This window comes from Flavobacterium sp. YO64 (genome assembly GCF_004119505.1).
Lineage (GTDB): Bacteria > Bacteroidota > Bacteroidia > Flavobacteriales > Flavobacteriaceae > Flavobacterium > Flavobacterium oncorhynchi.
Genome location: NZ_NRQV01000010.1, coordinates 1 through 57,671 on the forward strand (window position 1 = coordinate 1; position 57,671 = coordinate 57,671).

A 57,671-nucleotide genomic window follows, 5' to 3' on the forward strand; every position below is an offset into this window, starting at 1 on the left:
TAGAGTTTTTTTGTGTTTCAGTGAGCGTTGATAGCTTGTTTCGATTTTTATTCGACTCTTCCAGGATTTAATTTGCAGCTCTCTTTTATGAGCAGTTTCTTTGGTTTCATAGTTTTCTATATAAACAACTTTCCAGTCGTTTACATTTCCTTTGAATCCTTTACTTTTTTGATTATGACGAACTAGTCTTTCTTCTAAATTGGAAGTAAATCCAATGTAATATCTATTCTTGCTTTCACTAAACAATATATAAACAACAAAAATCATACAAATTATATAAAGCAAAAAACTCCAAAATCATAAGACTTTGGAGTTCTTGGAATTTTGTGGGCGATGATAGCTTGTTCCGATTTTTCATCGGAAGGTTCGAACCCCCGACCACTTCCGATGAAAAATCGGAATGCTCTGAAACCTCTGAGCTAATCTTTGTTTTTAATTAAGTCTTCGATTTTTATTCGACTTTTCCAGGATTTAATTTGCAGCTCTCTTTTATGAGCAGTTTCTTTGGTTTCATAGTTTTCTATATAAACAACTTTCCAGTCGTTTACATTTCCTGTGAATCCTTTACTTTTTTGATTATGACGAACTAGTCTTTCTTCTAAATTGGAAGTAAATCCAATGTAATATCTATTCTTGCTTTCACTAAACAATATATAAACAACAAAAATCATACAAATTATATAAAGCAAAAAACTCCAAAATCATAAGACTTTGGAGTTTTTGGAATTTTGTGGGCGATGAGGGGTTCGAACCCCCGACCCCCTCGGTGTAAACGAGGTGCTCTGAACCAGCTGAGCTAATCGCCCTACTTTACTAGGCTGCTATCATTTCGTGATTGCGAGTGCAAATATACAGCTAGATTTCGTATTTGCAAGCATATTTTCAAAAAAAATGAAATATTTTTTTGCTTTTATATTTACCACTCTATTTTTCAGCTTTTTAAACAAAACATAAAAAGCACCGTTTTCTTACTATTTAGTTAAAAAACAAAATCTGAATGTCTAATTTATAATAACACTTTGTATTCGCTTGCTATAGTCATACATTTGCATTACTTTAATTGTATATACAAATGGCAAGATTTCAAGAAAACGATTTACCTAAAGCTAAATTAGACTCTAATTCTCTTCAAAAAGCACTCAGAATTTTTAAATACGGTAAAAACCATAAATGGAAATTTTTTCTAGGCTTAATTTTTCTACTACTAACCAGCGCCACTGCCCTCGCCTTTCCTAAATTAATGGGAATGCTTGTAGATTGCGTAACTAATAAAGATTTAAATAGAGCGAATGAAATTGCCGTAGCATTAATGGTTATATTAACACTACAAGCGATATTCTCATTTTTTAGGATTTCACTTTTCGTAAACTTTACCGAAAACTCATTATCTAATATTCGTTTTGCTTTATATGAAAATTTGGTTAAGCTGCCAATGTCATTCTTTTCGCAAAAACGTGTTGGAGAGTTAAACAGCCGAATAAGTGCTGATATATCGCAATTGCAAGATACTTTCACCACAACAATTGCCGAATTTTTACGTCAGCTTATATTAATTATTGGAGGTTTTGTAATATTAGGAAGCATAAGCCCAAAATTAACCCTTATGATGCTGGCAATTGTACCAATTGTGGCGGTAGCAGCTGTTGTATTCGGAAGGTTTATTCGTAAGTACGGAAAGAAAACTCAAGATAAAGTTGCCGAAAGCCAAGTTATCGTTGAGGAAACATTACAGGGAATAAGCAATGTAAAAGCTTTTGCTAACGAATGGTATGAAATTCAGCGTTACAAAAATAAAATCAAAGAAATAGTAAAAATTGCCATCAAAGGCGGTCAATATAGAGGTTACTTTGCTTCCTTTATTATTTTATGTCTTTTTGGATGCGTAGTAGCCGTAGTTTGGTACGGTATTACATTAACTATAAAAGGAGAAGTTGAAGGCGTTGGAGATTTAATTTCTTTTGTGCTTTATACTACTTTTATTGGTGCTTCTTTTGGAGGAATTGCCGAAATGTACGCACAAATTCAAAAAGCAGTTGGAGCAACCGAGCGTGTTTTTGAGTTACTAGAGGAAAAACCAGAAGAGATTAATGCAAAACCAAATGCATCAACTTTAGAAAAAATAAAAGGAAATGTTACTTTTAAAAATGTAGCATTCAGTTATCCTTCTCGCAAAGAAGTTCAGGTTCTTAAAGATGTCAATTTCTCTGCTGCTTTTGGACAAAAAATTGCAATAGTAGGTCCGAGCGGCGCAGGAAAATCAACAATCTCCTCTTTGCTTCTTCGTTTTTACGATATTACTTCGGGAGAAATTACAGTTGATGGAAAAAATATTTATGATTACGATTTAGAAAATCTTCGCGGCAATATGAGTATCGTACCTCAGGATGTTATATTATTTGGAGGAACTATAAAGGAAAACATTGCGTATGGTAAACCAAATGCTTCTGAGGAAGAAATTGTAGCAGCAGCAAAACAAGCAAACGCTTTCAATTTTGTGGATGGTTTTCCAGAAAAATTTGAGACTTTAGTTGGAGAACGCGGTGTTAAATTATCTGGAGGACAACGTCAGCGTATTGCGATTGCAAGAGCATTGCTTAAAAACCCTAGTATTTTAATTTTAGACGAAGCAACTTCATCATTGGATAGTGAAAGCGAAAAACTGGTTCAAGAAGCTTTAGAGGTTTTAATGGAAGGAAGAACTAGTATCATCATCGCTCACCGACTTTCGACAATCAGAAATGCAGATAAAATTTTGGTATTAGACAATGGTATAATTACTGAAGAAGGTACACATCAGGAATTGATAAATTTAGAAAACGGAATTTACAAAAACCTTAGTAATCTTCAATTTAGCAATTCTTAATTTATAAAATTCAATAAAAAAATAAGCCGTCTCAAATGAGACGGCTTGTTTTTTTTTATTATCTGTTTATCTAATTAAACTCTTTCTTTTGTAATAATTTCTACAATTTCTGGATTTAATAAAGTTGAAGTATCTCCAAAATTAGAGAAATCACCCTCAGCTATTTTACGTAAAATTCTACGCATAATTTTTCCAGATCGTGTTTTTGGCAAACCAGAAACGAATTGAATTTTATCTAATTTCGCAATTGGTCCAATGTGATCAGAAATATATTGATTAATCTCTTTACTCAAGTTTGATCTATCTCTAACCTCTCCTGTTTCTTTAAGAATAACGAAACCATATAAAGCATTTCCTTTAATATCATGAGGGAATCCAACAATTGCAGATTCTGCTACAGCAGGATGCTCATTGATCGCATCTTCGATTGGAGCAGTTCCTAAATTATGCCCAGAAACAATTACAACATCATCTACTCTACCTGTAATTCTATAATATCCAACTTCGTCTCTTAAAGCTCCGTCTCCTGTAAAATACTTTCCAGGGAAAGCAGAGAAATAAGTGTCTTTATAACGTTGGTGATCTCCCCAAATAGTTCTAGCAATTCCCGGCCAAGGAAACTTAATACATAAACTTCCAACTACCTGATTTCCTTCAATTTCGTTACGTTTTTCATCCATTAAAACTGGCTGAATCCCCGGCAATGGTAAAGTTGCGTATGTTGGTTTTGTTGGCGTAACAAATGCAATTGGCGAAATCATAATTCCACCAGTTTCTGTCTGCCACCAAGTATCAACTACCGGACATCTTTTATCTCCTACGTGGTCATTAAACCAGTGCCAAGCTTCTTCGTTAATTGGTTCTCCAACAGATCCGATAACTTTAAGTGATTTTAGAGGATATTTTTGAATATAATCTAAACTTTCTTTTGCTAACGAACGTATTGCTGTTGGCGCTGTATAAAACTGTGTGATTTTATGTTTCTCTATAATATCCCAAAAACGGCTGAAATCTGGGTAAGATGGAACTCCTTCAAAAATTACAGTTGTTCCTCCATTTAATAACGGTCCGTATAATATATAAGAGTGACCAGTAATCCAACCTATATCTGCAGTACACCAGAAAATATCATTTTCTTCATAGCTGAAAACATTTTTGAATGTATATGCTGTGTAAACCATATATCCAGCTGTAGTATGAACCATTCCTTTTGGTTTTCCTGTTGATCCAGAAGTATATAAAATAAACAACGGATCTTCTGCATCCATAATTTCAGCTACACTATTATCTAAAGCAGCATCTAATAAAGGCTGTAACCATTCGTCACGACCTTCTTTCATTGCAACTTCAGTTTTAGTTCTTTTTACAACCAAAACTTTAGAAACTGATGGACAGCTGTCTAACGCCTCATCAACAATACCTTTTAAATCAATAGTTTTATTTCCTCTGTAACCTCCATCAGATGTAATAACCATTTTACATTCGCAGTCATTGATTCTTGCAGAAACTGCTGAAGCAGAAAATCCTGCAAAAATTACAGAGTGAATAGCACCAATTCTTGCACAAGCCAAAACTGAAACAGCAAGCTCAGGAATCATTGGTAAATAAATACAAACACGATCTCCTTTACGAACTCCTTGCTCACGCAAAACATTCGCCATTTTTGAAACTCTTTCGTATAATTCATTATACGTTATATGTAAAGCACTTTCAGACGGATCATTCGGTTCAAAAATAATTGCCGTTTTTTCTCCTCTTTTACTTAAGTGTCTATCAATACAATTTTTAGTAATATTAACTTTCGCCTCTGTAAACCATTTTACTTCAGCATCAGCCATATTAAAATCAACTACTTTTTCCCATTGTTGGTACCAAGTAAAATTTTCTTCTGCAATTTTCCCCCAAAATTTTCTTGGCTCCCTTATTGACTTATTGTAATGTTTAAAATATTGTTCTAAATTTTCAATTTTATAATAACTCATATGTTTGTGGAATTTTTTTATAAAAGTATTAAATCTCAGTCTATTCTTAAAATTATTTAATTCATAAATTTTATCAAAAAAAAACACATATTAAAAAAAATACTCGCTTTTTTTGAAGTTATTCTAAAAAAATACATTTTTGAAATAAAATGTAAATTGAAAAAAGGTATGACAAACTAAACTATCATACCTTTTTACATTAACAAATTTCAATAACAATTAATTCTGTAATTCTGCATTACCATGCTTTTTTCTATTTTGAAAATAGCAGCATCCTTATTAATTAAAAAAGAAATTTCAACAAGTACATTTTCCTAAAAAAAACATACCCTTTTTAAGGGATCTGCTTCACTTAACTTTCTAAAATCATTGAAGTTAAGTGAATGCATCATGCATCTATATCTATTTTTTTTTAATAAGTGCTTACTAATTCAAAATATTAATTTAAAACATTGATACAGTGCAAACTCCACAACATTCGTATGTATGGAAATTCCCAAATTTATTATCCAATTTTTTTCATTGCAGTCATCGACTCTCTTAACCAAGCTCCTACTTCTTCGATAGGATGTTGACGGATTTCTTTATTTACAGCAATTAAAACTGCATTATCTACTCCGTTTGTAGTCGAAAATGATTTACCAATTATATTAGTATCAACAGTTTTCATAAATTCTGTCAATAACGGTTTACATGCATGATCAAATAAATAACAGCCATACTCTGCAGTATCAGAAATTACGCGGTTCATTTCGAACAATTTCTTTCTTGCAATAGTATTTGCAATTAATGGCAACTCGTGAAGAGACTCATAATAAGCAGATTCTTCGATAATTCCAGCTTCAGTCATAGTTTCAAAAGCCAATTCAACACCAGCTTTTACCATTGCAATCATTAAAACTCCATTATCAAAATATTCTTGCTCAGAGATTGGCGCTTCTTGCGGTGCTGTTTTTTCGAAGTTAGTTTCTCCTGTTGCAGCTCTCCATTTCAACAAATTAACATCATCATTTGCCCAGTCAATCATCATAGTTCTTGAGAATTCTCCAGAAATAATATCGTCTTGGTGTTTTTGAAATAATGGACGCATAATGTCTTTCAATTCTTCTGCTAATTCGTAAGCTTCAATTTTTGCAGGGTTTGACAAACGATCCATCATATTTGTGATACCTCCGTGTTTCAACGCCTCAGTGATAGTTTCCCATCCGTACTGAATTAATTTTGAAGCATAAGCTTTATCGATTCCTTTTTCAACCATTTTATCAAAACATAAAATAGATCCAGTTTGCAATAATCCGCAAAGAATTGTTTGCTCACCCATTAAATCAGATTTTACTTCAGCTACAAATGATGATTTTAAAACTCCCGCTTTGTGTCCTCCAGTTGCTACAGCGTAAGCTTTTGCCTGATCTAAACCAAATCCGTTTGGATCATTCTCTGGGTGAACCGCAATAAGTGTTGGTACACCAAAACCTCTTTTATACTCCTCACGTACCTCAGAACCTGGGCATTTAGGAGCACACATAATTACAGTAATATCTTTACGAATTTGCATTCCTTCTTCAACAATATTGAAACCGTGAGAATATGCCAAAGTCGATCCTTGTTTCATTAATGGCATAATAGCAGTTACTACAGCCGTGTGTTGTTTATCTGGTGTAAGATTACAAACTAAATCAGCAGTTGGAATTAATTCTTCATAAGTACCTACCTTAAAACCGTTTTCAGTTGCATTTTTGTATGAAGCTCTCTTTTCTGCAATTGCATCTGCACGCAATGCATAAGAAATGTCTAAACCAGAATCTCTCATGTTTAAACCTTGATTCAAACCTTGTGCACCACAACCTACAATAACAACTTTTTTTCCTGCTAATGCTGAAATTCCGTCTGCAAATTCTGATTGCTCCATAAATTCACAAACTCCTAATTGTTCTAATTGTAATCTAAGCGGTAATGTATTGAAATAATTTGCCATTTTGTTTTAAAATATTTAATGAAATGAAATTTAATAATTGATTAATCTATAAATGATTGTGATCGCAAAATCACGGTTTAATTGTTACTATTTAAAAGTTTCTAATAAAGATGAAATTTCCATTTTTTCTTTAGAAACCGAAATTCTTCCAGAACGTACAAACTGCATAATTCCATAAGGTTTGAATTTTGCATACAATTCCTCTATTTCAGAACGTCTTCCAGATTTAGAAATCACAAAGAAATCTCTAGAAACTGTTACAATCGTAGATTGACTGTCTTTGATGATATTCTGAATTTGCTTTTCATCAAACAACAAACTTGATTGTATTTTAAATAAAGCATTCTCTAAATAAATAGTTTCTTCATCTGTATGATAGAAAGCTTTTATAACTTCAATTTGTTTTTCGATTTGTCCAACAATATTCTGAACCCATTTTTCAGTTGTGTTTACCACAATGATAAATCTAGAAACATTTTCTATTTCTGATTCTGAAACGTTTAAGCTTAATATATTAATGTGTCGCTTTAAGAATATTCCCGATATCCTATTCAACAATCCTACGTTATTCTCTGAATATACCGATATGGTAAATGTTTTATCTTCCATTGTTTTTTCTAGTTTATTTTATTTCAAGTTTCACGTTTCACGTACTCAGCAGAACTTGAAACTTGAAACCTGAAACCTGAAACTTTTTTTCTTAACTTAATCTAATTTCTGAAACACAAGCTCCTGTTGGAATCATTGGGAATACATTATTCTCTTTTTCCACCATAACTTCTAAGAAATAAGAATCTTTTGAAGCCATCATTTCTGCCACAGCTGCATCCAAATCTTCTCTTTGTGTTACTTTTTTAGATTTAATATGATAACCTTCAGCAATAGCAACAAAATTTGGATTAATCATTTTTGTTGAAGCATATCTATTGTCAAAAAACAATTCTTGCCATTGACGCACCATTCCTAAAAATTCATTATTTAAAACCACAATTTTTACAGGTACCTGAGTCTGGAAAATAGTCCCTAATTCCTGAATCGTCATTTGGAATCCGCCATCACCAATAATAGCAACAACCTCACGTTCAGGTTTTCCCATTTTAGCACCAATCGCTGCCGGAAGAGCAAATCCCATTGTTCCTAATCCGCCTGACGTAATATTACTTTTTGATGAATTAAATTTTGCATAACGACAGGCAAACATTTGATGCTGACCAACATCTGAAACTATAATAGCATCACCTTTTGAGTGCTTATTAATCATTTCAAGAGTTTCACCCATCGAAATTCCTTTACCATTTGTTGGGTTTAACTCTTCGTTTATAACCGTATCAACCTCAATTTTATGTAATTCTTTAAATTCGTTGTGCCATAAATCATGTGATTTAGCATCAATTAAAGGAAGCAATGCTGTTAAAGACTCTTTTACGTCTCCTAAAACAGCAATTTCTGTTTTCACATTTTTATCAATCTCAGCAGGGTCAATTTCAAAGTGAATTACTTTTGCCTGCTTAGCATATGTTTTTAAATCTCCAGTAACACGATCATCAAAACGCATTCCGAATGCAATTAAAACATCACATTCATTTGTCAATAAATTTGGCGCATAATTTCCGTGCATTCCAAGCATTCCAACATTTAGCGGATGATCTGTCGGCAGAGCCGAAAGTCCTAATATAGTCCATGCAGCCGGAATTCCAGATTTTTCCAACAATGCTTTTAATTCAGCTTCAGCTTTACCTAAAATAATTCCCTGTCCAAAAACGATAAAAGGTTTTTTTGCACTATTAATCAAAGCCGCTGCTTCAGCTACTTTATCTAATTTTAATTTTGGAACTGGAACATAACTTCTAATTCCTTTGCACTTTTCATAGCTATAATCAAAAAGATCAAATTGAGCATTTTTAGTTATATCTATCAAAACTGGTCCTGGACGACCAGAACGAGCAATGTAAAAAGCCTTTGCAATTATTTCTGGAATTTGAGAAGCTTCAGTTATCTGAAAATTCCACTTTGTAACTGGAGTTGAAATTCCAATAATATCAGTTTCCTGAAAAGCATCAGAACCCAATAAATGTCTTCCAACTTGTCCTGTAATACAAACCATTGGTGTTGAATCGATTTGCGCATCTGCAATTCCAGTTACTAAATTTGTAGCACCCGGTCCTGAAGTTGCAATTGCTACACCCACTTTTCCAGTAGCTCTAGCATAACCTTGAGCGGCATGCGTTGCACCTTGTTCATGACGAACTAATACGTGATGCAACTGATCTTGAAATTTATATAATTCGTCGTAAACTGGCATAATTGCTCCGCCTGGGTAACCATAAACCAAGTCTACTCCTTCTTCTAACAAACATCTTATAACGGCTTCTGCCCCTGATATTTTCATAGTATATTGTTTTTCAAGAATCAACTTCAACTTTTCAATGATTCAGCTGATTCTTGATATTATTGTTTTAAAATTAATTATCGGTTACACATCCTGTTGATGCACTCGAAACCGACTTAGCGTATTTAAGTAAAACCCCTCTGTCAACTTTTAAAGCTGGCTGAACCCATGCCGCTTTTCTTGCTGCAAATTCTTCGTCAGATATCTTCAGGTCGATTGTATTTTTCACCGCATCGATAGCAATTATATCACCGTCTTTTACTAGTGCAATACCTCCTCCGTCATATGCTTCTGGTGTAACGTGTCCTACCACGAAACCGTGCGAACCTCCGGAGAATCTACCATCTGTGATTAGTGCACAGGTGCTTCCTAATCCGGCTCCAATAATTGCAGATGTAGGTTTTAGCATTTCAGGCATTCCCGGACCACCTTTTGGTCCACAACCTCTAATGACGACTACATTTCCTGGTTTAATTTTTCCGGCTTGAAGACCTGGAATCACTTCAAATTCGCCTTCAAATACAACAGCTGGTCCTTCAAAATATTCTCCTTCTTTCCCGCTGATTTTTGCTACAGCTCCTTCAGAAGCAAGATTTCCGTATAAAACCTGAATATTTCCTGTTGGTTTTAATGCTTTTTGTATTTCATGTATTACCTCTTGTCCATCTTGTAAATCTGGTGTAGAAGCTAAGTTCTCAGCAACTGTTTTTCCTGTTACAGTTAAACAATCTCCGTGAATCAATCCAACTTTTAATAGATATTTCATTACTCCCGGTATACCTCCAACTTCATGAATATCCTCCATCATATATTTCCCACTTGGTTTCATATCAGCAAGAACTGGTGTTCTGTCATTAATTGCTTGAAAATCATCCAAAGTAATTGTTATTCCAACAGAGTGCGCCATTGCAATTAAGTGCATTACAGCATTTGTAGAACCTCCTAAAACTGCTACGATTGTAATAGCATTTTCAAAAGCCTTACGAGTCATAATTTCTCTTGGCTTAATATCTTTTTCTAATAAAATTTTAATAGCTTCTCCTGCTGCAAGACATTCGTCTCTTTTTTCCTGACTTAAAGCAGGATTTGAAGAGCTGTATGGCAAACTCATTCCTAATGCTTCAATTGCCGAAGACATTGTATTTGCAGTATACATTCCACCGCAAGCACCAGCTCCTGGACAAGCATTTTGAATAACACCTTTAAAATCCTCAGGCGTAATTTCACCTTTTACTTTTTTTCCTAAAGCTTCAAAAGCAGAAACAATATTTAAAGATTCACCTTTCCATTTTCCAGAGTGAATTGAACCTCCATAAATCATCATTGACGGACGATTTAATCTTCCCATTGCAATTAAAGCTCCGGGCATATTTTTATCACAGCCAGGAATTGCAATAATACTATCGTACCATTGTGCTCCTGCAACTGTTTCTATAGAATCTGCAATTACATCACGAGATACCAGCGAATAACGCATTCCTTCAGTTCCGTTTGAAATTCCATCACTTACACCAATGGTATTAAAAATAAGTCCGACCAGATTCGCATCCCAAACACCTTTTTTAACATCTTTTGCTAAATCGTTCAAGTGCATGTTGCAAGTGTTACCATCGTAACCCATGCTCACAATTCCTACTTGTGCTTTCTTCAAATCTTCTTCAGTTAAACCAATACCGTACAACATTGCTTGAGCAGCAGGTTGTGTTTGATCTTGAGTGATGGTCTTGCTGTACTTATTTAATTCCATTATGTATTATTTTATTTTAATTTTTATTCAAAAAAAAACCTTCCAGTATTTGGAAGGTTTATAATATAGTCTTTCAATTATATTTATAACATTCCCTTTGCAGATGTGATCACCACATTGACAACAATGACAGAAGTTATAATAATTGAGTTTTGCATTCTTTTCTATTTTTAGTGTGACAAAAGTATAAAAACTTTAAGAACTAAAAAAAAAAATCTCAACATTTAAACCACTTCTTGTTATTTATTCTACATTTTTAACAAAAACTACTAAACAATTGTCGATTGTCCGATACTTACATTGTCATTATTGAAATAAAGTAAGTCGTCTTTACTAAAAATAAAATTTGAAACAAACTCCCCTACTTCATTCGTACCGAATTTTGAATCTGGTTTTAAATCAACTGTAACTACTTTAAATTCGATTGCTTTTTCAACAGCTTTATAAATTACATTAGCTTCTTTAGTTAATCCAAAATGTTCTAACAAAAGTGCTGCAGCTAAAATCGAAGCAATTGGATTTGCAATATTTTTTCCTTTTGCCTGCGGATATGATCCGTGAATTGGCTCGAACAATGCATTTTTTTCTCCTAGAGATACTGATGGCAATAAACCAATAGATCCTGTAATTACACTCGCTTCATCAGATAAAATATCTCCAAACAAGTTCTCTGTCAAAATCACATCAAACTGTTTTGGATTTAAAATCAACTGCATTGCCGCATTATCAACAAATAAGAAATCCAATGCTACATCTGGATAATCTTCGCTCACTTTCTGAACAACTTTTCTCCATAATCTTGAAGTTTCTAAAACGTTAGCTTTATCTACCAATGTTAGCTTTTTACGACTTTTTTGTGCCGATTTAAAAGCTAAATGTGCAATTCTACTGATTTCTTCTTCTGAATATTCACATAAATCTGAAGCATGTGTTCCTTCTTCATTTAATGTTTTAGCTCCAAAATACGCTCCTCCAGTTAATTCTCTAAAAATGGTAAAATCGGCTCCTTCAATAATTTCTCTTTTTAAAGGAGAAGATTCAATTAAGGCTTTATAAGGTTTAATTGGACGAATATTTGCAAACAATCCTAATTCTTTTCGCAGTTTTAATAATCCTTGTTCTGGTCGAACTTTTGCTTTTGGATTGTTATCATATTTTGGATCACCAATAGCACCAAGCAAAACTGCATCTGTATTTAAACAAAGATTCAGCGTTTGTTCAGGGAGCGGGTTTCCTGTTTTGTCAATTGCTACAGCACCCATAAGCGCCTCTTCAAAAACAAATTCATGATTGTACACCTCGCCAATTGCATATAATGCTTTTTTGGCTTGTAAAATTACTTCCGGTCCAATTCCGTCTCCTGGTAAAACTGCTATTTTCAAATTCATAATGCCTCGTTCTTTATGTATTTAAATCTTATTTATCTTTCTTCTTTGTTCTATTCTCTATTTTCTTTTCAACTAACTTCTAATTAAATCACCTTCTATTTTAGAAGCTTCAATAATCTGGTGAATGTCTGCATCTAAAACTTCTTTTTTAATATCAGCAAACTTCAAAAATTCAATGTAAACAATATCTAATTGTACTTTTGTAAGCTCGTAACCTACTTTTTTAGCACGATAAGCCAAAGCAGCTCTTCCGCTTCTAGCTGTTAAAATAATAGACGATTCGTTTACACCAACATCAAGCGGATCCATAATTTCATAAGTCGCTCTGTTTTTAATAACTCCATCTTGATGAATTCCAGAACTATGTGCAAAAGCATTTGCTCCTACAATTGCTTTATTTGGCTGTACAATCATTCCCATACTTTCAGAAACTAAACGACTCATTTCGTTTAATTCTCTTGTATTGATATTGGTATCTAGATTTAAGTACGGATGTTGCTTGAAAATCATTACCACTTCTTCAAGTGCGGTATTTCCAGCTCTTTCTCCAATACCATTAATAGTACATTCTATTTGTCTTGCTCCATTTATTGCCCCTGCTATTGAGTTTGCAGTTGCCATTCCTAAATCATTATGACAGTGACATGAAAGGATTACGTTTTCGATTCCTTTTACGTTTTCTTTTAAATATTTAATTTTTGCTCCATATTCTTCAGGCAAACAATATCCTGTTGTATCAGGAATATTTAAAACCGTTGCTCCAGATTTAATTACTTCTTCGCAAACTTTTGCTAAAAATGCATTATCAGTTCTACCAGCATCTTCTGCATAGAATTCAACATCTTCTACATATGTTTTTGCATGAGCTACAGCATACTTTGCTCTTGCGATAATATCTTCTGGTGTGGTATTTAATTTGTGGAGTATATGAGATTCAGATGTTCCGATTCCTGTGTGGATTCTAGGTCTTTTAGCATGCTTTAAAGCAGCTGCAGCAACATCAATGTCGTTTTTTACGGCTCTTGTAAGTCCGCAGACGGTTGCATTTTCAACAATTTTACAAATCTCAGAGACCGATAAAAAATCGCCCGGACTTGACACAGGAAAACCTGCCTCGATGATATCAACTCCCATTTTGTCTAATCGTTCTGCGATAACTAATTTTTGCTTAGTATCTAACTTACATCCTGGAACTTGTTCACCATCTCGCAAAGTGGTGTCAAAAATTTGAACTTTCTCTCTATTCATATTCATTTATTTAATGTAATTTCACATCTTGATAACAAATATATATTGTACTTCTCCAGTACGAAATTCATTTTAATGAAATTATACTGTATATAACGCAATCTATAACGAGTTAAATTACTAACAATCAATAAGTTATTATATTATTTTTTACAATGGCTAACCATCAAAAAGATTTCTTATTTGTTCTTATAAAATCACTTTCTAAATCTGAAAAAAGGCAGTTTAAAATTTTTGCGAGTCGATTAGAAACAAGTTCGAATACTAAATTCATTGAATTATTCAATATTTTGGATAAATCTGAAACCTACGATGAAAAACTTATTTTGAAGAGCGGAAGCATCAAAAAGGTACAGCTATCTAACTTAAAATCATACTTATACAAACAAATTCTGGTAAGCATTCGTTTGAATATTCCTAGTCAAAACATTCGTTATCAACTTCGTGAACAAATAGATTTTGCCGTTATACTTTATAATAAAGGTTTGTACAAACAAAGTTTAAAGATTCTGGACAAGACCAAACAGCAGGCGTTAGAGAATGACGAAAAATATATGGCGTATGAAATTGTTGAATTCGAAAAACTTATTGAGTCACAATATATCACACGAAGTATTCAGGGTCGTGCAGACGAATTGGTTGTACAGGCTAAAGAATTAAACTATCGTAATACAATTTCCAGCAAATTATCAAATCTTTCTCTTCAGTTATACGGAATCATGCTTAAAACGGGATACGTAAAAAGCGATGAAGAATACAAGTATATTGATGATTACTTTAATAAACATATTGCCAAATTAGATGAAAGTAAATTTGGTTTTCGAGAAAAGTACTGGTTCTACAACGCCAATCTTTGGCGAAGTTTTCTAGTTCAGGACTTCTTAGCTAGTTATAAATTTGCTTATAAATGGGTTAAACTTTTCTATGATAATCCAAATATGATTTACCTGAACCCTGTGTTTTTCTTAAAAGGAAATCATTATTTTCTAGAATCGCTTTATATGTTAAAATATACTTCGAATTTTAAAAAATATCTTTTGTTACTAGAAGAAACGATTGAAGATCCTAAGTTTCCTGTAAACGATAATATTGCATCGCTGTCATTTTTGTACGTATATAACAACAAACTAAATTTACATATTCTAGAAGGTACCTTTGCCGAAAGCGAGTATTTAATTCCTGAAATTTTAGAAAAAATTAAACTGCACAGTGAGCATCTTGATGAACATCACGAAATGTTATTCTTCTACAAAATTGCTTCTATCTACTTTGGAAATGAAAAATACAATGAGTGCATCAATTACTTAGATAAAATCATAAACAACAAAAATCTATCGATGCGCGAAGATTTAATGTGTTTTGCAAGACTATTATCCTTAATTGCACATTATGAGCTGGGAAAAGATTATTATTTAGAAAATCATCTTAAAAACACTTATAAATTCCTAATCAAAATGAATGACTTACATGAAGTTCAGAAGGAAATTATTAAGTTCTTAAGAAACCTGAATAATTTCTATCCAGCTGATATAAAGAAAGAATTCAAGAAAATGCATGCACGTTTTGTTGAACTTGAAAAAAACACTTATGAAAAAAGAGCTTTTTTATATCTAGATATTATTTCATGGCTTGAAAGCAAAATTGAAAATCGTAAGATTGCTGATATTATAAAAGAAAAGGCGAAACTAAACAGTCGTTAAAACAAAAGGCTTCCAGTGTTTGGAAGCCTTTATTGTTTAAATCATTTATCTGCAATAGCAGCATGTAGAAGTTCCTGTAAGGCAAACATCTCCTTTACCTGGTGTGTTCGATAAAACTCCACCAGCTTCTCCGCACAATCTGTCACATAAACCAATTGTTGGATTTACATATGGAAGTACGCCTCCAATAATAAATTTCTGTGCATTTTTAGTCAAAATCTCAATGTTTTTTAGGTTTTTTAAATTTTTCATAATTGCATGATTTGTTTGTTTTTCCTACTCTTTTAGCTTTTCAGATTACGCTTTAAACTTGATTGAATTAACTGACTCAAATTCAACCTATTGCCGTCTAAGATAAAAATAAAAAGGTAATATTCGTACAAAAAATTAAAAAATAATATTCTAACAGATTCAATTTGAAAAAGTTACCAACTAAAACAGAAGAATCACTTTGATTCCAAAAGAAAATCAAATGCATTATTTAAACAAGAAACCCGATAAGTTATAATAACCTATCGGGTTCAGAAAACTTCGTATTGAAGTTTCTATTTTGAATTTTATTCTATGATATTAGAACTTGTTACATAAAAATCTTTATCTACTTCAATAGTTCTATTTTCATTTGTTGTTTTTTCTGATTTCCATTCTGTAGTAGGCTTCAACCAAGTTTCAACACCATTTAATTTCACTCTTACCGGCATATCAAAATTAGCTACACAGTTTGTCCAATGGTATCCGAAAGTTCCATTTTTAAACATATATTCAAACACCGGGATTTGAGTTGTCGTTAGATATTGTGCAAAAACTCTGTTAAAATTAATTCCTGACTTTTCATTAATATAATCCTGAATTTGCTTACCTGTAACTGTTTGATGATAAAAAGTTTTATTCATGCCTCTTAAAATCGATTTCCATTTTGCGTCGTCATTAATAACCTGACGAATCATATGCAGCATATTTGCACCTTTTGGATACATATCACCAGAACCTTCATTGTTTACATCATAATGCCCAATAATAGGTTTGTCGTTTTGAATGTTTCTTCTACATCCAATTACATACTCTGCGGCAGCATCTTTTCCATAATAATATTCAATAAATAAACTTTCAGAATAGTTGGTAAAACTCTCGTGCACCCACATATCAGCAATATCTTTATAAGTAATATTATTTGCAAACCACTCATGTCCTGATTCATGAATAATAATAAAATCAAACTTTAAGCCCCATCCTGTACCGCTTAAATCTTTTCCTCTATACCCCATTTTATAATCATTCCCATAAGTTATACTACTTTGGTGCTCCATTCCTAAATAAGGAACTTCGACCAATTTGTAGCTGTCTTCATAAAAAGGATATGGACCAAACCAGTTTTCAAAAGCCTTCAACATTCTCGGAGCGTCTTTAAAATGCTCTTTAGCAAGAGCTAGATTATCTCTTAAAACATAATAACTGCAATCTAAATCTCCTTTTTCACCTTTAAATTTCTCAGAGAAATTAACGTAATCTGCAACATTTATATTTACTCCATAATTATTTATAGGATTTGAAACATACCAGTTAAAAGTTTTAGTTCCATCTTTCTGTTTCTTAACGCTTTGAAGTCTTCCGTTTGAAACACCAGTCAAATCTCCTGGAACATTCATACTGATCAGCATATTCTCAACTTCATCGTACATATGATCTTTATTTGGCCACCAAACACTTGCGCCCAATCCTTGACAAGATGAAGCGATAAAGTCTTTGCCATTTTTATCTTTTTTCCAGCTGATTCCGCCATCCCAAGGAGCATTAACTGCTTCTCTAGGTTTGCCGCCAAATGAAATCACAATTTCCTTGACCTCACCAACCTTTTGTTTTTCTATTAAATCAATAAAAAAAGCATTTCCATCGCGTTTAAATTTCAAATTTTTTCCGCCCTGAGTAACTTTATAAATCTGCATTGGTTCCTGCAAATCAATCTGCATTTTATTATACTCTGATAATACGGTGTAACGAACAGTATTTGAACCTGTAATTGTTTTTTCCTTTGGATTTATTTTCACATCCAAATGATAGTATTTTAAATCCCACCAAGCTCTTTCCTTTGTAATAGTTCCGCGTAAAGTATCCTGATGTGTAAAAACCGTTTCAGACTTCTTTAAAAGTCCTTGCGCATTGGCAGTAAAACCAATTAAAAAGGCGATAAAAACGCCGCTAAAGATTTTTTTCATTATTTATAATTTTATGACGAATTAGGCAGTTAAACCATCTTAATCTTCAACAAATGTAAACATTCAAATCAATTTTTTTATGATTTTATAATTTCTATTAACCCGATTTAGTGTTAAAATTCATTATTCTTATTTACTTTAGCTATTTCGTTTTTTTTTACTACACCTTTATGAAATTTATCCAAATTGCTCTTGTCTTTTTTCTGATGTGCTCGACAACAAATCATTCACAGACTATTCCGATTTTCAAAACCAACCAAAAATTAATAGTCGATGGTGATTTATCAGATTGGGAAACACCATTCTCACATCCTTTTGTAATTCATAATACATTCGAAAAAGCAAGCCAAAACACAACAGTCTCGTTTGCATGGAATGATGAAAATCTTTATATCGCTTTTCGTTCTTTAGATTCAAAAATAGTTGGTTCAAAACAGAAGAAAGATTTTCCGATTTTTAAAACAGACGATTTAGTCGAAATTTTTATCGATCCAGATGGTGATGGACAAAATTATATAGAAATTGGCGTAAATGCTTTTTCTACAAATTATGATATGCTTTTAAAATGCATTTCTGCTGAATGCGGTGGATGGAAAACATCAATGGCTTTTGATATTGAGGAATTAGAAACCATAAGTAAAATAACAACTGACGGCTTTTGCACTGAAATAAAAATACCTTTTTCAAGTTTAGAAAAAATCGAAAATGGTAATTTCAAAAAACCTGAAATTGGAACAAAATGGAAAGGAAATGCTTTTAGAATCGACTATGGCAGCAATACTGAATACTTTTCATTACAGCCTTATAAAAGCTTGAAATTTGGCTTTCATCAGCCAAACGAATTTGCTGTTTTTGAGTTTGTGGAATGATTAATTGATTAATTGTGTCATTAAGTTTATTGGTATCTCTTTTATACCGTAATATTCAACATTATCAGATAAAAACCTAAAAGCCGAATTGATTTCTTTCATTTTATAAACTTCAAAAATTGATTTACTGGATAGAAAGTAAACATTCTCTAAAAATCTATTATTTAAATCTCCATAGCATTTATAAGTCTTTAAAAACATAGAAATACCTTTTTTTAAAACTGTTGGATTAGAAAAATCTTTAGGAAGAAATATGTTTACAAAACAATTATTATCTACATATAGTTCACCTGTACTCTCATTAATCGGATAGAAATTACCATTGGCTAATTTCTCTAAAAACAAAATTAGTCTCTGTCCAGCTTTTAGCTCCACAATTCTTGGATCACAAAGCCATTCCTTCCAGATTGAAACTTTAATTTTCGAATTTGATTTTCCTTTTACGAATTGAGTTACTGTGAATTCATAACTATCTTTCGAAACTTTAGAAACGGTTCCATCAACAATTAAATCGGCTTTTAAAATAACAACTGAATATGGTATTTCACGTTTCTTGAATCCGTAGTTTAAAGTTGGAATCAAGAATAAAAACAGACAAACAATTAGTTTCATAACAGCATTATTTTATACTAAAATAATACTTTTTTTATAAATCTCGACGCAAAGAGAAATCTCCATAGGCAGATCTGAAAAGATTCGTTATATAATGTACGAACTTACTCATGAAGATTTCTCATTCCTCGAAATGATAAATTTGTGTTACTTCTGACGTTTCTTCAAAACCTCAATAACATCATTCAGTTGAAAACCTTTAGCCTGCAATAAAATCAGATAATGAAAAAGTAAATCAGCACTTTCGCTAAGAAATAAATCATCATTATCGTCTTTTGCTTCTATAACCACTTCCACAGCTTCCTCACCTACTTTTTGAGCAATTTTATTGATTCCTTTTTCAAACAACGAAGCAACATAACTTTTCTCTGCATCAGCATTCTCTCTACGAGTTTTGATTGTATTTTCTAACTGAGAAATAAAACCATAATTTGCTTCATTTGGTTCTTGCCAGCAAGTATCTGCTCCTGTATGACAAGTTGGTCCAACGGGTTTTGCCTGAATTAAAAGTGTGTCGCCGTCACAATCATTTTTAATACTTACTAGGTTCAAAAAGTTACCGCTCTCCTCGCCTTTTGTCCAAAGTCTTTGTTTTGAACGGCTGAAAAAAGTTACTTTTTGAGTTTCTATTGTTTTTTGAAGCGATTCTTCGTTCATATAACCCAGCATTAAAACATTTTTTGTTTCTGAATCCTGAATTATTGCCGGAATTAATCCGTGTGCGCTTTTGATATCGATTTCCATAATTATAGTCTAAAGTTGTAAAGTCGAAAGTCTTAAAGTTAAAACTAAAGTCTGACTTCTATATTATTATTTTTTAATTCTTGCTTTAATGCTTTGATTTCAATCTCTTTAAAGTGAAAAACACTTGCCGCTAATGAAGCATCAGCTTTTCCGACTTTGAAAGAATCTACAAAATGCTGTATATTTCCTGCACCGCCAGAAGCAATAATTGGAATGTTTACTAATTCTGAAAGTTTAGCCAAAGCTTCGTTTGCAAAACCATTTTTCGTTCCGTCATTATCCATTGATGTGAATAATATCTCTCCTGCGCCACGTTCTGCAACTTCAACAGCCCAATCGAATAGATTTAATTCTGTTGGCACTTTTCCGCCAACTAAATGTACAATCCATTGTCCGTCAATTTGTTTTGCATCAATAGCAACGACAACACATTGACTGCCAAATTTCTGAGCCAAATCATTAATCAGTTGCGGATTTTTTACTGCCGATGAATTGATCGAAACTTTATCAGCTCCATTATTTAAAAGGATTTCTACATCTTCAACAGATGAAATTCCACCGCCGACAGTAAACGGAATATTGATTTTTCCCGCTACACTTCGCACCATATTTACCAGCGTTTTACGTCTTTCTTCGGTTGCCGAAATATCTAGAAAAACCAATTCATCTGCACCCTCTGCCGAATAAATTTCAGCCAATTCCACCGGATCTCCAGCATCACGCAAGTCAACGAAATTAACCCCTTTTACAGTTCTTCCGTTTTTTATATCTAAACAAGGTATAATTCTTTTTGCTAACATATTTTTAATGTGTCAATTTGAGAATTAGGTAATTAGATAATTTTCAGCACAACGCAAATAATTATCTAATTGATTAATTATCTCATTTTCTAATTATGAAATTCTCCAGTTGTTTCAAAGTAATTCTTCCCTCATAAATTGCCTTTCCAATAATAGTTCCCTCGCAGCCTAATTCGGCTAATTTAGGCAACTCATCAAAAGTTGAAATTCCACCAGAAGCGATTAGTTTTACACCATTTGCTTCCGCTAAAATTTTACTGTACAAATCAAAACTTGGTCCTTGAAGCATTCCATCTTTAGCAATATCGGTACAAATAACATACTGAATTCCTTTCGTTTGGTAATCTTGTATAAACGGAATCAAATCCTCGTTTGATTCTTCTAACCAGCCTGAAATTGCAATTTTTTCATCTTTTGCATCAGCGCCTAAAATAATTTTATCTGAACCGTATTCCGAAATCCATTTTTCGAAAATTACTCTGTTTTTTACCGCAATACTTCCGCCGGTAATTTGGTTTGCACCACTTTCGAAAGCAATTCTCAAATCATCATCTGACTTTAATCCGCCTCCAAAATCAATTTTCAGGCTCGTTTGCGATGCAATTTGTTCCAATATCTTATAATTGACAATTTTACTTGATTTTGCACCGTCAAGATCTACTAAATGCAAATATTCGATTCCGTGCGCTTCAAATGATTTTGCTACTTCAAGCGGGTTTTCATTGTAAATTATTTTGGTATCATAATCACCTTTGGACAAACGAACGCATTTTCCTTCAATGATATCTATAGCTGGTATTATTCTCATTTTATTTTAGTCTTAAAGTTTGAAAGTCGAAAGTCATAAAGTCTTCTCTGATTTTCAAAATTGATATTTTGATTGATTTTTGATATTGAAATTGGAATTTTACATTCTTAAAAAATTTCCCAAAATCTTTTCCCCAACATCACCGCTTTTTTCCGGGTGAAACTGTGTTCCGTAAAAATTATTTTTTTGTAAAGCCGATGCATATTCAACATCATAATTTGTCGTAGCAATAGATTCTGCACAATTTGGCGCATAAAAACTGTGCACCAAATACATAAATTCATTTTCAGAAATTCCTTTAAACAAATCGGTTTTTAAATCATAAATCTGATTCCAACCCATTTGCGGCACCTTTACATTGTTGGTAAATTTTACGACATCAACGTCAAAAATTCCTAAACCTTCAGCATTTCCTTCTTCAGTTTTGTTGCACATTAACTGCATTCCCAGACAAATTCCTAAAACCGGCTGCTTCAATTCAGGAATCAAACTATCCAAACCGCTTTCGCGGAGTTTAATCATCGCCGAACTCGCCTCGCCCACTCCAGGAAAAATCACTTTATCTGCTGACGAAATTTCATTTGGATTATCACTCAAAACAGCTTTAAAACCTAATCTTTCAATAGCAAACATGATGCTTTGAATATTTCCTGCTCCGTAATTTATAATTACTATTTTCATTTAATTTAGTCTTAAAGTCTAAAGTCTAAAGTCTTAAAGTCAATTAAATATCCTCAATTTTGGAATCTTTTGACTTTATGACTTTCCACTTTTGACTCAATTAAAGCATTCCTTTAGTCGAAGGCAAAATCATTTTTTCGGTATCTCTTTTTACAGCTACTTTTATGGCTTTTGCGAAAGCTTTAAAAATGGCTTCAATTTTATGATGCTCGTTAATCCCTTCGGCTTTGATATTTAAGTTGGCTTTTGCTCCATCTGTAAATGATTTAAAGAAGTGATAGAACATTTCAGTTGGCATTTTGCCTACCATTTCACGTTTAAATTCCGTTTCCCAAATCAGCCAATTTCTTCCTCCAAAATCAATTGCAGCTTGTGCTAAACAATCATCCATAGGTAAGCAGAATCCATAGCGCTCAATTCCTAATTTATTTCCTAATGCTTTTGCAAAAACTTCTCCAAGTGCAATTGCTGTATCTTCAATTGTGTGGTGTTCATCAACTTCAAGATCGCCTTTTACAAGGATTTCTAAGTCCATTTGACCGTGACGCGAGATTTGATCTAACATATGATCAAAAAATGCGATTCCCGTGTCTATTTTACTTTTTCCAGTTCCATCAAGATTTAAATTAATATAAATATCAGTTTCATTGGTTTTACGAGTAATCGACGCTGAGCGCGCTTCTAGTTTCAAAAACTCATAGATTTTCTTCCAATCCATCGTTTGCAAAACAATTATTTCGTTAAGCTCTTCACGTTTTGATGAAATCTCATTGCTTCCCGCTCCATCAGAATCATTCATAAAAATGGCTTTTGCTCCAAGGTTTTTCGCCAATTCAACATCAGTTAAACGATCACCTAAAACAAAAGAATTTTCTAAATCATATTCAGGATTGTTTAAATATTTAGTCAGCATTCCCGTTCTAGGTTTGCGAGTTGGCGCATTTTCTTCAGGAAAAGATCGATCAACAAAAATCTCATCAAACAAAACGCCTTCGTTTTCAAAAGCTCTTAAAATAAAATTCTGCGTTGGCCAAAATGTATCTTCTGGAAAACTATCTGTTCCTAATCCGTCCTGATTGGTTACCATTGCCAATTCATAATCCAATTCATTGGCTATTTTAGCCAAATATTGAAATGCTTTTGGATAAAACTCTAGTTTATCCAAGCTGTCTAATTGTAAATTTTCAGGTTCTAAAACAATCGTTCCATCACGATCGATAAAAAGTACTTTTTTCATAAATTATATTCTTGTTCTGCCACAGATTACACAGATTAAAATGATTTTTCTTTTGCCACGAATTACACAAATTTTCACTAATTCAATTCGTGTTAATTTGTAAAATTCGCGGCAAACAAAATATGCAAACTGAGTAAAAAATCATTCTAATCTGTGTAATCTGTGGCTATATTTTTTTAGTTTAACAACTTTAATTCTTTAATTAAAACAGTATTTTCCTCTTCTGTTCCAATAGTAAACCGAAGACAATTTTCGCATAAAGGCTGTGTAGTTCTGTTACGAATTACGATTCCCTTTTCGATTAATTGATCGTATCTTTTATTAGCATTATCTACTTTTACTAAAACAAAATTTGCTTCTGTAGGATATACTTTTTCAACAAAATTAACATCAAGTAAAACCTTAAGTAATTCCTCTCTTTGTTTTATTATAGAAGCTATTTCTAGTTTAATCTTTTCAGTATCTTTTAAACGTTCTTTAGCTCTTTGCTGCGTTAATTCGTTTACGTTGTAAGGCGGTTTAATTTTGTTTAAAACTGAAATCACAGCTTCGGAACCATAACAAATCCCTAAACGAATTCCTGCCAAACCGTAGGCTTTTGAAAGTGTTTGTGTAATAACTAAATTTGGATATTCGTCAATTTCTGCAAGCCAGCTTTCTTTATCCGAAAAGTCAATATAAGCTTCATCAATAACAACTAATCCATTAAAATTTTGCAGTAGTTTTACAACACTTTCATCTGAAAATGAATTTCCGGTTGGATTGTTTGGCGAACATAAAAAGATGATTTTTGTATTGCCATCAACGGCTTTTAAAATCTTTTCAACTTGCGGCTGGAAATCAGTAGAAAGTAAAATCTCTCTATTTTCTACGGCATTGATATTTGCCAAAACACCATACATTCCATATGTTGGCGGTAACGAAATAATATTGTCCTTTTTGGGTTCGCAGAAAGCTCTAAAAAGTAAATCTAAAACTTCGTCACTTCCGTTTCCTAACAAAATCTGACTTTGTTTTACGTTATTGTTTTTTGCTAAAATTGCTTTAACTGAATTTTGCTGTGGATCTGGATAACGATTTACACCATTTTGAAACGGATTTTCATTGGCATCCAGAAAAATCATTTCGGCTGTATCAAAATCTTCAAACTCGTCTCTTGCAGAAGAATACTGTTTTAAGGATTTTACGTTTTCACGTGTTATTGTATTTATATCGAAAGTACTCATTGTTTTGTCTTTTTAAGAAACAAGAACCAAGATGAAAGACTTTGTAAAATCTTGCTTCTTTACTCTTTCTTCTTCCTTTTTTGTATTTTATTTTAAACTCTTCAATCTCAAGGTAACGGCATTTTTATGTGCTTGTAAACCTTCAGCTTCAGCCATAGTTTCGATTGCTTTACCGATGTTTTGAATTCCTTTTTCAGATATTTTCTGAAATGTCATTGATTTTGTAAAACTATCTAGATTTACACCGCTGTAGTTTTTTGCATAACCATTAGTAGGAAGTGTGTGATTTGTTCCTGAAGCATAATCTCCTGCACTTTCTGGCGTATAATTTCCAATAAAAACAGATCCTGCATTTATAATTCCGTTACAATAAAAATCATCATATTGCGAGCAGATAATGAAGTGCTCAGGACCATATTCATTGATTAGATCTAAAGCAATTTGATCATTTTCGACATAAATCAATTTTGAATTTTCGATTACTTTTATTGCGATGGCTTTTCTTGGAAGTACTTCTACCTGAGATTGAATTTCCTTTTCTACTGCGTCAATTAGTCTTTTAGAAGTCGAAACTAAAATTACCTGACTATCTGTTCCGTGTTCTGCCTGCGACAACAAATCTGAAGCTACAAATGCCGGAACTGCAGTATCATCGGCAACTATTAACAATTCTGATGGCCCAGCCGGCATATCTATTGCAACACCAAACTGGGTTGCCAATTGTTTTGCCACGGTCACAAACTGATTTCCTGGTCCGAAAATTTTATACACTTTAGGAATTGACTGTGTGCCAAAAGTCATTCCTGCAATTGCCTGAATTCCGCCGACTTTCAAAATTTTAGTTACACCGCATAAATTTGCAGCATACAAAATCGCTGGGTTTATTTTTCCTGTTTTATCTGGCGGCGAACACAACACGATTTCTTTACAGCCTGCAATTTCAGCAGGAACAGCAAGCATTAAAACGGTTGAAAATAAAGGAGCTGTTCCGCCTGGAATATACAATCCAATTTTTTGAATTGGTCTTTTCTCCTGCCAGCAATTTACACCTTCAATTGTTTCTATTTCAACACGATCTGTTTTCTGAGCGCTGTGAAATTTGTAAATATTGTCTTTTGCCAATTGAATAGCTTCTTTTAATTCATTTGGAATTAAAGCAATTGCTTCTTTTATTTCTGCTGTTGAAACTTCGTAATTATCTAAAGAAATGCCATCAAAAATTGAAGTGTATTTTGCAACGGCTTCATCACCTTTTTTCTGTACTTCTTTAAAAATTTCTTTTACTGTAACCTCAATATCATCAATAGTTTGAGTTGGTCTTTTTAATATTTCTGACCAAGTATCTTGTTTTGGATTATCTATTTTATTCATTGTTTTTATGCTTTATGCTTATTTGCAACAGGCTTTAAGCTATAGGCTTTAAGCTTTCTTACTTTGTGTTTTTTTTCGGCATAAAGCTTAAAGCTTACTGCCTAAAGCGGGCAAAGCCCTACAGAACCATTTTTTCAATTGGACAAACCAAAATTCCTTCGGCACCTGCATCTTTCAGTTTATCAATTACATCCCAGAAAGTATCTTTATCAATTACCGAGTGTACGCTGCTCCAACCTTCCTGTGCTAATGGAAGAACTGTTAAACTTCTTAAAACTGGCAAAATTTTTCCTATTTCATCAATTTTTTCGTTTGGAACGTTCATCAAGATGTATTTTGAATTTCTAGCTCTTAAAACAGATTGTATTCTGAATTTTAAGGTATCGATATGTTTTTGAATTTCTGGTGAAACTTTTGGTGAAACGGCCAAAACTGCTTCACTTTTCAAAATCACTTCTACTTCTTTTAAGTTGTTTTTGAATAAAGTACTTCCGCTTGAAACGATGTCAACAATAGCATCGGCAAGGCCAATGTTTGGGGCAATTTCTACAGAACCCGAAATTTGGTGAATATCTACTGTTAACCCAAAAGAATTGAAGTATTCATTAACTGTGTTTGGATAAGAGGTTGCAACTCGTAAACCAGCCAAATCTTGAACCGAATTGTACTCGAAGGCTTTAGGAACTGCTACAGAAACTTTACATTTTGAAAATCCTAGTCGTTGTACAACTTCAATTTCTTTGCCTTTTTCGACCAAAAGATTGTCGCCAACAATTGCTAAATCGACTACTCCATCAATTAAATACTGCGGAATATCTGAATTTCGAAGGTATAAAACTTCCAGAGGAAAATTAGAAGCTTCGGCTTTTAACTGGTCGATTCCATTGTTTATTGAAATACCGCAGTCTTTTAGAATCTGAATGCTGTCTTCGTTTAAACGACCTGATTTTTGAATTGCAATTTTTAAAGTACTCATTTTTTAGTTTTTTTTTGAATTAATAGTTTGAGTACAAAGAATTGGTATAAAAAAACCCGTTTGATGTACTCAAACGGGTTTTAAAATATGATGATTTACACACATACCATTAACACATCGCTTGAGAGCAATAATGAAAATGATGATGATGTAATTGATTTGAAATCATTGTTTGGTTTGTTTTATAATTCTTTGATTCGTTTGCAAATATAATAGTTAATTTCATAAAAAAGCAATTTTTAATATAACTTAACGATAGTTTATTGTTAAAAAAAAGCTCAAGCCTTGTTTTCATTGCATTCTTTCAATCTACTACAACGTTTTCACTTCTTCATTGAAAACTAAAATAACTGATGTCCCAACATCTATTTTACTGTCTATTTTAAATTTGATATCAAGCAAATCTGTGATTCTTTTTACAATAGACAATCCTAATCCAGTCCCTTTAATTTCGGGATGTTCTGTAGATTTAGATCTAAAAAATGGATTAAAAATGTTCTCCAAATCTTCTTTCGCAATACCAATTCCGTTATCAGAAATCTTACAGCTTGTTTTCCCATTTTGTTTGAATAACAAAATAGAAACTTCGCCTTTACTTTCTGTATATTTAATCGCATTTGAAATAATATTTCTCAAAATCGTAATGACCAGAAAATTATCGGACTGAACATAATAATCTTTTTCTGCTTCAAATTTAATATTGATATGCTTGCTCTTAATTTTCTCAGAATTCAAAGTCAAAACATCTAAAATTATCGCATTTAAGTATACTAATTCTGTATTAACATCTTGCTTTTGATTTTCAAATCTAGCCATTAACAGCAACTGATCTACCAATAAATTTAAATGATCTACTTCACGAATACAATAATTAATTTTTTCTTCATATTCTTTATTATCACGAGGTTTACGTATAAGAACTTCAAGCGTACCTTTAATAACTGTTAAAGGAGTTCTTAATTCATGAGAAGCATCTGAAGTAAATTGCTTTTCGCGTTCAATTGCATCTTCAATCCTATTTAACAAATTGTTTATGGTTTTTGAAAGCGTGTATAATTCGTCCCGCGTTTTGGGCAGTGGAATACGCGTTTTTAAATTGTCTTTGGTAATAATTCGCGATGTATTTATAATTGCGTTTATTGGTTTTATGCTTCGTCCTGCAAAAAAACGAGCAATAAAAAACAGCAGCAACAAAATTCCTAAAAACGACAAACTCATAATTTCGAACAAATTATTAAGTACCATTTTCGAGTCGGCCAGCGACATTGCAACGATAACGTATCCTATTTTTTTATTATTAACATGAAGTGAAACTTGAATTTGTCTAATTGCATGATCTCCCATCATGGTATCGAACAATTCATAATCTTCTACAGAATCTTTAAATTGAAGTGTTTCTGTTTTTAAATTGGGCGCTTTTTCGATTACTCTTTTCTTCAAATCTAAAAACTGTACAAAAACAGGATTCACGTCTACAGTATTATGCTCGCGCTCCTTCCATTCCTCGGCATCAATTAGAATTACTTTCCCGTTTACAACTTTTATTTCGTCTAAATGATTTTGAATTTCAACTTTTATTTTTTCATCAATATGACTGTAAACGGTATGTTTTACAATAGAATAAATAACCGAAAAAACAGCTGCAATCAATAAACCTGTAGTAATTATGTAATTTAATGCAATTCTGTTTTTAAAAGAAAGCTGTACCATTTATAAGTCGTTAGCGATATAACCTATACCGCGAATTGTTTTTATATAATCTTCTTCTATTTTCAGCTTTAATTTTTTACGAATGGCATTCATAAAAACATCAATTACACCTGTATCATATTCAAAATTAATTTCCCAAACATCTTTCAAAATCTGATTTCGAGTACAAACTTTTCCTTTATTTTTAATTAAATAGGTAAGCAATTCAAATTCTCTTTGTGTTAATGCAATTTCTTCATCGCTTTTCAAAACTATATGTTTTGATAAATCAATTTTAATGGTACCTAATGACAGAACTTCTGTTCCTTTTCTATTTCTAAAATGAACTTTAATACGTTCTACTAATTCTTCAAAACTAAAAGGTTTTTTAATATAATCATTTGCACCAGCTTTTAAACCTTCAATCGTTTCTTGTACGGTATCTTTAGCAGTCAAAAAAATAATTGGTGTTATTTGATCTTTAATTCTAATTGCCTTGCATAAATCTAAACCATTAATTTTAGGAAGCATCCAATCTAATAAAATCAAATCAAACTTTTGCTCTTGCGTTAATTCAAAGCCTTTAGAACCGTCATTTGCTGTAGTAACCTTATACCCTTCTTCCTGCAGTCCTTGCTGCAAAAACTGAACGATACCTAACTCATCTTCTACGATTAAAATATGCATATGTTTTTTTATTAAAATTTTTACTTTTGGACCAGTCAAAGATAAAAATTTTAAATTTCTCAAAACATTAAAACTCATCAGAATAACCTGCAAGCATAATCTTAAGAAAACATTAAGTTAACACTAAGTAAGGTAAAAGTATAACTTCATCTATTATTAATTTATCAACCTTAATTTTGTCCCAAATACTACATTATGACATTCTACAAAAAGCTTAGCCCATTTTACCACCTGGCCTTGTTCTATTTCATTATCAGTTTACTACTGCGAATTGTTTTGTTTTTTCATCCTATTACACAAACTTCATTTTCATTTCTTGAAAGCTTGAAGATCTTTTCTTTAGGATTAATTTCCGATTTTTTCGTTTTTACAGTTGCTAGTTTTTTTTTATGGTTGTATCTAATTTTTATTTCAAATTCTAAATACAATAAGCCTTCTGGTTATATTATTCTAGGTGTTTTTATTACAGCTTTTTTATATGTTGCTTCAGGAAAAAGTGTTTTTGATCAATACGGAGGAGCTTTGCCTAAAATAGTTTTAATTTTTATAGGAATAAAAACGGTTCTTTTTGCTCTTATGCTTTTTCTTCCTAAATGGAGAGATAAAATTAGATTCTGGCTTTTTGCATTTGTGATTTTTCTTTACGTTTTATTAATTCTTCAAAATGGTTTAAGCGAATACTTTTTTTGGAATGAATTTGGAGTAAAATACAACTTTATTGCTGTTAATTATTTGATTTACACAAATGAAGTAATTGGAAACATTATGCAGTCTTATCCTGTAGTTCCAATCTTTTCAGCTTTATTCTTGGTAACAGGAACGATAACTTATTATATCCTGAAAAAAACAAAAAACTACATTTATGAAATTCCAACTTTAAAAGAGAAACTACAAATCTCAGGTGTATACTGGGGTTTATTTTTGATTTCTTTAATAGCTGTTCCAACTTTATCTAAAACAGAAAACTCAAAGAATGTTTTTGTTAATGAATTACAATCAAACGGCATCTATAAATTCTATTTGGCATTTCAAAACAGTAAACTTGACTATTTCAAGTTTTACAAAACAATTCCGCACGACAAAGCTTTTGCAATTCTAAAAGAGCAATTGCCTATAGCTTCTCCAGAAGATACGACTCACGAAATAAAAAGTGACTCGGCTGAGATACGCAAAAATGTTGTTTTGATTACAATCGAAAGTTTAAGCGCTGATTTTATGAAAGCTTATGGAAACTCGCAAAACATCACTCCTTTTTTAGACAGTTTGTCACAAAAAAGTCTTCAGTTTACCAATTTGTATGCTGCGGGAAACAGAACTGTTCGCGGTCTTGAAGCTGTAACTTTATGCCTGCCGCCAACTGCAGGAGAAAGTGTGGTAAAAAGAGAGGATAATAAAAATAAATTTTCGACCGGTGCACTTTTTAAACAAAAAGGATACAATGTGAAGTTTATGTATGGCGGTGATGCTTTCTTTGATAATATGAGAGATTTTTATTCTGGAAATGATTATCAAATTATAGACAAATCAAGTTTTTCACCCGAAGAAATCACATTTTCTAATGTTTGGGGTGTATGTGATGAAGATATGTATAAAAAAGCGGTAAAAATAATGACAGCCGAAGCTAAAGAAAATAAACCATTCTTTAATCATATTATGACGGTGAGCAACCACAGACCTTTTACATATCCTAATAATAAAATTGATATTCCTGGCGATATAAAATCTCGCGATGGAGGTGTAAAATATACTGATTATGCCTTAAGCCGATTTTTTGAAATGGCTCGTAAACAGCCTTGGTTTAACAATACTGTTTTTGTAATTGTGGCGGATCATTGTGCTTCGAGCGCAGGAAAAACAGAACTGCCTTTGGATAAATACCGAATTCCGGCAATTATTTACACTCCAAATGGCAAACCTCAAAAATTCAATAAACTAATGTCGCAAATAGACATTATGCCAACATTATTTGGCTTATTGCATTTTGATTATAAAAGTAAATTCTTTGGACAGGATGTTTTTAAAGATAATTACAAACCAAGAGCTTTTATTGCAACTTACCAAGATTTAGGTTTAATAAAAGACAATGTGTTGACTGTTTTATCTCCTAAGCAGCAAGTTAAACAGTTTTCGCTGAAAATAAATCCGAAGACAGGAGTTGCTCCAGAATTTCAAGTTGATTATAACGAAATTCCATTAAAAACTGAAAAACTAAGTTTGGTTAACGAAACGATTTCTTACTACCAAACTGCCTCTTATGTTTTGAAGGAAAAGAAATATCAGAAATAATTTTTCTAAAATTCCAATAAAAACAAATTCCAAATTCCAAGGATTTCGTTGATACATAAAAAAAAACAGAATCTTTTAGATTCTGTTTTTTTTCCAGTTTTGGAATTTGTTTTTTTTTATTGAAATTTATTTTTTTCAAATTTTAACTTGAAAAAATTAGTCGTTTTGATTCTTCATTCCGAACAAATCTCCTTTTTGAAACAATTTTAAATCATCTTGTAAAGCTTGATGATTTCTTTGTGTAACAGCTGGTGAATCTAAATCGCTCAAATCTGGTTTTCCAGCATTTACCCAAGCTGTGTACCAAAAACTTGCTGTTGCTGTAATTGCTTTTTTCATTTGAGTTTCAACCATTCCGTTTAAATCTTGGTGAAGTTTTTTTGCATACTCATCAGAGAAAACTGGTGTATTGTATTTGCTTTTTAATACTTTTCCATCTGTATCCATTTTAAAAACCTGATTTTCTGGAGTTGCCGTTCTCAACTTTTTATCAATATCCAATAATGGTTTCACTAAAGTATGAGTATCGTTTATCATATCCCAAGTTGCTTTATGAACATCAGCGTAATATTGAGCTTCAGGAACATTTAGCTTGTAATTTTTAGCAAACAACTCTGGAAGTCTGCTTTCCCAAAGAGAATGAATCCCTTTTTGATCGCTCAATTGTCCGTCATGATTTGCCGAAGTATGCAATGGCATATGTGCATCGCCAATATAATGACCTAAATCTGCAGCAAGAAATAAAATTTCTGCTCTATTTTTATCCTTAAAGGCTTTGGTTAACTTAGCCATCATATCCTCGATATACCAAGGTAAAATTCCGTTATTGTTCAGAAACTTACTATCGTATTTTTTCTTTGCTTCTTCTAGAGTTTTTGGAATACTATCAGCAGCACCAAAGTTTTCCATATCAAAATAATGCCTAGGATTCTCGTCTTTGTAATTTAAAGCATATTTACGAATATCCGGAACAGATGCTTCTTGAGTAATAAAATCGATGTGATTGTAAAAGAAAATCTGAAGTGGTTTTGGTAAAGCCATCACAGCAGCTTTATTAATTCTTTCATGGCCTACAATTCCCCATGATAAAGTAAAAAAACCTATGATTAATGCAAAAAAAGCAATTAATTTTGGTCTCATTTTGAAGTTTTTCATTTTTGTTTTTTATTTGAGAGACAAATTTACCTTATTTAAAGATAATTTAAAAGAATCGCTTTTAAGATTCTTTTAATTTAACCTCTAACCTTTTTTAAACCATATAAGTATGGTAAATATAAAATCGTGAGAATTTTTCTTGTATGTTTGTTTCGGTATTAAATCTTACAAATATGCGCCGCTTTATTCTAAATTTCGCTCTCTTTTTTAGTTCAGTTTGTTTAGCCCAAGAAACTGATATACAATTAAAAAATGTCAGCGATACCATTCTAAACACAAAAAGAGTACTTAAAATATCTGGTTCACTTGATCCCTTAAAAACAATGCAAAAATTATTTCCAGGTAAATTATACAATTTATCAGATCATAATACTTTTGTAAGCTGGAAATGCAACAATTGTAAACCGCAGCCTTTTATTGATGCAAATGGTGTTGAGGGAAATCAGCTTTTTCCATATAAAGAAGGTGTTGCTACAAGAGTTCTAAGCAATATAGATTATTCTGACTCAAAAGGAAATCAGTTCAAATTATTGACTTTCAATCATTCTTATTATGATGCTGATGGTTTGCAAACGGGGCGTTTTTATGGTGGACTAATTGGTGTTGCTAAATTTGCTAAAAATGGAGCGGTTTGGGAAATGAAATCTTTTCAACCTGCTATTGCAGCATTTGGTGCATTTTCGAGAGCACCTTCACCAAAACTTGTTGAAATTGGCGAAGATCAATATGCGTTTACGATAGAACATGCAAACGGCGGTGCAGGCGCTCCTTATAATGGTTACTTATATCTTATTGCTGGTTTTGATGGTAAATATCAGCCTTTAATGGAATTAGGTTATTATTCTTTATTTAATAATGGTGGAAACTCTGAATGGTCTAGTTCGTACAAAGTAATCAACGACGGTAAGAAAAAGTTTTTTAGAGATTTTGCCATTACTACAACTGGTTTTTATAAAAAACCAAAAGGTACTGAAGATGATTATGATGTAGATTTGCCAACAGAAATTATTGAACTGGCAAAAACTAAAAAACAATTTAATTTCGTAATTGAAAAAAGACTTTCTTTTTCTGGAAAATGGTATAAAATTACAGGCAAACCAACTGTCAAATTCTCAAATATAAAATAATCGATTTAACCGAGATACAAAATTGATATTAAACCTAAAACTGCTATAAAAATCCATAAAAATACGCCTTGCAATAAAGGCTTTACTCCTACTGATTTTAAGGTTTTTACATTCAATGTTGCTCCTATTAAAAACAAGGTTATTGTTAATCCAATTTTTGCAATATTTACAATATGCGGCGCAATTACTGCTGTTGCAGGGACATAACTATTTAAAAGCATAGCGACAATAAACAAACCTATGAAATAAGGAATTTTAATCTTTGAATTTTTACTTTTAAAAATTGCCGCTGTTAAAATCGAAATTGGAATAATCCATAAAGCTCTCGCTAGTTTTACTGTTGTAGCGATCTGCAAAGCTTCGGCTCCATATTTATTTGCCGCGCCAACAACAGAGCTAGTATCATGAATAGCAATCGCACACCATAATCCGAAATCTTTTTGCGATAAATCAAGCTGATGACCAATAAATGGAAAAACGAATAAGGCAATTGAATTCAAAATAAATATTACTCCTAAAGCAATTGAGGTTTCATTTTCGTTTGATTTTATTACTGGTGAAATTGCCGCTATGGCACTTCCTCCACAAATTGCGGTTCCGCAAGATATTAAGTGAGATGTTTTTTTATCGGTTTTTAACCATTTGCCTAAAAAAGTTCCTAAAATTAAAGTACTGAATATAGAGAATATAGTTAGTAAAAAGCCTTCTTTTCCAGCCGAAATTGCACTTGATGCATTCATCCCGAATCCTAAACCAATAACAGAGAATTGTAATAAAAAGGTGATTGCTTTATTATTGAATTCTACAAATGGATTACCAAAAATGTTTACAATTACAACTCCAAACAACAAAGCTATTGGCGGTGAAATAATCGAAAATAAGCATAAAAAGATAACAGCAGCAAAAATGGCTTGTTGCAAGTAACGATTAACTTCGAATAATTGTGAGGCTGTATGTTCTTTTGTTTTCAAAATAGAATAATTAAAAATTTATTCTGCAAAGTTCTATCCTTTTACACAAAACTCCCAATCGCAAATTACAATCGACTATAACTTTAAGTTATAGTGATTTGATATGTTTTGGATAAACAGCTCCGACAATGAATCTGATTTACCTAACAATGTGATGATATAAAAGTATCTTTCTACAGATAATTTTTCTACATCCAAAACAGTTAATTCTTTATTTTTCAATTCTTTACTAACCGCATGAATAGACATAAAAGCAAAACAGTCTGAATTTAATAAATATGATTTAATACTTTCTGTACTTCCTAACTGCATTTCGATTTGTAAATCTGAGAATTTCAAACCGGCTTTTTTCAATGCATATTCTATAACTTCAAGTGTTCCTGATCCACGTTCACGAGTTATGAATTTCATTGATTTTAAATCACTTACTGAAATTTCATTTTTTTTCACAAATGGATTATTACTATTACAAACTAAAACTAATTCGTCTTTTAAAAACGGAATGTATTTTATGGATTGATTTTTTGATTGTCCTTCGACAATTCCAATTTCGATTTCTTTGTTTATTAAAGCATTTTCGATTTGTTCTGTATTTCCGTTTAACAAATTGACTTTTATGTCTTTTTGCTTTTGATGAAAATGCGCTAAAACTGGAGAAATAATATATTGAGAAATTGTTGTACTTGCTCCTAATCGCAATAAACCTTGGCGTTCGTTAATAAAAGAACTCATTTCAAAATCGATCTCGCGATAAATTTCAAAGATGCTTTTGGTGTGCTTAAGTAAAATTTTTCCGGCTGGAGTTAAAGCAATTTTAGAACCGTTTCGCTCAAAAAGCTTTGTTTTATAGGTTTCCTCGAGTTCTTGAATGTGCTTAGAAACGGCAGGCTGTGTAATGTATAGCTCTGTTGCCGCTTTAGTAAAATTAAGGCGGAGCGCAACGGTGTAAAAAACTTTTAGCCTGAAGTCCATAATTTATTACTTTTTAATTCTTGTTCTTAAAACTTCCATCAGCTTAGTAATTCCATTAACAATTCCTTGGTAGTAATTTCCTTTTTTGAATTCGGGAATAAAATCATGATCAATGATTTCTTTTGTTTCTTGTTCTGTAAGTACTTTTGCTATTCCATTTCCAAGTTCTATTCTGATTTTTCTATATCCTTTTGACAATCCAATCAAAATTCCGTTGTCTTTTCCTTTCTTTCCAATACCCCAAGTTTTAGCAATATGAAGTGATAGCGCTTCAAATTTGTCACTAGAAGTCTTAATAGTATCAATGGTTACAATTGCAATTTCAATAGATGTTTCCCTTTCAAAATTTGAAATTATATTGTCTAACTTCTTTTCTTCATCATCAGAAAAAATTCTTTCATAATCATTAATCCAGCCTTTGGGACTTGGCAAATTATTCCAATAAATTTCTCGAAATGTTGTAATCGTTTTATCTTTTAACGAATCATTTTGCTTTTTCTCAAAAGTTTGACCAGTTGCAGAAATCGCAATAAAAAATAAAATAATAAAAATGACTTTTTTCATTATTAAAAACTAATCAATTCGGGGCAACAAGCTACAACAACCCATTATATTTCCTAACAAACCATTCCGTCGTTAACAAAGCCGTAATTAAAACCAATAACCAAACCCAGTCAATTATTGGAGTTTTTGTTGAAACGTTTTTTTCAATCGATTTGTATTCTTTATTCTCTAAAAGCTCTTGAATCAAATCATCAGCTTGATCTTCGAAGAACGCTTTTCCGTTGGTTTGCAAGGCTAATTGTTTCAATTTTGCAACATCAGGATTTACAAATTGTTTCTCAATGTCAAAATCTAAAATTTCAAAATGACTTGAATATGATGTATTTGAGTTTAGTTCTTTTACTGTAAAATTATACTTTCCTGCGGTTAATCCCTCTAAGTTTACGGAGAAAGAATTGTTTCCTTTTAATAAATCGTAGTTTTTTACTTGCTTGGTTTCGGCATTTGTAACAGTGATTGTTAATCTTGCTTTTTCATCAAACTCATAGTTTTTATTAAAATATTGCGCATTGATTATAATTTCTTCTCCTGAATTATAGAAACTTTCATGTGCTACAACAAGGGATTTCTTTGATGTTGATGTGGCTAAATACTGAATTATTTTATCTACAAATACATCATACTTTTCAAACGACTGATTATCTATATGACTTTGCAAACGCCATTTCCAACTGTTTTCTCCTAAAAGAAAGGCAGTTCTTTTCCCTTGATTTTCGGCAAAAGCCAACAAAGGAGCATTTGTAGAAACGTTTCTAATTTTTGAAGAAAGTAAAACGGATACATTTCCGTTTGTTGAAATTGTTCCGAATAAATTTTGCAATGGCGGGAAATTCTCGAAACCAATATTATCAACCGCAAATAAATTGAACTGTGACTGAAATTCAGATAAATAATCTTCGACTTGTCCGCTCATTTTAAAAACCAGATTATTTTGCTGCTGGTTTAGAAAATTAAAATCGGTATTGTTTCCTGTAATAATAAATGTGTTTCTTCCGGCTTGTTTATTATTGTCAAAAACAGCTTTGAAAGCTGATGTTGGCTGGTATAAAACTAAAACTGATGCATCTTGCAGCTGGCTGATATCATTTGGTTTAACCAAAATTACTTTACGCTGCGCATTAACTTCGATTGAGCGTTTTAAAGCAGCGACATCAGGATGGTTTATGGCTGAAACAATTGCTATTGTAGATTTTTGATCAATTACTTCTACTGCAAAGTTCTTGATATTATTATAGCTGTTCTTTTCTTTCGCTGTTGAAGAAATACTGGCTTTAAATATTTGAAGTCCTACTTTATCGGCTGGTAAAAGTAAATTTAATGCTGCTGTTTTTTTGGAGGGTGAAAAAGAAACTTTCTCTCTTGCGACAACTGTGTTTCCCTGCGAAATTGTAAAATCGGCAGTTGTAGATTTGTCACCTGCATATTGAAGAAAAACTTCTACAGGAAATTTATTTTTATGAAATGCGTATTTATTTACGTTTAACTGATTTATTTTTAAATCAAGAAAAGTGGTTGTATCTCCCACAACCAAAGGATAAACTTTATTGACAGGATCAAATCGATATACGTAATCGTTTCCTGTAGTTTGATTTCCATCCGTAATAATTACAGTTGGGAAAATCAGATTTTTATTGATGCTTTTTAAATTCTTTGCTGCTTCGTCTAGATTGGTTTGTTTACCGCTAAAATCAAATTTATTTGACGTTTTAAAATCGGCATCGAATTGATAGGATTGAATATCAAATTTTTCTTTTAATGCCGGATTTGAAATTAGCTTTTGATATAATTCAACTGCTTTTTTGTCTGCTTTTAATGCGGTTATTGAACTTGAATTATCGACAGCAATTGCCAAAGGTGTTTTGGTAATCTCCAGCGAACTTTTTGAAATTACAGGGTTTATAAGTAATACCAATAATCCAAAAATGGCTAGAAAACGTAAAAAAGCCAAAAACCAAATCAGATTCGATTTGTTTTTGGCTTTAAAAAAATATTGAAAATACGAAAACCCACCCGCTATTACTAAAGAAAGCAATAATAATAAAATCGTGTTTGTAGTCATATTTTATTTTGGTATATCGTTTTTAGTTTATCGTTTTTGGTTCTGAACAATAAACAACAAACCATAATCAATTATCATATTAAGTAAGCATTCCTCCGCAAACATTAAGAACTTGTCCTGTAACGTATGCACTCATATCTGATGCTAAGAAAAGACAAGCATTTGCTACATCTTCAGTAGTTCCTCCGCGTTTCAACGGAATTCCGTCTCTCCATCCTTTTACTACATCTTCTGGTAATTTTGCAGTCATTTCTGTTTCAATAAAACCTGGAGCAATTGCGTTACAACGAATGTTACGTGATCCTAATTCTAAAGCTACTGATTTTGTAAAACCAATTGCACCAGCTTTTGATGCTGCGTAATTTGTTTGTCCTGCATTTCCAGAAACTCCTACAACAGAGCTAATATTAATGATAGAACCTGCACGCTGCTTCAAGAACGTTTTTTGAATTGCTTTTGTCATATTAAAAACTGATTTCAAGTTTACATCAATTACTTGATCAAAATCAGCTTCAGACATACGCATTAACAAGTTATCTTTTGTAATTCCTGCGTTGTTAATCAAAATATCTACTGTACCAAAATCAGCCAAAACTGCATCAACAAAAGTTTGTGCTTCATTAAAATCGGCTGCATTAGACTTGTAACCTTTTGCTTTAACACCTAAACCATTTAACTCCGCTTCTAAAGCTTGAGCAGATTCTACAGATGAGCTATATGTAAATGCTACGTTTGCTCCGTGTTTAGCAAAAACTTCTGCAATTCCTTTTCCAATTCCTCGACTCGCGCCAGTAATGATTGCTACTTTTCCTTCTAGTAATTTCATATTGAAGTATTCGTTTTTATTTTTTGAAATACAAATATAGATTATTTGGGCGTTTAATAAAATTTGTGATGAAAAATTTGGGATGGAATGGGCTTTAACTTAAAAACAAAAAAACCGTTTCAATAGTTTCTGAAACGGTTTGAAAATATTTTTTATTCGCACTCTATACCATCAATTGTAGCTCTGCAAATTGGCTCTCTTGGTTCTGCTGGCTCTATAGGCGGAAGCATAATACATGGACCATTATAAGGATATGGCGACCAAGATACTATACATCTCTCAAGTCCGCCAACGGTGTGTTTTAATTCATTTACACTTAATACTTCAACTCCTTTAAAATTTAAAATTGTTTTTAACATAATAATTAGGTTATTTGAAATTAGTATACTCTATTCTTTTTTATTTCTTAACTACTTTATCTTTAAATAGTAAGATAATTTTATTTAACCGCAGATTACAGTTCCATCTATTGTAATCCTGCAATCTGGTTGTGGATCTGCACATGGATAATTTGGATAGTCTATAGGATTTGAATTTGGTGGCGCATAGCGATCACATCTGGGAACTTGATAGGAGTCGCCTTTTCCTGTAATATTTAATTGTTCTTCTCTACTTAATACTTCACACCCTGAAAAAATCAAAATTGTTTTTAACATAATAATTAGGTTGTTTGATGTTTTTGTTCTCAATCTTTTTAAGTCTGTTGAGTTCCAGACCAAGAAAAAGACATATCTATCTCATTCTCAGTTATAAATATAAGAATATATTTTCTTTTTAAATAAAAAAATATAATCTTATTCTTAAAATATAAAAAAAAGCAGTTCAAAAAAATGAACTGCTTTTTATCCAAAATACAAAAAAGTAAAACTAAAATTAAAACTGTGAAGGGTAGTTTGAGTTAATGAGAAAAAACAAAACTACCATCATTGCTGCCGCAATGAAAATATTGTAAACTGATATTTTAAAGTATTCTGTACCATCTATTTTATCCTCTTTTCTTTTTCTTATAAGATCAAAAATTATAAATGGAATCATTATCACTATTGCCCCATAATAAGAATACCTTATGTATTCAGGAGAAACTAGTGATACTATCAAAACCATTACTATCAGAAATAATGAAATAATACTAGGTAACGTTAGATACTGTTTCAACATATTCGGAATTTTTAAATTATTAGATTTTAATTCTAAAAATTAAACCTTTATATCTCTTTATTCGAGTTTGTTTAAAAGAGCAGCCCAAAAGATGAGCTGCCTTTTATTCAAAATATATAAAAGTTAAAAATTATTGAAATGCATAAGTCGTTAATCTAAATCCGCTTGAAGCTCCTGAAAAAGTGTAAATTGCATTTGACGCATTGTACTTGAAGCTTTCTTTTTTAACATACAATCCTTTAGGATCAAGTAATTTATCATCTAGATTTTTTAGGAATGCAGGCGCTGGTGTAATTGCTGAACCATTATGCCAGAATGTATTTTTTAGAATTATCGTTTTGTTCGCTGCATCTGCCGTAATACTAACTCTATGGTAAATAATAGGTTTTCCACCTGTAAAAAGATAAATAATCTCTCCTACTCCGCCTGGAGAAAAACTAAATTGAATACGCGAAACTTTCTGGTTTGCAGGAAGTGATGCATTAACTTCAGCTAAAAGTGCCTTGAAAAGTTCCGAATTCGTAGGAGCTTCGGTTAAATTTGGTGCTATATAACCAAATGCATTTGCCGGGCTTCCTGCAGCTGGGAAAGCAACTTTGTAATCATCTGTTAAAATTGGAGGAACTGTTGTAAATTTAATTGTTGCAGATACTCCACCTGTTCCAGTTGCAATAAAAGTATTGCTTGCGCTGTCGTATACAAAATTTGTTAAACTTTGGCCTTTGACTACTAATGCCGGTTTTACTGTAGCACCTGTTGGTGTAAATGCTAATGCTAAATTTAGAACACCATTAGAACCAGGCGCTAAAGATGCTGCGGTACCAAAGCGAGCGTCAGAGTTATAATCAAACTGATAATTTTGTATAGCAGAACCATCATTTACTACCAATAATCTGTATAAAGGACTTGTTATGTTTCCTGTTATTGCTTCGATTATTGGTGTATTTTTTTGTAAATCAGTCCAATCTTGCGGCTTAGCTTTTACAAATCTTAATTCATGAAAATTTCTATTGGTTCTAAAAATAATTTCTCCATTTTTTTGACCGTAATAGAAAAACTGAAAATCCCCTAAATATCCTTTACCAAAAAGCGCTGCTGTTGGAAAATTATTAGATTCAGATAAAAGATGTATTCTATTGCCTGTTGTAAATACTAAACTTACTGTACTTCCTAACTGAACTTCATACTGACTTTTATAGACAGCCGTATCGTCATCAAAATCTGATGCCATGTCTACTTTTCCGTCAGGAGTAAACTTAAACAAATGTGTCCAGCCTCCTAATTGTGTACTATCTGTATAATAAACGGCTTTCCATCCTTCTGCAGATGAAAGCAATAAATCATTTAGTTCTTTTTTCTGAATATTTAAACGTTCAGTAGGTGTCTGCTCAAATTTCTCGTCAGCTTCCGTGCTTGTACACGCACCTAATAGTATTGCCACAAAAGCAACTATCAAATACTTATATATATATTTTAATTTCATAATATCAATTTTTAATACATTAATTAATGCTCCTTATTAATACTCCTAGTTTGCGATTACAGCATCTGTATTTTTTTGCGCTTGGTCTCTTAGAGCATAAAAATCCATATTAAAAGCATCTTTATAATATTGTACAACAATAGCCTCTTTCTTTTGAATATTGGCTTTACCAACAGGATCAGTAATACTTGCCAGAATTGCAGCATACTCGGCCTTAGAACTTGTTAAAATTACAGAAGCTGTTTCTGCAAAATCTTCATAAATATTTAATCTCGCATAGCTTGTTATAAAACCTAACTCTCTAGAATCTTCAATTTCTTCAACATACCAGCTAGTTGTATAACCGCTTGGTGTTAATTTTGCCCAAGCCTGTTCGTCAAAAGGTTTAGTTTGATTTAAAATGTGTACATATTCATGTTGAATAGTATGAATAAACTCGGTAACATCTGGTCTGCTTGTTTTGTTAAGATAATCTACTTGAAAAAGAGTAACTCTTTGACCTCCTTCAGCCAATCCTAATGTTCTTGTACCATTTGTGTTTAAGTTCATCCCTCCTACCAGAACAAATTCTCTTGGAGCAATTTTCTTTACGAAATTAGCACCTCCAATAGTTGTGTAACTGTCTATCCAGATTTTTTTAACTACTTCTAGAGCTGGTTTCACTTTATCAATAGTCGGCGGAAATAAATAACGAGTATTATCTACAAGGTTTTGATTCCATTCATAATACACTTTGATATTGTAAGGATCTAAAAAACCTGTATCAATCCACTTGTCTAATTCTGTTTTATTTTTCTGCGAAAAATCTAATTGACTTTCTGTTGGCTGATCTTCATGTGCGCAGGCAGCAAACAACAATGATGTTGTAATTAATGCAATCGCTTTATATCTTTTTAATATTTTCATAATAGTTAAAATTAAATTTTTATCTAGGATTTTTTTCTATTCCATTATCAGATGCTCTAGCTGGAATTTGTAATGCTCTTCTTTTATCGTCTTTTTCCAAAACGTTATGTCTCACTACTTTTCCAAACTCAAACGTATCATGTGTTACCACAAGATTAAAACGTTTGATATCAAACCATCTCAAACCTTCATGTAAAAATTCTCTTCTTCTAGCTTCTGCAATTGCTTTTATATAAGATGCCTGCACTGGCGTTAAAGTATAAAAAGGAGTAAACTCATTAGCAATAACAGGGTATTTTGCTACTACTTTAGCTTCTGTTAGTTTATCTGTAGCTGGATTATATCCTGATGTTTTAGTTCCAAGGAAATATTCTAATTCAGCGTTAGCTTCTGCAATTTGATTATTCATCACATGAGCTTCGATTCTGTTTAAGAAAAACTCATCGTTACTAAAAAGCACTGTACTTGTAAAAGGCTCTCCAACTCCTGTTGTCAGATTAGTAACTTTGAAATATTCATAAAGTTTTGGCACTAAAACTGTTTGTCCTCCTTTATATTGACCTGCTGCACGAATTAACCAAGGTTTAGCATAAATATTAGTTGCTGTTCCTAAAATTTCATCTGATCTGTTTCCAGCAAGAGTAAATCTATAAGAAAAACTTCTTCTCCAAGTTGAATTTGGATAGGCTACTAACAAATTAGCTACTTGCTCCGCTCTAGAATATTCTATAGGCATTTCCTCATAAGGAACTGCATTAAAAGCAGCATAATCTCTAAGTCCAGCTGGTCTCGTACCTAAGTCTTTTGTATATTCCAGTACTTTACTCCAATCTCCTTTAACTAAATAAAAACGGCTTGCAAAAGCTTTTGCTGCAGTAACATTAAAGTGATATTTTACTTCTTTATAATCACTAGTAACGTATTTCATTCCTTCATTAATGTCATTTTCGATAAGATCAAAAACTTCTTTTACAGAATTACGTTTGTATTGCGCTAATAAGGCTCCTTCTGGTTTTGTAACATACGGAATACCTAAATCTGTAGCTGCGGTTGCAGGATTATATCTGTTTGACCATAATGAAACTAACATAAAGTGAGAATAAGCTCTTGCTATTAATGCTTCTCCTTTTTGAGGATTCAAACTAGCTGGACTACCTAACTCCTCAATTGCTGCTAATGCTTGATTTGCTGATGCAATTGCTTTATAAGATGCACTCCAGAAAGCCTCTTCGGTATCAATACCAAGTTGAGTTTGCATTTCCCAGTTGTAACTTTGCTTATTATCTAAGTCTGAATTTGGAAGCGCACTATCAAATACATTGTCAGACATTGTCTCTGCGATCCCCATATATGTTGCATTAGGATAAGCTGTTACTAATATCTCTGAAATTTTCTCAGGTGTATTTATTTGCGTTCTATTATCTGGTACTTCTGAAAGAAAATCATCGCAGCTGCTAATGCTAATTACTAATAGTAATGAAAATGCTATTTTTATATTTTTCATAATTAATCTTATTATAATGAAACATTTAAAGTAAATGTATACTGAGAAGTGATTGGGAAAGCAACTCCTCCTGTATTACGAAACTCAGGATCTTGTCCGTGTAATCTTTTATCAGAATAAATCAACCATGGATTTACAGCTGATCCTTTTAAAGTGAAAGTGCTAAGTCCTAGTTTTCTTTTAAAATCTTTAGGGAACTCCCAACTAAGCGAAATATTTTTCAATCTCACAAAATCACCGTCAGCAACCCTTACATCAGAAAAATTATAGGTATTGTATGCAATTTGTAAATCGTTTTCTCCGTAATTTCTATTTAATATTCTATCAGCAATGACAGGAACATTTGTAACATTCTCGTCTCCAGGATTAATCCATCTATTAGTAAATTCTTTAGTAAAGACAGTTAAGTCGTTATATTCATTACTATAAACTGGATTTAAACGTACTTTATTTCCTCCTGATCCTACGATGAAAACATATAATGACCAGTTTTTATAAGTAAATGTATTTGCAAAACCAATAGATTTATTTGGCTCGATAGATCCTTCATACTTAAGATATTTCATAACATCGTTAGTATCCTGAAAGTTTGCTTTTGTAATATTATTTTCTGCTCCATCTTGCAAAATAAAAGTTGGCAATCCTTGATTATTCAATCCTGTAAATTGATAAGAATAGATTGAGTTTCTAGGATGTCCTACTGTATTTCCTCCATTAGAATCAACTAAATCAAATGCTGATGGTTTGTTTGCTAATTTTGTAATATTTTGATCGTAAACTGAAAAATTCAATGTTGTTGACCATTTAAAGCTGTCAGTTATAATATTTTGAGTAGTGAATCCAAGCTCAATACCTTTTGTTTCCATATCGGCATTATTACCTTGTTTAACAGATTGTCCGCCAACACCAGAAGTAATTACATAATCTATTAAGTCAAACGCTTTACGGCTGTAGATATCTGTTGTCAATTGTATTCTGTTATTGAACATCCCTAAATCTACTCCAATATTAGTTTCATATTGTTTTTCCCATGTCAAATCTTTGTTTTGTAAATCTTCGATACGGATTGCATTTTCTCTATCCGAAAGATTAAAACGGTCTGTGATAAAACTTTTATAGATTGCCAATGAGTTTGTAGCTGGGCCAGCTGTTGCTGTAAGTCCATAAGAAGCTCTTAATGCCAAAGTATTGATAGACTCAACATTTTTCATGAATTTTTCTTCAGCAACATTCCATTTTCCACTTACTGTGTAAGTTGGTAACCATCTTGACGATCCTGTATCACCTTGTCTGTTAGATCCATCGTAACGACCTGTTAACGAAGCTGTATAACGACGATCATAAGTATATCCAACTTTTCCAAAGAAACCAACAGTTCTCTCTCTTTCAGCACCAAAATCGTAGTATGAGTCTCCTCCATTTACAATTTTCTCAATTATTTTAGGATCAATAAATGAAGTTAATCCTTTGTCAAATTGAATACCAACAGCTGTAAAATTGTCATTGTTTCTATCTACAGATCTAAGCTCTGTACCAAAAAAACCTTCTACTTCATGTTTTTCATTAAATGTATTTCTGTAAGTAACACTATTTCTAATATTATAAGAAGTCATGTCGTTTGTGAATTTTCTTAAGAATCCTCCACTTGGTAAAACAGAAATTTTTGGAGCTGTTAAATCGTTTGGATCTTGATATAAAAACACGTTTTCTTTTTGTATTTGTGTATTTACATTATCTCCAACACCTGCATTGTATGCAGCAACTACGTTTGAATTTTCGTAAATTTTATGTTCTCTTGAAGTATTTGCATAACGAGCAGAACCTGTTAAATTATACGTCAAATGTTTATTGATTTTATAATCTAAATCAGCTTGAAAACGAATATCATTTACTTTTATATCCAATGTATTATTAGCCAATTCATTTACAATATTCATTGGTGCCCAGTTATTTTGGTAGTACTCATAATTACCATTATCATCATAAGGTCTTAAAGTTCTGCTTGTACTTAAAACATAGTTGAATGGATTGATATCAAAATCTCTGTTTACTTTACCAAAAACAACATCTTTTTGACTCTCATAAGATCCTGGTGCCTGCTGATCACGCACCGAACCCATTGTAGATAACGTAATATTTAATCTGTCGTTTATAAAAAAAGTTCCTTTTATGTTTGATGTCAATTGTTTTACATTGTCTGCAATAGTCCATCCTGGATCTGTATAATATCCTAATGAAGCATAGAAAGTATTATTTTTTCCACCGCCAGAAAAACTTAAAGAGTGGTTTTGAGTAATAGATGGTCTAAATAAAACACCAAACCAATCTGTATTTGCTAATTCGTATTTCTTTAAAAATTGGTTGATATTTGGCTGGTCGTTTTTAACTCCAAATTGACCATTTGAATCATTATAGCGATTAATCTCTTTTGCAAGAATATTATAAGCACCACCAAATCTACCTGTATATGAAGAACTTAAATCAAGATATCCTTTTTGTTTCATTTCTTGAAAAACACTCATTGACTCTTGAGAGTTTAAGATATCGTATTGTGTATAACTAGGTACAGTTCTTACCGTATTTTCGACAGAATAAGTTACTTTTAGCGGAGAATCTCTACGTCCTTGTTTAGTTGTAACAACTACAACTCCGTTTAACGATCTAGAACCATAGATTGAAGTTGCAGATGCATCTTTAAGAATCTCAATACTTTGAATATCGTTTGCATTTAAACCCGCAACAGATGAACTTAATAATGTTGATGAATTTCCTGAAGCCAAATCAGCAAATGAAACATTAATGATGTCTTCCTGTACAACACCATCAATTACCCATAATGGCTTTGTATCTCCAAAAATAGAAGATGATCCACGTACCGTAATTTTAGGAGTAGTACCAAAAGATCCTGTAACATTTTGTACGGTGACCCCTGCAGCTTTTCCTTCGATCATTCTGCTTACGTCAACAACACCATCAACTTTCAATTCAGCACCAGAAATTTTGCTGATCGCCCCTGTAAAGGTTCTTTTTGATGTCTTCTCGTAACCTGTAGTTACAACAACTTCTTTTAAGTTTTGTCCTAATTCACTAAGAACAATTGTTGGTGTAGTATTAGAGATACCTATTTCTCTAGTTTCCATACCAACGTAAGAAATAACAAGTTTATCTGAGTTTGAAGGCATCTCGATAGAGAAATTACCATCAAAATCTGTTAATACAGCAGTTTTTGTTCCTTTTACCAATACTGTTGCACCAGGAAGAGGGCTTCCGCTGGCATCAGTTACTTTTCCCTTGATAATTGGTCCTGCCGTTAATACTTCAAAAAGTGAATCATGATTATCTGCACTTGCAAACGGATCTTCACTTGTCGTTTTTTGCAAGATAATTTGATTACTTACTTCTGAAAATGCAATATTAAAAGGCACTAATATTCTACTAAGAATACTAGATAAAGTCTCTTGATTTGCCTCAATGCTAACCTTTCGGCTCAATTGAGGAAGTCTTGAATTATACGAAAATTTTACATGTGCAGACTTTTCGATTTTAGACAAAGCGCTATCAAGAGTCAAATTCTCAACTGTAATTGTAACTTTTGTATCTAATTTCTTTTGCCCATTTACATTATTTGCCATAGCAAAGCTTGAAAATACAAGTGCTAAGACAAACTGAAATAGTGTTATTTTCATGATTCTATAGAGTAATCGTTGTTTAACAACTGGTTTTTTCATAATTTTGATTTGTTTTGATTAATACTTATTCGAGTGTATTCTAAGAAACGAATGAATTACTCTTTACAGAGAGAAAATTCAATTTAATAAGTGTCGTGATGTTACAGCATCGCGGCACTTTTTTTTTACAACATTCTTTTTCACATAGGCAGTTTCATTTTTTTTGGTTGGTTTAGTTTTTGTTTTTTTGGTTTATATTTTTAGATATGAAATAAACTACAATTAATTCTCTAACTGAAAGTTTTTACATCGAAAAACTTACCATTAGTGACAAAACATTTAAATGCAATTACAGTTGCATTCAAAGATTAATTACAGCCTTGGGATGTTATAATTATCTGATTTCCGTTCATTTCAAAACTTGTACTATTACCGATGCTTTTACAAACAATTTTTAATTTTTCGGTTAAAGGCTGATCGCTCAATGAAGTGGTTAAATGACAATCTTTTAATTTATCTTTTGGATAATCAATATCTATTAAATAAGCTTGTTCGATCGTTTCAAAAATTTGAGAAACTGGAATATCGTTAAACTCGAAGCTTAACTGCTCGATATTACCAACACTTTTAGCAAGTACTACATCTTGAGTAATATCTGTTATTTTATTAAATTTCAAATCATTTCGTAAAAATCGCAAAGCTTGATTTGGCAGTAATACAATCTCTTGCTGATCTGACTTAGAAATCATATCGTTCGACTTTACCTTAACTTTACCGGTACGAACAAGAATTTCAACATCAGGCTGATCAGAATAAGCTTTAACTCTAAAACTAGTTCCCACAACTTTTGTGATAATCTCATTCGCATAAACGTAAAAAGGTTTAAGAGGATTTTTACTAATTTCAAAGAAACCTTCGCCGGATAAATACACCTTTCTTTCGTTTCCGGTAAAGATTTTAGGGTAACTTAATTTACTATTTGGCTGCAGCAAAACAGAACTGCCGTCAGATAATGTAATAATTTGCGGTTTATTAGAATTATTAGTCTGTTCTACCAAACCTTCATTATTATCATCGATAAGTTCTTTGTAAGTAACTATTTTGCTTTCGGATTTAAAATATTGATTGTAGCACCAAACCGACATCAAACATAAAAGAAAAGATGCCGCAATTCCTGAAAGAAGATATCTTCTAAAAAAAGTAGTTTTTGAATCTTGTTGTGCGTTTTGAGATTCTTTTTCACGAATCTTTATCCAAGTGTCTTGTAACGCTCTGTGAATATCAGATTTTGTAAGTTCACTTTCGGGAACCTTCATAGAAAGAAGCATTAACCTGGCATCTTCAACCAGTTTTGCTCTCTGTTGACTTTCTAAGGTCCATTCCTCCCATCCATCTTGATCTATTTTAAACAGAATCCAGGATTGAAATGATTCATCAGATAAAAAATCTTCTATTTCGGTATATGTGTTACGTTTTTGCATCTAAAAATAAGGTTACAAAAACATAGAGGACAGCTTTCTTATTATATACTCACTAAATTGTGATTTTTTTTTATTTTTTTTACTTTATTTAAAAAGTGCTTGAAAACAGTATTGTAATAATAGTTAAACTGCCTTTCCATTCTTTACGAAGAGTAAGTAAAGCACGGTGCAGCAAGTTATTTGCAGATTGGTAATTAATATCCAGCATTTCGGCAATTTGCTCAACACTAAGACCTTGATGATAACGCAGATAAAGAGCTTCTTTTTGTCTTGGAGGTAATTCGTTAAGCAATTTATTCAAATGAATCACTTTTTCTTTTGTAGCATAATCATCATCTAAAAGTTCAGTATCAACGGCAAATTCTAATAAAAATTCAACAGCATCTGTGCTTGCCGTTTTTCTAAAAATATGATCACGTTCGTACAATCGAGCAATTCTCTTTCTTACGCTTGATAACAAATAAGCTTTTACAACAACTGAGCCTTCCAATGAATTTCTATAAAGCCAAATATCTGTAAACACATCTTGCACACAATCCTGAACTTTTTCTGCATATGGAGAAAGCGAGTTCCCGTAACTCACCAAATCGCTGTAGTGTCTTTCAAACAGCAGTGAAAATGATTTTTCATCTCCTATTTTTAAATCATTCCAAAGTGTATTGTCATCAATAGAATTGACTGGTAAGATTCGGGTTTTCATAATTGATAATTATTATCTAAACAAGAAGACATTTTTTATTAATGCAAAGAACACATTATTTTAACATTAAATTTTTATTTTGTTCGCTAAATATATAAAAGCAAATATTTAAAACCAATTATTTTACAAAAACGAAGCGGTTTCTTAATACAGAAACTATCCTTAACTTAGACTGCATCAGCGTTCTTAAATAAATGTTAAAAAAATATTTATTCTTCCATAATAGCAAAAAATAAGATTTTTACTACTCTAAATAATCTCATATAAGCTCAATAAAAAAGCCTTACTAAAAAGTAAGGCTTTGCCAATTTACATTAAGAAATTGCTTTTAGAAAGCTACATTCCATCTTGGTAATTTTCCGTTTTCATCTAGAAAATTTTGTAAAACCTGCCCTTCAACAGCAGTTGGAATCGCTTTTACATCTGCATTAAAAGTTTCATACCAAACTACTTCCAAAACAGAGATATTTTCTAATTTCATTTGCGCCGGCCAAGAGTATTTTCTTCCAGTTTTTGCAAACTGATGTCCATTTACAATTTTATCGTATAATCCTCCGCTTTTGCTTTTAAGTGTTCCGTCGTTTTGCACAGTTCCTGTAGAACCTACCATGATTAATTCTTTTGAATCTCCGTCAATTTCATAAACTACAAAAATCCCAGCACTGCCTTCAGGAGCATTACAAACTTCTTCTAAACTATCATTTACAGTAAAAGTGAAACTATTACTTGATTTAAACTTTTCTAATTCTTTACTCATCGTTTTTTTATTTTTAAGCTTCTAATGTACTGAGGCACAAAGTTGCTAAATTTTTAATTTATATTCCAACATTTTAAAAATGTAAAAAAGTCTCAACAAAATATTGAGACTTTTTTGGAACTTGTTATTTTAAATAACTTGAAGATTATCCAAGTACTTCTTTTACTTTTTTACCAATTTCAGCTGGTGAATCAACAACATAAATACCGTTGTCTTTCATAATTTGTTTTTTAGCAGCAGCTGTATCATCAGAACCACCAACAATAGCACCTGCGTGACCCATTGTTCTACCAGCAGGAGCAGTTTCTCCAGCGATAAAACCAATAACTGGCTTACGGTTACCATCAGCTTTTACCCATCTTGCAGCATCAGCTTCTAATTGACCTCCAATTTCACCAATCATAATGATTACTTCAGTTTCAGGATCATTCATTAATAATTCAACAGCTTCTTTAGTTGTAGTTCCAATGATTGGATCTCCACCAATTCCGATAGCTGTAGTAATTCCTAAACCTTGTTTTACAACTTGGTCAGCAGCTTCGTAAGTTAAAGTTCCTGATTTAGAAACAATTCCAACTGTACCTTTTTTGAAAACGAAACCTGGCATGATACCAACTTTAGCTTCACCTGGAGTAATAACTCCTGGGCAGTTTGGTCCAATTAATCTAGAATTTCTTTCTTTAACATAATTATTTGCTTTAATCATATCTGCTACAGGAATTCCTTCTGTAATAGCAATAATTACTTTAATTCCAGCGTCAGCAGCTTCCATAATTGCATCTGCAGCAAAAGCAGGCGGTACAAAAATGATAGATGTATCAGCACCAGCTTGATCAACAGCGTCTTTTACTGTATTAAAAACTGGACGATCTAAATGGCTCGTTCCTCCTTTTCCCGGAGTAACACCACCAACAACATTAGTACCGTACTCAATCATTTGAGAAGCGTGGAAAGTTCCTTCGCTCCCTGTAAATCCTTGAACAATTATTTTGGAATCTTTATTAACTAAAACACTCATGATATATATTTTATGTAGTTTTTAAAATTGTGTTGCAAAAATAAGGTTTTGTAATGTATTTTGCCTCTTTTATTGTCAAAAAAATATTAAGAAAATTGACTCATCTGATAACCTCTATAAAGTTTGTCATCTTTTATCTGCCAAAATGCAGAAAAATGCGCCAACAGCATCTCTTCACGAGGATTCTCAATTGTTTTTACATAGTGAGAATAACGTACTGAAACTAGATCTTCCTCAGCAATAATGTGGCTGATTCGCACTTTCGAACGAACATACGCTCGACTTAGCTCATTGGCCATTTCCAGCATTGAGTCATGATTCATCTCAATATATCCTTTACTGCTATTCCATTCCAATATAACTTCAGGATGGAGATACGTTTTAAGAATTTCACTATCAATTAAGGCATCCGACTTATAAAATTTTTGAACAAACTCTTTTATAGACATATTACTTCAATTTAGTTAGAATTTCAGGAATCTTTTTGATATTGGCTAATTGTTTTAACTTTTCTCTTGATTCTTCAATTGGTGTTCCAAAGTAAGACTTACCTCCTTCTACCGATTTAGTAACACCTGTCTGCCCCATTACAACTGCTTTTGCTCCAATTGTAATTCCGCTTGTTGTTCCTACTTGTCCCCAAATAGTCACTTCATCTTCAATAATTACACAGCCGGCAATACCAGTTTGAGAAGCAATTAAACATTTTTTACCAATAACTGTGTCGTGCCCAACATGTACTTGGTTATCTAGTTTTGTTCCCTCTCCAATAGTTGTATCTCCGGTTACGCCCTTGTCAATTGTACAAAGTGCTCCTATTCCAACATTGTTTTCAATCACTACTCTGCCGCCAGAAATTAACTGATCGAATCCATCAGGGCGTTTTTTGTAATAAAAAGCATCTGCTCCTAGTATAGTTCCTGCATGAATCATAACATTATCTCCAATTACAGTATGATCGTAAATAGTAACGTTTGGATGTATTAAGCAGTTTTTACCAATAGTTACATTGTTTCCAATAAAACAGTTGGGCTGAATAACAGTTCCTTCTCCAATAGTCGCAGAAAGTGCTATCGATACAGTTGTTGCTTGAAAAGGTCTAAAATGTTTGGTTAAGGTATTGAAATCTCTGAAAGGATCATCAGAAATTAAAAGAGCTTTACCTTCTGGACATTCGACTTCTTTATTAATTAAAACAATAGTCGCAGCAGATTGTAAAGCTTTGTCATAATACTTCGGGTGGTCAACAAAAACAATATCTCCAGGTTCTACGACATGAATTTCGTTCATACCTAAAACAGGAAAGTTTTTATCACCAATAAATTTGCAGTTAAGCAAATTTGCAATTTCTTCTAAAGAGTGAACTTTTGGAAATTTCATATTTTATAATTAGAAAATTTGTCAATTAGAAAATGTGTCAATTAGAAAATGAGTCAAATAGAAAATGAATATTCAAAATTATGTTTATTCATAAATTATCTAATTGACTCATTGACAAATTATCTTAATTAATAATTTACTCTTTTACACGCTCCATGTAAGAACCTGAAGCTGTATCAATTTTAATTTTATCTCCTTCGTTGATAAACAACGGAACGTTTACTGACGCACCAGTTTCTACTGTAGCAGATTTAGTTGCATTTGTAGCCGTATTTCCTTTTACTCCCGGCTCAGCGTAAGTAACTTCAAGAATAACAGATCCCGGCATATCTACTGATAAAGGCAAATCTGTTTCAGTATTAATTTGAACCATCACATTTGTTCCTTCTTTCAATAATCCTGGAGCATCTAAAATGTTCTTGTTTAATGAAATCTGCTCAAAAGTTTCAGCATTCATGAAGTGAAATTCATCACCTTCAGCATATAAAAACTGAAAAGTATGTGTTTCAACACGAACATCTTCAATTTTATGTCCAGCAGAAAATGTATTATCTAATACTTTCCCTGTTGTTAAACTTTTTAATTTAGTTCTTACGAAAGCTGGACCTTTTCCAGGTTTTACGTGAAGAAATTCGATGATTTTATAGATATCGTGATTAAATTTAATACACAATCCGTTTCTAATATCTGATGTAGATGCCATTTGTTTTTGTTTTATTTAATTTTTCTTCAATCGCTTAATCGTTTATTTGTTTCGACTAAACGATTATACAAATAAACAATTAAATTTTATTTTTAATAGTTTCCTGAATAACCTTTCATAATTCCTCTTGATGAATTTCTAATAAAATCTAGAATTTCATCTCTCTCAGGAGTAGCTTCCATTTCAGCTTCAATAATACTTAAAGCTTGTGTTGTATTGTAATTTTTTTGATATAGAATTCTGTAAATTTCTTGAATTTCTCTGATCTTATCTGTACTGAAACCTCTTCTTCTTAAACCAACAGAGTTGATTCCAACATAAGATAATGGTTCTTTTGCCGCTTTTGTATAAGGCGGAACATCTTTTCTAACCAATGAACCACCAGAAATCATGGCATGATCTCCAATATGAATAAATTGATGAATAGCTGCTAAACCTCCAATTACAGCATGGTTACCCACTACTACGTGACCTGCCAATGCTACACCATTTACAATAATGGCATTGTTACCAATTTCGCAATCGTGCGCAATGTGCGCATAAGCCATAACTAAACAATTGTTACCTAGAATAGTTTGCCCAGAAGCAACTGTGCCTCTATTAATAGTAACACACTCTCTAATGGTACAATTATCTCCAATAATAGCAAGAGAATCTTCGCCGCCAAATTTTAAATCCTGCGGCACAGCTGAAATTACAGCACCAGGAAAAATATTGCAATTTTTACCAATACGGGCACCTTCCATGATGGTTACATTTGAACCAATCCAAGTACCATCACCAATAACAACATTATTGTGAATTGTTGTAAAAGGCTCAATTACAACGTTTTTAGCGATTTTAGCGCCAGGATGAACATATGCTAATGGTTGATTCATCTATGTTTTATATTTTAAATTAAAATAATCTAATTTGGGGCAGTAAACCTAAACAATAAAATTGATTATTTATTATTGTTTTCTTGCGATTTGTGCCATTAATTCTGCCTCGGTAACTAATTTTCCGTTTGCGTAAGCATTTGCCTGCATATGACAGATTCCTCTTCTGATAGGAGAAATAAGCTCACATTTGAAAATTAAGGTATCACCTGGCAATACTTTGTGTTTGAACTTAACATTGTCAATTTTCATGAAATATGTTAAATAGTTTTCAGGATCTGGAACTGTACTTAATACTAAAATCCCTCCTGTTTGTGCCATTGCTTCAACAATTAAAACACCCGGCATTACTGGAGCTTCAGGAAAGTGACCTACGAAGAAATTTTCATTCATAGTAACATTCTTCAAACCAACAACATGACGATCAGACATTTCAATAATTCTGTCGATTAACAAAAATGGAGGTCTGTGAGGAAGCATTGCCATAATTTTATGGATATCCATTAATGGCTCTTGGTTTAAATCATAAACTGGAACATGATTTCTTTGTTCGATTTTAATGATTTTTGCCAATTTTTTAGCAAACTGAGTATTCACATAGTGACCTGGTTTATTTGCAATGATTTTTCCTTGAATACGAACTCCAATAAGAGATAAATCACCAATAACATCAAGTAGTTTGTGTCTAGCTGCTTCGTTTGGATAATGCAAAGTCAAGTTATCTAAAACACCATTAGGTTTAACCGAAATTTCGTCTTTACCAAAAGCTTTCTTTAAATTAGCCATTGTAGTTTCAGAAATTTCTTTATCTACATATACAATTGCATTATTTAAATCTCCACCTTTAATTAATCCGTGCTCTAATAACGACTCTAATTCATGTAAAAAACTAAAAGTTCTTGAATTAGCAATTTCATTTTTAAAGTCAGCTATACTTTTAAGTGTCGCATTTTGTGTACCCAATACTTTCGTACCAAAATCTACCATTGTTGTTACTTGATAGTCATCACTTGGCATTACCAAAATTTCACTTCCAGTTGCTTCGTCAGTAAATGAGATAACTTCTTTTACAACATAAACATTACGGCTGGCATCTTGTTCTTCGATTCCAGCTTTTTCAATTGCTTCAACAAAATATATTGATGAACCATCCATGATAGGAAGTTCAGAGGCATTTAATTCAATAATAATATTGTCCAAATCGCAGCCAACTAATGCAGCTAAAACGTGTTCTGGAGTCTGTATCTTAACACCTAATTTTTCTAAGTTAGTACCTCTTTGTGTATTAACAACATAATTAGCATCAGCCTCAATGACTGGCTGACCTTGCAAATCAACTCTTACAAAAGTGAAACCGTTATTAATTGGAGCTGGTTTAAAAGTCATTGTAACTTCTTTTCCAGTGTGTAATCCAACTCCTGTTAGTGAAATTTCATTTTTGATGGTCTTCTGTTTAACCATTATTTCCATTTTTTGGGTTTATTATTTGTTTTTTTAATTCTTCCAGTTCGGCAACAATCTTAGGAAAATTTTTAAAATGAACATACGATTTATTAAAATCTGTATATCCAAGTGACGGTGTTCCTTGCAGAATTTCATCATCTTTAATGTTTCTCGCAACTCCAGACTGCGCTTGAAGTCTAACATTGTTTCCTATTATTAAGTGGCCTGCTATACCAACCTGTCCGCCAATCATACAGTTTTCGCCTATTTTTGTAGAACCTGCAACACCGCTCTGCGCAGCAATTACAGTATTTTTACCAATCTCTACATTATGAGCAATCTGAATTTGATTGTCTAATTTAACTCCTTGCCTAATAATTGTAGAACCAAGAGTTGCTCTGTCGATCGTAGTATTAGCACCAATGTCAACATTATCTTCAATAATAACATTACCTATTTGCGGTACCTTACTATAAACTCCCTCTTCATTTGGCACAAAACCAAAACCATCTGCACCTATTATAGTACCAGAATGAATTGTACAATTGTTTCCAATTACAGTCTCTGAATATATCTTTGCGCCTGCAAAAATACATACATTGTCACCAATAACTACGTTGTCACCAATAAAACTGTTTGGATAAATTTTTACATTATTACCTAAAACAACATTTTGTCCTATATAACTAAAGCTGCCCAAATATAGATTTTCACCATATTTAGTTCCTTCTGTCATAAAAGAGTTCGCTTCAATTCCGCTCTTATTCAATTTTACTTGGTTATAAAAATGTAAAAGTTTAGAGAAAGAAGCATAAGCATCTTCTACTTTTATTAAAGTTGTAGTAATTTCCTGCTCAGGTATAAAGCTGTCGTTAACAATTGTAACGCTTGCTTTTGTAGTATATATGTAATTGATATATTTGGGATTAGCCAAAAAAGTAAGCGATCCTTCCTCGCCCTCCTCTATCTTAGAAAGCCTAGAAACTTCTGCATTGGGATTCCCAACAACTTCTCCTTCTAAAATTCCCGCTATTTGTTCTGCTGTAAATTTCATCGCGACAAAAATATAAAAAATAGATTTTAAATGTTAATTTTAGATAAGTTGTTTTGGAAAACAGATGTAATATTTTGTCACCAATTTAGATAACGATTTCAAATTCAACTGATCAGAAGCTTCTACAACATCTTCAATTGTTTTGTCTTTTTTCAAAATTCGAATCGGTTCCGCTTCTTTACTGTAAGCCTGATTCTTAATTTTTCCTCTAAATATAAAGTAACCTGCTTCTAACTGTGAAATATGATGTTCTTCAGCAAATTCTTCTTTTAAAGATTGTGATTCTTCCATCGGAATTTTCTCTGCACTCAGCTTAATTTTCAATAAATCTCTATTTATAAGCATTTTACTTAAAGTAGAAAGAATAAAATCA

51 protein-coding genes and 1 tRNA gene (1 of these 52 running past the window's edge) are annotated in these 57,671 nt (G+C 32.3%); 6 read left to right on the top strand and 46 right to left on the bottom strand.

The window, feature by feature from the left end:
• The 3 genes from BOW57_RS08905 to BOW57_RS08915 form a co-directional block, all read right to left on the bottom strand.
• On the bottom strand, nucleotides 1-267 hold a 267-nt coding region (locus BOW57_RS08905; RefSeq protein WP_164973682.1), incomplete at its 3' end, for a GIY-YIG nuclease family protein.
• Between the two features lie 152 nt (nucleotides 268-419).
• Entirely contained in the window at nucleotides 420-671 is a 252-nt protein-coding gene (locus BOW57_RS08910) for a GIY-YIG nuclease family protein (RefSeq protein WP_129053828.1), read from the bottom strand.
• Between the two features lie 60 nt (nucleotides 672-731).
• Nucleotides 732-806, bottom strand: a tRNA-Val gene (locus tag BOW57_RS08915).
• Between the two features lie 266 nt (nucleotides 807-1,072).
• Between BOW57_RS08915 and BOW57_RS08920 the strand changes: the two genes are divergently transcribed.
• On the top strand, nucleotides 1,073-2,863 hold the full coding sequence (locus BOW57_RS08920) for an ABC transporter ATP-binding protein (protein WP_129053829.1): 1,791 nt from the start codon (nucleotides 1,073-1,075) through the stop codon (nucleotides 2,861-2,863).
• A gap of 74 nt (nucleotides 2,864-2,937) precedes the next feature.
• Here the strand turns inward: BOW57_RS08920 and acs are convergent, their stop codons facing one another.
• The 7 genes from acs to BOW57_RS08955 all read right to left on the bottom strand — a co-directional run bounded on the left by acs (nucleotide 2,938) and on the right by BOW57_RS08955 (nucleotide 13,592).
• Nucleotides 2,938-4,845, bottom strand: coding sequence for an acetate--CoA ligase (acs, locus tag BOW57_RS08925; RefSeq protein WP_089055988.1), 1,908 nt, complete (start codon nucleotides 4,843-4,845; stop codon nucleotides 2,938-2,940).
• 505 nt (nucleotides 4,846-5,350) lie between these two features.
• Nucleotides 5,351-6,820, bottom strand: a complete 1,470-nt coding sequence (gene ilvC / locus BOW57_RS08930; protein ID WP_129053830.1) for a ketol-acid reductoisomerase — start codon at nucleotides 6,818-6,820, stop codon at nucleotides 5,351-5,353.
• Between the two features lie 87 nt (nucleotides 6,821-6,907).
• Nucleotides 6,908-7,429, bottom strand: a complete 522-nt coding sequence (gene ilvN, locus BOW57_RS08935) for an acetolactate synthase small subunit (RefSeq protein WP_089056006.1) — start codon at nucleotides 7,427-7,429, stop codon at nucleotides 6,908-6,910.
• Nucleotides 7,430-7,520: 91 nt separating this feature from the next.
• Nucleotides 7,521-9,209 carry a biosynthetic-type acetolactate synthase large subunit gene (ilvB, locus tag BOW57_RS08940; protein WP_129053831.1) on the bottom strand — a complete coding sequence of 563 codons (1,689 nt, stop codon included), beginning with the start codon at nucleotides 9,207-9,209 and terminating at the stop codon, nucleotides 7,521-7,523.
• 73 nt (nucleotides 9,210-9,282) lie between these two features.
• The gene (ilvD, locus tag BOW57_RS08945) at nucleotides 9,283-10,956 is read right to left on the bottom strand and encodes a dihydroxy-acid dehydratase (RefSeq protein ID WP_129053832.1); all 1,674 of its coding nucleotides are present in this window, start codon (nucleotides 10,954-10,956) and stop codon (nucleotides 9,283-9,285) included.
• Nucleotides 10,957-11,225: 269 nt separating this feature from the next.
• Nucleotides 11,226-12,344: a 3-isopropylmalate dehydrogenase gene (gene leuB / locus BOW57_RS08950; protein ID WP_129053833.1), complete on the bottom strand. Its 1,119-nt coding sequence runs from the start codon at nucleotides 12,342-12,344 to the stop codon at nucleotides 11,226-11,228.
• A gap of 72 nt (nucleotides 12,345-12,416) precedes the next feature.
• Nucleotides 12,417-13,592, bottom strand: a complete 1,176-nt coding sequence (locus BOW57_RS08955) for a 2-isopropylmalate synthase (RefSeq protein ID WP_089055993.1) — start codon at nucleotides 13,590-13,592, stop codon at nucleotides 12,417-12,419.
• A 155-nt stretch (nucleotides 13,593-13,747) separates the two neighbouring features.
• Here BOW57_RS08955 and BOW57_RS08960 point away from each other — a divergent pair, with 155 nt between their 5' ends.
• On the top strand, nucleotides 13,748-15,292 hold the full coding sequence (locus BOW57_RS08960; RefSeq protein WP_089055994.1) for a hypothetical protein: 1,545 nt from the start codon (nucleotides 13,748-13,750) through the stop codon (nucleotides 15,290-15,292).
• A gap of 45 nt (nucleotides 15,293-15,337) precedes the next feature.
• Here the strand turns inward: BOW57_RS08960 and BOW57_RS08965 are convergent, their stop codons facing one another.
• Together BOW57_RS08965 and BOW57_RS08970 are read right to left on the bottom strand one after the other, a co-directional pair.
• Nucleotides 15,338-15,544 carry a hypothetical protein gene (locus tag BOW57_RS08965; protein ID WP_129053834.1) on the bottom strand — a complete coding sequence of 69 codons (207 nt, stop codon included), beginning with the start codon at nucleotides 15,542-15,544 and terminating at the stop codon, nucleotides 15,338-15,340.
• A gap of 305 nt (nucleotides 15,545-15,849) precedes the next feature.
• Nucleotides 15,850-17,505 carry a M1 family metallopeptidase gene (locus BOW57_RS08970; protein ID WP_129053835.1) on the bottom strand — a complete coding sequence of 552 codons (1,656 nt, stop codon included), beginning with the start codon at nucleotides 17,503-17,505 and terminating at the stop codon, nucleotides 15,850-15,852.
• 170 nt (nucleotides 17,506-17,675) lie between these two features.
• Here BOW57_RS08970 and BOW57_RS08975 point away from each other — a divergent pair, with 170 nt between their 5' ends.
• The gene (locus BOW57_RS08975) at nucleotides 17,676-18,374 is read left to right on the top strand and encodes a carbohydrate-binding family 9-like protein (protein ID WP_129053836.1); all 699 of its coding nucleotides are present in this window, start codon (nucleotides 17,676-17,678) and stop codon (nucleotides 18,372-18,374) included.
• On the opposite strand, the gene BOW57_RS08980 is transcribed toward BOW57_RS08975, so the two are convergent.
• The 9 genes from BOW57_RS08980 to hisG form a co-directional block, all read right to left on the bottom strand.
• The gene (locus BOW57_RS08980) at nucleotides 18,375-18,986 is read right to left on the bottom strand and encodes a hypothetical protein (RefSeq protein ID WP_129053837.1); all 612 of its coding nucleotides are present in this window, start codon (nucleotides 18,984-18,986) and stop codon (nucleotides 18,375-18,377) included.
• Between the two features lie 147 nt (nucleotides 18,987-19,133).
• Entirely contained in the window at nucleotides 19,134-19,730 is a 597-nt protein-coding gene (hisIE, locus tag BOW57_RS08985; protein ID WP_129053838.1) for a bifunctional phosphoribosyl-AMP cyclohydrolase/phosphoribosyl-ATP diphosphatase HisIE, read from the bottom strand.
• Nucleotides 19,731-19,774: 44 nt separating this feature from the next.
• Nucleotides 19,775-20,530, bottom strand: a complete 756-nt coding sequence (gene hisF, locus BOW57_RS08990) for an imidazole glycerol phosphate synthase subunit HisF (RefSeq protein WP_129053839.1) — start codon at nucleotides 20,528-20,530, stop codon at nucleotides 19,775-19,777.
• Nucleotides 20,531-20,612: 82 nt separating this feature from the next.
• A complete protein-coding gene (gene hisA, locus BOW57_RS08995; protein WP_129053840.1) occupies nucleotides 20,613-21,338 on the bottom strand; it encodes a 1-(5-phosphoribosyl)-5-[(5-phosphoribosylamino)methylideneamino]imidazole-4-carboxamide isomerase in 726 nt (241 codons plus the stop codon).
• Between the two features lie 99 nt (nucleotides 21,339-21,437).
• Entirely contained in the window at nucleotides 21,438-22,019 is a 582-nt protein-coding gene (hisH, locus tag BOW57_RS09000) for an imidazole glycerol phosphate synthase subunit HisH (protein WP_129053841.1), read from the bottom strand.
• Nucleotides 22,020-22,119: 100 nt separating this feature from the next.
• Nucleotides 22,120-23,256 (bottom strand): bifunctional histidinol-phosphatase/imidazoleglycerol-phosphate dehydratase HisB, encoded by a 1,137-nt coding sequence (gene hisB, locus BOW57_RS09005; RefSeq protein WP_129053842.1) that lies wholly within the window; start codon nucleotides 23,254-23,256, stop codon nucleotides 22,120-22,122.
• A 176-nt stretch (nucleotides 23,257-23,432) separates the two neighbouring features.
• Nucleotides 23,433-24,482 (bottom strand): histidinol-phosphate transaminase, encoded by a 1,050-nt coding sequence (gene hisC / locus BOW57_RS09010; protein ID WP_129053843.1) that lies wholly within the window; start codon nucleotides 24,480-24,482, stop codon nucleotides 23,433-23,435.
• Between the two features lie 87 nt (nucleotides 24,483-24,569).
• On the bottom strand, nucleotides 24,570-25,853 hold the full coding sequence (gene hisD / locus BOW57_RS09015) for a histidinol dehydrogenase (RefSeq protein WP_129053844.1): 1,284 nt from the start codon (nucleotides 25,851-25,853) through the stop codon (nucleotides 24,570-24,572).
• Between the two features lie 118 nt (nucleotides 25,854-25,971).
• Nucleotides 25,972-26,829 carry an ATP phosphoribosyltransferase gene (hisG, locus tag BOW57_RS09020; protein ID WP_129053845.1) on the bottom strand — a complete coding sequence of 286 codons (858 nt, stop codon included), beginning with the start codon at nucleotides 26,827-26,829 and terminating at the stop codon, nucleotides 25,972-25,974.
• An 87-nt stretch (nucleotides 26,830-26,916) separates the two neighbouring features.
• On the opposite strand from hisG, the gene BOW57_RS20970 reads away from it, so the two are divergent.
• Complete coding sequence (locus tag BOW57_RS20970) at nucleotides 26,917-27,042, top strand: hypothetical protein (RefSeq protein ID WP_256371701.1); 126 nt, start codon at nucleotides 26,917-26,919, stop codon at nucleotides 27,040-27,042.
• Between the two features lie 99 nt (nucleotides 27,043-27,141).
• On the opposite strand, the gene BOW57_RS09025 is transcribed toward BOW57_RS20970, so the two are convergent.
• Together BOW57_RS09025 and BOW57_RS09030 are read right to left on the bottom strand one after the other, a co-directional pair.
• Nucleotides 27,142-28,539: a HAMP domain-containing sensor histidine kinase gene (locus BOW57_RS09025; protein WP_129053846.1), complete on the bottom strand. Its 1,398-nt coding sequence runs from the start codon at nucleotides 28,537-28,539 to the stop codon at nucleotides 27,142-27,144.
• Nucleotides 28,540-29,205 (bottom strand): response regulator transcription factor, encoded by a 666-nt coding sequence (locus BOW57_RS09030; protein WP_089056007.1) that lies wholly within the window; start codon nucleotides 29,203-29,205, stop codon nucleotides 28,540-28,542.
• A gap of 195 nt (nucleotides 29,206-29,400) precedes the next feature.
• Between BOW57_RS09030 and BOW57_RS09035 the strand changes: the two genes are divergently transcribed.
• Complete coding sequence (locus tag BOW57_RS09035; protein WP_129053847.1) at nucleotides 29,401-31,491, top strand: LTA synthase family protein; 2,091 nt, start codon at nucleotides 29,401-29,403, stop codon at nucleotides 31,489-31,491.
• 156 nt (nucleotides 31,492-31,647) lie between these two features.
• On the opposite strand, the gene BOW57_RS09040 is transcribed toward BOW57_RS09035, so the two are convergent.
• The gene (locus BOW57_RS09040; RefSeq protein WP_129053848.1) at nucleotides 31,648-32,646 is read right to left on the bottom strand and encodes a zinc dependent phospholipase C family protein; all 999 of its coding nucleotides are present in this window, start codon (nucleotides 32,644-32,646) and stop codon (nucleotides 31,648-31,650) included.
• A gap of 323 nt (nucleotides 32,647-32,969) precedes the next feature.
• On the opposite strand from BOW57_RS09040, the gene BOW57_RS09045 reads away from it, so the two are divergent.
• Nucleotides 32,970-33,773, top strand: coding sequence for a hypothetical protein (locus BOW57_RS09045; protein ID WP_371413518.1), 804 nt, complete (start codon nucleotides 32,970-32,972; stop codon nucleotides 33,771-33,773).
• Nucleotides 33,774-33,778: 5 nt separating this feature from the next.
• On the opposite strand, the gene BOW57_RS09050 is transcribed toward BOW57_RS09045, so the two are convergent.
• The 22 genes from BOW57_RS09050 to BOW57_RS09155 all read right to left on the bottom strand — a co-directional run.
• Nucleotides 33,779-34,744: a YeiH family protein gene (locus tag BOW57_RS09050; protein WP_129053850.1), complete on the bottom strand. Its 966-nt coding sequence runs from the start codon at nucleotides 34,742-34,744 to the stop codon at nucleotides 33,779-33,781.
• Between the two features lie 75 nt (nucleotides 34,745-34,819).
• A complete protein-coding gene (locus tag BOW57_RS09055) occupies nucleotides 34,820-35,716 on the bottom strand; it encodes a LysR family transcriptional regulator (RefSeq protein ID WP_129053851.1) in 897 nt (298 codons plus the stop codon).
• 6 nt (nucleotides 35,717-35,722) lie between these two features.
• Nucleotides 35,723-36,280 (bottom strand): YgcG family protein, encoded by a 558-nt coding sequence (locus BOW57_RS09060; RefSeq protein ID WP_129053852.1) that lies wholly within the window; start codon nucleotides 36,278-36,280, stop codon nucleotides 35,723-35,725.
• Between the two features lie 31 nt (nucleotides 36,281-36,311).
• A complete protein-coding gene (locus BOW57_RS09065; protein ID WP_129053853.1) occupies nucleotides 36,312-38,339 on the bottom strand; it encodes a hypothetical protein in 2,028 nt (675 codons plus the stop codon).
• Nucleotides 38,340-38,418: 79 nt separating this feature from the next.
• Entirely contained in the window at nucleotides 38,419-39,165 is a 747-nt protein-coding gene (fabG, locus tag BOW57_RS09070; RefSeq protein WP_089055474.1) for a 3-oxoacyl-[acyl-carrier-protein] reductase, read from the bottom strand.
• 152 nt (nucleotides 39,166-39,317) lie between these two features.
• Nucleotides 39,318-39,524, bottom strand: a complete 207-nt coding sequence (locus BOW57_RS09075; RefSeq protein ID WP_129053854.1) for a hypothetical protein — start codon at nucleotides 39,522-39,524, stop codon at nucleotides 39,318-39,320.
• Nucleotides 39,525-39,608: 84 nt separating this feature from the next.
• Nucleotides 39,609-39,806: a hypothetical protein gene (locus BOW57_RS09080; RefSeq protein WP_129053855.1), complete on the bottom strand. Its 198-nt coding sequence runs from the start codon at nucleotides 39,804-39,806 to the stop codon at nucleotides 39,609-39,611.
• Nucleotides 39,807-40,453: 647 nt separating this feature from the next.
• Entirely contained in the window at nucleotides 40,454-41,806 is a 1,353-nt protein-coding gene (locus tag BOW57_RS09085; protein ID WP_129053856.1) for a DUF4302 domain-containing protein, read from the bottom strand.
• A gap of 45 nt (nucleotides 41,807-41,851) precedes the next feature.
• Nucleotides 41,852-42,712: a putative zinc-binding metallopeptidase gene (locus BOW57_RS09090; protein WP_129053857.1), complete on the bottom strand. Its 861-nt coding sequence runs from the start codon at nucleotides 42,710-42,712 to the stop codon at nucleotides 41,852-41,854.
• A 19-nt stretch (nucleotides 42,713-42,731) separates the two neighbouring features.
• Nucleotides 42,732-44,216 carry a RagB/SusD family nutrient uptake outer membrane protein gene (locus tag BOW57_RS09095; RefSeq protein WP_129053858.1) on the bottom strand — a complete coding sequence of 495 codons (1,485 nt, stop codon included), beginning with the start codon at nucleotides 44,214-44,216 and terminating at the stop codon, nucleotides 42,732-42,734.
• A gap of 11 nt (nucleotides 44,217-44,227) precedes the next feature.
• Nucleotides 44,228-47,944 (bottom strand): SusC/RagA family TonB-linked outer membrane protein, encoded by a 3,717-nt coding sequence (locus BOW57_RS09100; protein WP_129053859.1) that lies wholly within the window; start codon nucleotides 47,942-47,944, stop codon nucleotides 44,228-44,230.
• Between the two features lie 308 nt (nucleotides 47,945-48,252).
• Entirely contained in the window at nucleotides 48,253-49,365 is a 1,113-nt protein-coding gene (locus tag BOW57_RS09105) for a FecR family protein (protein ID WP_089055480.1), read from the bottom strand.
• 88 nt (nucleotides 49,366-49,453) lie between these two features.
• Nucleotides 49,454-50,065 (bottom strand): RNA polymerase sigma factor, encoded by a 612-nt coding sequence (locus BOW57_RS09110; protein ID WP_129053860.1) that lies wholly within the window; start codon nucleotides 50,063-50,065, stop codon nucleotides 49,454-49,456.
• 328 nt (nucleotides 50,066-50,393) lie between these two features.
• Entirely contained in the window at nucleotides 50,394-50,822 is a 429-nt protein-coding gene (locus tag BOW57_RS09115) for a hypothetical protein (protein WP_129053861.1), read from the bottom strand.
• Between the two features lie 145 nt (nucleotides 50,823-50,967).
• Nucleotides 50,968-51,840, bottom strand: a complete 873-nt coding sequence (gene sucD, locus BOW57_RS09120) for a succinate--CoA ligase subunit alpha (RefSeq protein WP_089055483.1) — start codon at nucleotides 51,838-51,840, stop codon at nucleotides 50,968-50,970.
• A gap of 86 nt (nucleotides 51,841-51,926) precedes the next feature.
• The gene (locus BOW57_RS09125) at nucleotides 51,927-52,289 is read right to left on the bottom strand and encodes a nuclear transport factor 2 family protein (RefSeq protein ID WP_089055484.1); all 363 of its coding nucleotides are present in this window, start codon (nucleotides 52,287-52,289) and stop codon (nucleotides 51,927-51,929) included.
• A gap of 1 nt (nucleotide 52,290) precedes the next feature.
• On the bottom strand, nucleotides 52,291-53,220 hold the full coding sequence (locus tag BOW57_RS09130) for a UDP-3-O-(3-hydroxymyristoyl)glucosamine N-acyltransferase (protein WP_129053862.1): 930 nt from the start codon (nucleotides 53,218-53,220) through the stop codon (nucleotides 52,291-52,293).
• A 136-nt stretch (nucleotides 53,221-53,356) separates the two neighbouring features.
• Entirely contained in the window at nucleotides 53,357-53,923 is a 567-nt protein-coding gene (efp, locus tag BOW57_RS09135; protein ID WP_089055486.1) for an elongation factor P, read from the bottom strand.
• A gap of 92 nt (nucleotides 53,924-54,015) precedes the next feature.
• Nucleotides 54,016-54,801: an acyl-ACP--UDP-N-acetylglucosamine O-acyltransferase gene (lpxA, locus tag BOW57_RS09140; RefSeq protein ID WP_089055487.1), complete on the bottom strand. Its 786-nt coding sequence runs from the start codon at nucleotides 54,799-54,801 to the stop codon at nucleotides 54,016-54,018.
• 72 nt (nucleotides 54,802-54,873) lie between these two features.
• A complete protein-coding gene (locus BOW57_RS09145; protein WP_089055598.1) occupies nucleotides 54,874-56,262 on the bottom strand; it encodes a bifunctional UDP-3-O-[3-hydroxymyristoyl] N-acetylglucosamine deacetylase/3-hydroxyacyl-ACP dehydratase in 1,389 nt (462 codons plus the stop codon).
• Entirely contained in the window at nucleotides 56,255-57,298 is a 1,044-nt protein-coding gene (gene lpxD / locus BOW57_RS09150; RefSeq protein WP_089056769.1) for a UDP-3-O-(3-hydroxymyristoyl)glucosamine N-acyltransferase, read from the bottom strand. The genes BOW57_RS09145 and lpxD overlap by 8 nt, the downstream gene beginning before the upstream one ends.
• A 39-nt stretch (nucleotides 57,299-57,337) precedes the next feature.
• On the bottom strand, nucleotides 57,338-57,671 hold the 3' portion of the coding sequence (locus BOW57_RS09155) for an HD domain-containing protein (RefSeq protein ID WP_089055489.1). The gene runs 896 nt beyond the window's last position; the window shows 334 of its 1,230 coding nt (coding positions 897-1,230); the start codon falls outside the window, past its right edge; its stop codon occupies nucleotides 57,338-57,340.

What these genes read in the sequence shown, in the direction of transcription:
- hisA (WP_129053840.1), bottom strand. Translation starts at nt 21,338, where the DNA reads ATGAGAATAATACCAGCTATAGATATCATTGAAGGAAAATGCGTTCGT.
- BOW57_RS08955 (WP_089055993.1), bottom strand. Translation starts at nt 13,592, where the DNA reads ATGAATAGAGAGAAAGTTCAAATTTTTGACACCACTTTGCGAGATGGT.
- ilvN (WP_089056006.1), bottom strand. Translation starts at nt 7,429, where the DNA reads ATGGAAGATAAAACATTTACCATATCGGTATATTCAGAGAATAACGTA.
- BOW57_RS09040 (WP_129053848.1), bottom strand. Translation starts at nt 32,646, where the DNA reads ATGAAAAACTTCAAAATGAGACCAAAATTAATTGCTTTTTTTGCATTA.
- lpxA (WP_089055487.1), bottom strand. Translation starts at nt 54,801, where the DNA reads ATGAATCAACCATTAGCATATGTTCATCCTGGCGCTAAAATCGCTAAA.
- BOW57_RS20970 (WP_256371701.1), top strand. Translation starts at nt 26,917, where the DNA reads ATGATGATTTACACACATACCATTAACACATCGCTTGAGAGCAATAAT.
- sucD (WP_089055483.1), bottom strand. Translation starts at nt 51,840, where the DNA reads ATGAGTGTTTTAGTTAATAAAGATTCCAAAATAATTGTTCAAGGATTT.
- BOW57_RS09045 (WP_371413518.1), top strand. Translation starts at nt 32,970, where the DNA reads ATGCAAAAATTATTTCCAGGTAAATTATACAATTTATCAGATCATAAT.
- lpxD (WP_089056769.1), bottom strand. Translation starts at nt 57,298, where the DNA reads ATGAAATTTACAGCAGAACAAATAGCGGGAATTTTAGAAGGAGAAGTT.
- BOW57_RS09025 (WP_129053846.1), bottom strand. Translation starts at nt 28,539, where the DNA reads ATGGTACAGCTTTCTTTTAAAAACAGAATTGCATTAAATTACATAATT.
- BOW57_RS09095 (WP_129053858.1), bottom strand. Translation starts at nt 44,216, where the DNA reads ATGAAAAATATAAAAATAGCATTTTCATTACTATTAGTAATTAGCATT.
- BOW57_RS09055 (WP_129053851.1), bottom strand. Translation starts at nt 35,716, where the DNA reads ATGGACTTCAGGCTAAAAGTTTTTTACACCGTTGCGCTCCGCCTTAAT.
- BOW57_RS08960 (WP_089055994.1), top strand. Translation starts at nt 13,748, where the DNA reads ATGGCTAACCATCAAAAAGATTTCTTATTTGTTCTTATAAAATCACTT.
- ilvC (WP_129053830.1), bottom strand. Translation starts at nt 6,820, where the DNA reads ATGGCAAATTATTTCAATACATTACCGCTTAGATTACAATTAGAACAA.
- hisF (WP_129053839.1), bottom strand. Translation starts at nt 20,530, where the DNA reads ATGTTAGCAAAAAGAATTATACCTTGTTTAGATATAAAAAACGGAAGA.
- BOW57_RS09105 (WP_089055480.1), bottom strand. Translation starts at nt 49,365, where the DNA reads ATGCAAAAACGTAACACATATACCGAAATAGAAGATTTTTTATCTGAT.
- hisC (WP_129053843.1), bottom strand. Translation starts at nt 24,482, where the DNA reads ATGAGTACTTTCGATATAAATACAATAACACGTGAAAACGTAAAATCC.
- hisH (WP_129053841.1), bottom strand. Translation starts at nt 22,019, where the DNA reads ATGAAAATAGTAATTATAAATTACGGAGCAGGAAATATTCAAAGCATC.
- fabG (WP_089055474.1), bottom strand. Translation starts at nt 39,165, where the DNA reads ATGAAATTACTAGAAGGAAAAGTAGCAATCATTACTGGCGCGAGTCGA.
- BOW57_RS08980 (WP_129053837.1), bottom strand. Translation starts at nt 18,986, where the DNA reads ATGAAACTAATTGTTTGTCTGTTTTTATTCTTGATTCCAACTTTAAAC.
- BOW57_RS08920 (WP_129053829.1), top strand. Translation starts at nt 1,073, where the DNA reads ATGGCAAGATTTCAAGAAAACGATTTACCTAAAGCTAAATTAGACTCT.
- efp (WP_089055486.1), bottom strand. Translation starts at nt 53,923, where the DNA reads ATGGCATCTACATCAGATATTAGAAACGGATTGTGTATTAAATTTAAT.
- BOW57_RS09060 (WP_129053852.1), bottom strand. Translation starts at nt 36,280, where the DNA reads ATGAAAAAAGTCATTTTTATTATTTTATTTTTTATTGCGATTTCTGCA.
- hisG (WP_129053845.1), bottom strand. Translation starts at nt 26,829, where the DNA reads ATGAGTACTTTAAAAATTGCAATTCAAAAATCAGGTCGTTTAAACGAA.
- BOW57_RS09090 (WP_129053857.1), bottom strand. Translation starts at nt 42,712, where the DNA reads ATGAAAATATTAAAAAGATATAAAGCGATTGCATTAATTACAACATCA.
- BOW57_RS09035 (WP_129053847.1), top strand. Translation starts at nt 29,401, where the DNA reads ATGACATTCTACAAAAAGCTTAGCCCATTTTACCACCTGGCCTTGTTC.
- BOW57_RS09075 (WP_129053854.1), bottom strand. Translation starts at nt 39,524, where the DNA reads ATGTTAAAAACAATTTTAAATTTTAAAGGAGTTGAAGTATTAAGTGTA.
- BOW57_RS08910 (WP_129053828.1), bottom strand. Translation starts at nt 671, where the DNA reads ATGATTTTTGTTGTTTATATATTGTTTAGTGAAAGCAAGAATAGATAT.
- BOW57_RS09065 (WP_129053853.1), bottom strand. Translation starts at nt 38,339, where the DNA reads ATGACTACAAACACGATTTTATTATTATTGCTTTCTTTAGTAATAGCG.
- BOW57_RS09030 (WP_089056007.1), bottom strand. Translation starts at nt 29,205, where the DNA reads ATGCATATTTTAATCGTAGAAGATGAGTTAGGTATCGTTCAGTTTTTG.
- ilvD (WP_129053832.1), bottom strand. Translation starts at nt 10,956, where the DNA reads ATGGAATTAAATAAGTACAGCAAGACCATCACTCAAGATCAAACACAA.
- BOW57_RS09130 (WP_129053862.1), bottom strand. Translation starts at nt 53,220, where the DNA reads ATGAAATTTCCAAAAGTTCACTCTTTAGAAGAAATTGCAAATTTGCTT.
- BOW57_RS09100 (WP_129053859.1), bottom strand. Translation starts at nt 47,944, where the DNA reads ATGAAAAAACCAGTTGTTAAACAACGATTACTCTATAGAATCATGAAA.
- hisIE (WP_129053838.1), bottom strand. Translation starts at nt 19,730, where the DNA reads ATGGAAATCGATATCAAAAGCGCACACGGATTAATTCCGGCAATAATT.
- BOW57_RS09115 (WP_129053861.1), bottom strand. Translation starts at nt 50,822, where the DNA reads ATGAGTAAAGAATTAGAAAAGTTTAAATCAAGTAATAGTTTCACTTTT.
- BOW57_RS09110 (WP_129053860.1), bottom strand. Translation starts at nt 50,065, where the DNA reads ATGAAAACCCGAATCTTACCAGTCAATTCTATTGATGACAATACACTT.
- ilvB (WP_129053831.1), bottom strand. Translation starts at nt 9,209, where the DNA reads ATGAAAATATCAGGGGCAGAAGCCGTTATAAGATGTTTGTTAGAAGAA.
- BOW57_RS08965 (WP_129053834.1), bottom strand. Translation starts at nt 15,544, where the DNA reads ATGAAAAATTTAAAAAACCTAAAAAACATTGAGATTTTGACTAAAAAT.
- leuB (WP_129053833.1), bottom strand. Translation starts at nt 12,344, where the DNA reads ATGAATTTGAAAATAGCAGTTTTACCAGGAGACGGAATTGGACCGGAA.
- hisD (WP_129053844.1), bottom strand. Translation starts at nt 25,853, where the DNA reads ATGAATAAAATAGATAATCCAAAACAAGATACTTGGTCAGAAATATTA.
- BOW57_RS09125 (WP_089055484.1), bottom strand. Translation starts at nt 52,289, where the DNA reads ATGTCTATAAAAGAGTTTGTTCAAAAATTTTATAAGTCGGATGCCTTA.
- acs (WP_089055988.1), bottom strand. Translation starts at nt 4,845, where the DNA reads ATGAGTTATTATAAAATTGAAAATTTAGAACAATATTTTAAACATTAC.
- BOW57_RS08975 (WP_129053836.1), top strand. Translation starts at nt 17,676, where the DNA reads ATGAAATTTATCCAAATTGCTCTTGTCTTTTTTCTGATGTGCTCGACA.
- BOW57_RS09145 (WP_089055598.1), bottom strand. Translation starts at nt 56,262, where the DNA reads ATGGTTAAACAGAAGACCATCAAAAATGAAATTTCACTAACAGGAGTT.
- BOW57_RS08970 (WP_129053835.1), bottom strand. Translation starts at nt 17,505, where the DNA reads ATGAAAAAAATCTTTAGCGGCGTTTTTATCGCCTTTTTAATTGGTTTT.
- BOW57_RS09085 (WP_129053856.1), bottom strand. Translation starts at nt 41,806, where the DNA reads ATGAAATTAAAATATATATATAAGTATTTGATAGTTGCTTTTGTGGCA.
- hisB (WP_129053842.1), bottom strand. Translation starts at nt 23,256, where the DNA reads ATGAAAAAAGTACTTTTTATCGATCGTGATGGAACGATTGTTTTAGAA.